This window comes from Streptomyces sp. NPDC001970, from assembly GCF_053594115.1.
In genome coordinates this window covers 134,494-182,089 of sequence record NZ_JBSFDW010000014.1, presented here as the reverse complement: position 1 = coordinate 182,089, position 47,596 = coordinate 134,494, and the positions used below count along the sequence as shown (strand labels likewise).

Below are 47,596 nucleotides of genomic sequence, written 5' to 3'. Positions count from 1 at the left end.
GACCACCTCCAAGAGCGCGGACGCAAGACCAAGCAGCTCACCGTCTCCCACGCCTTCCACTCCCCCCACATGAACGGCATGCTCAACAACTTCCGAGAGGTCGCGAAGGGCTTGACCTTCCACGCGCCCAAGATCCCGATCGTCTCCACCGTCACCGGCACCCTCACCACCGACGAACTGACCCACCCCGACCACTGGGTCAACCAGGTACGCCAGCCCGTCCACTTCCTCACCGCCACCCGCACCCTCGAAGCCACAGGCACCACCACATTCCTCGAACTCGGCCCCGACGCCACCCTCACCACCCTCGCCACCGCCTCCGCCACCCACCCGGACACCGTGACCGGCATCGCCCTCCTGCGCGCCGGCCGCCCCGAGGCGGAGTCCGTCGTCTCGGCTCTCGGCGAGCTGCACAACCGGGGCGTCGCCGTCGACTGGGAGGCGTACTTCGCCGGGGCCGGCGCCCGCCGCGTACCCCTCCCCACGTATGCCTTCCAGCGCGAGCGCTACTGGCTCAACCCGACCGCAGCGACGGCGGACGCCGGTGACCTGGGGCTGGCTCCGGCCACCCATCCGATCCTGGGTGCGACGGTCGAACTCGCGGAGAGCGGCCGGACGCTCTTCACCACGCAGGTGTCGCTGCGTACGCATCCGTGGCTGGCGGGCCACACGCTGCACGGCACGCCGGTTCTGCCTGCCTCCGCCGTGGCCGAACTCGCCCTCCACGCAGGCGACCACATCGGCACCGACACCCTCGACCACCTCACCCTCACCACCCCCATCCCCCTCACCACGCCCACACCCACACCCACACCCACACCCACACCCACACCCACACCCACACCCACACCCACCCAACTCCAACTCACCCTCGACCCTGCCGACGACACCGGCCGCCACCCCTTCACCCTCCACACCCGCCCCGCCGGGACCGAAGCCCCCTGGACCACCCACGCCAAGGGGTTGCTCAGCAAGGCACCGAACGGGGCGCCCTTCGAGCTGTCGCAGTGGCCGCCCGCCGGTGCGGAGCCGGTTGCGCCGGAGGATGCGGACGACTCGATCGCCGCCGTCTGGCGGGTGGGCGAAGAGCTCTACGCCGAGGTGGAACCGGTCGAGGACGCCCAGCCGGATGTGGCGGGCTTCGGTCTGCATCCGTCGCTGCTGGAGGCGGCCCTGCGCGCCGCCACGCCTGCGGCCGACTCCGGCCGCGCTCGGCTCGTCGGCGACTGGCGCGGGTTCCGGCTTCATGCCGTGGGGGCCACCGCGCTGCGCGTGCGGCTGACGCCGGTCGCCGGGGGCGGCTGGTCGGCCCGGCTGGCGGACCGGACGGGACAACCGGTGGCCACCGTCGACGCCGCGGTGTGGCGGACGGTCGATGTCGGCGAGATCGCCGAGGCCCGTGACCGGGACCAGGACGCGCTGTTCCATGTGGACTGGGAGCCGCTCGCCGCGCCCTCGACGGACCCTGACCACCGCCCGATGCGTTGGGGCGTGCTGGGTTCGGCACCTGCCGACGGGGCTGCCCTCGACGCCCTACTGCTGCGGGTGGCGAGCGGTGACGGCGAAGTCGACGCAGGCGACGCAAGCGACGGCGGCGACGTGCCGGCCGCACTGCACCGCCTCACCCTGCGGACGCTGGCAGAGGTGCAGGAGTGGCTGGCCCATGAGCGCGCGGACGGAGCGCCGCTGGTCGTCGTCACACGAGGCGCGGTGGCGGCCGCCGACGAGGATGTGCCGGATCTGGCCGCTTCGGCCGTCTGGGGTCTGCTGCGTTCCGCGCAGTCGGAGGCCCCCGGCCGGATCGTGCTGATCGACACGGACGGCAGCGAAGCGGGCACCGAGCTGCTGTCCTCGGTCCGGAGCTCGGGCGAGCCGCAGGCGGCGATCCGTGAGGGCAGGGTTCTGCTGCCGCGGGTGCGGCGCACTACTGCGCCGGCCCCGGTCCACGGCAGCGGGTCGGGCAGGTGGAGCCCGGACGGTACGGTGCTGATCACCGGCGGTACCGGCACCCTCGGCGCTCTCTTCGCCCGCCACCTCGCCACCCACCACGGCGCCCGCCACCTCCACCTCCTCAGCCGCCGCGGCGACCAAGCACCCGGCGCCACCCAACTCCACGACGAACTCACTGCACTCGGCGCCCACGTCACCATCACCGCCTGCGACGCCGCCGACCGCCAAGCCCTCGCCGACGCCCTCGCCACCATCCCCACCGAACACCCCCTCACCGCCGTCATCCACACCGCAGGCACCACCGACGACGGCCTCCTCACCACCCTCACCCCCGAACGACTCACCACCGTCCTCCGCCCCAAGGCCGACGCCGCCTGGAACCTCCACACCCTCACCCACCACCTCGACCTCACCGCCTTCGTCCTCTTCTCCTCCATCGCCGGCGTCATCGGCGGCGCGGGGCAGGCGAACTACGCGGCCGCCAACGCCTTCCTCGACGCCCTCGCCCACCACCGCACCGCCCACGGCCTGCCCGCCACCTCCACCGCCTGGGGCCTCTGGGCGACGGACTCGGGTATCGCGGGTGAGCTGACGGAGGCCGACATCGCGCGCGTCGCGCGCGCCGGTTTCCCACCGGTCGAGGCGGACCGGGGCCCGCGGCTGCTCGACCTCGCCCTGCGGCATCCGCACCCGGCTCCGGTCATCACGCCGCTGGACGTGGCGGCGATGCGGGAGAACCCGGGCCAGGCGGGTCCGCTGCTGGGCGCGCTGGTGCGCAGGCCGTCCCGGCGTACGGCGCAGAACACCGACAACGGGGCGGGAGCCCTCGGTGAGCGGCTTGCCGCGCTGGACGAGGCGGAGCAGCTGCGGCTCGTCCTGGACGTCGTGGTCGCCGAGGCGGTCGCGGTGCTCGGGCATGCGGATCCGGCGGGCATCGACACCCGGCAGGCCTTCGCGCAGGTGGGATTCGACTCGCTGACGTCTGTGGAGCTGCGCAACCGGCTCAGTGCGGGCACGGGCCTGCGGCTGCCCGCGACGCTGGTGTTCGACCACCCGACGCCCGTCGCGCTGGCCGGGTTCCTGCGGGACGCCCTGGTCGGGCCGGGCGGTGAAGGGACGCCGCCGACGCGGCGGCGGCAGGTGGACTTCGCGGCGGAGGTTCGGCTCGCGGACGACATCCGGCCGGCGGCCGAGACGCTGCGGGCGGTGGACGATCCGCGCGAGATCTTCCTGACCGGTGCGACCGGGTTCCTCGGGGCGTTCCTGCTGCGCGACCTGATGCGGGAGACCCGGGGCACGGTGCACTGCCTGGTGCGCGCCTCCGACGCCACGGAGGGGCTGGCCCGGCTGCGGGCGAACCTCGAGTGGTACCGGGTGTGGGACGAGGTGGACCCGGAGCGGCTGAGGATCGTGATCGGTGATCTCGCGCAGCCCCGGCTGGGCCTGAGCGAGGAGGAGTTCGACGCCCTGGCCCGTACGGCCGACGTGGTGTACCACGCGGGGGCCACGGTCCACTGGCTGCACCCGTACACGACGCTGAGCCCGGCGAATGTGCGGGGCACCGAGGAGGTGCTGCGGCTGGCGGCCCGTCATCGCACGGTGCCGGTGCACCATCTGTCGACCACCGGTGTGTTCGCCGGTGAGCTCGCGGGCGGGGTGCCGCTCCGGGTGGAGGACGCGAGCGGCCCGGCAGAGGCCCTGCCCAGCGGCTATCTGCAGAGCAAGTGGGTGGCGGAGCAGGTCATCGGGCTGGCCCGGGACCGAGGGCTGCCGGTTTCGGTCTACCGGGTCGACGTGATCTCCGGCGATGTGCGCAACGGCGCCTGCCAGACGCGTGACTTCGTCTGGCTGAGCCTGCGCGGGCTCGTCCAGGCCGGGGCCGCGCCGGCCGGTCTCGTCGGCACGGTGCACCTGACACCGGTCGACTATGTGAGCGCCGCGGTGGTGGCGCTGTCGAAGAAGGCAGACACGGCCGGCGGTACGTTCCATCTCTACAACCAGAGTCATCTCAGCTTCGGTGAATTCGTGGCGCTGCTGCGCAAGGGCGGCTATATGCTCGACGAGTTGGAATGGGACGCGTGGCGCCGGCGTGTCGAGTCGGACCCCGACAATGTGATGCTGCCGTTGCTGGAAGCCTTCGAAATGATGTCCTTCCACAACGAGTCCTTCTATCCTCCGGTCGATACGGGCGTGGCCGAGCGCGCGCTGGAGGGGTCGGGGATCGGGTGCCCGGAAATGACCGGTGAGCTCTTCGAGAAGTACGTCGAATTCTTCGTCGGGGCAGACTTTTTCCCGGCGGCCGAGGTGAGGGTGTGAGTCTCCTGAGGAGCCAGTGGTTCAGGCAGTACCAGCGGGACTCGGCGAGCGGGCTGCGGCTGTTCTGCTTCCCCCACGCGGGGGGCGCGGCGAGTACGTACGTGCCGCTGGCCCGCGCGCTGGCACCGGCGGCCGAGGTGGTGGCCATCCAGTACCCGGGCCGTCAGGACCGCCGGAACGAGCCGCCCGTCGAGTCGGTCACCGGGCTCGCGGAGCTGATCGCGGACGAGTTGCTCGCCTCCTTCGCCGAGCACGAGGACGGGAACGAGGACGAGGACGCGAACGCGGAGGGTCGGCACGGGAAGGACGGGCGTCCGTACGCGTTCTTCGGGCACAGCATGGGTTCGGCCATCGCGTACGAGACGGTCCGGCTGCTGGAGGCGCGGGAGGCCGTACGGCGTCCGGTGCGGCTGTTCCTGTCGGGGCGGGGCGCCCCGACGCCCGGGCCGCGGAGCAGTGACCGGCTGAGCGGCGACGCTGCGCTGATCGCGGAGATCCGGCGACTGGGCGGCACCGGAAGCCGAGTGCTCGACGAGCCGGAGCTGCTGGAGATGGTGCTGCCCGCGCTGCGGGCGGACTACGCGGCGCTCAGGACCTACGCATGGGAGCCGGGACCGCCGCTGCGCACGCCCATCACGGTGCTGGTGGGTGACAGTGACCCGGTCGTGCCTGCCGACGACGCGCGGGGCTGGCTGGAGCACTCCGCGGTGCCGGGCGAGTTCCGGACGTTTCCCGGCGGGCACTTCTATCTCGACGGCCGTACGCAGGAGGTGGCGCACCTGGTCGCCGCCACACTGGAGGCCGCGACGGCCCGCTGAGACGCGGTGCACAACACGCCGGTGGGGCGTGAACCGGATTCCGGTTCACGCCCCACCGGGCTTTCCGCTCGTGCTGGGTGGACGGTCAGTGACCCGGCCCCTGCCAGGTGCGGGGCCCGCGGAAGCCTCGCGCCCGTTCGGGCCTGCGCCAGCGGGTCGACGCCCGTCCGCGGCGGGAGACGTCGTCCGGCTCGGCGCCGACGGCGGCCACGCGGGTGAGCAGGACCGCGGTGAGCGCGGCGAGTTCCTCGGCGTCGGGGTTCCCCCGTTCCACGCGCACGAGCGGCTCCGCGGCCGGCTCCGCGGCCCGTACGACCGGCTCCGCGGCCGGTACGGGCGCCTCGGCGTCCCGTCCGGGCGGCCGCGCTGCCTGCTCGCCGGTGCTGTCCGGCCGGGCGCTCACTGCGGTGGGTTGCCGTGCTTGCGTACCGGCAGCTCGGCGTGTTTGGCCCGCAGCATGGCGAGCGAGCGGATGAGGACGGAGCGGGTGTCGCGCGGGTCGATGACGTCGTCGATCAGTCCGCGCTCGGCCGCGTAGTAGGGGTGCACCAGCTCGTTCTTGTAGTCCTTGATCTTCTGGGCCCGCATGGCGTCGGGGTCGTCGGCCGCCGCGATCTCCCGGCGGAAGACCACATTGGCCGCGCCCTCGGCGCCCATCACCGCGATCTCGTTGCTCGGCCACGCCAGCGCGACGTCCGCGCCGATGGAGCGGGAGTCCATCACGATGTACGCGCCGCCGTAGGCCTTGCGCAGCACCACGGAGATCCGCGGCACGGTGGCGTTGCAGTACGCGTACAGAAGCTTCGCGCCGCGCCGGATGATGCCCTCGTGCTCCTGGTCGACGCCCGGCAGGAAGCCGGGTACGTCGACGAGGGTGACGATCGGGATGTTGAAGGAGTCGCAGAACTGGACGAACCGCGCCCCCTTCTCGCTCGCCTTGATGTCGAGCACGCCGGCCATGGACGAGGGCTGGTTGGCGACCACGCCCACGACCTGCCCGTCGAGACGGGCGAGGGTGCAGACGATGTTGGGCGCCCAGGCCGCGTGGACCTCCATGTGCTCGCCGTCGTCGACGAGTTCCTCAACCACGGCGCGGATGTCGTACGAGCGGTTGCCGTCGGCCGGGACCAGGTCCAGCAGGGCGTCGCCCGCGCGGTCGGCGGGGTCCTCGCCGATGTGGGCGGGCGGCAGCTCACGATTGTTGGACGGCAGCAGGGACAGCAGGTACCGCACCTCGGCGAGGCAGCTCTCCTCGTCGTCGTACACGAAGTGCGCGACGCCCGAGACGCCGGCGTGGACGTCTGCGCCGCCGAGGCCGTTCTGCGAGACCTCCTCGCCGGTGACGGCCTGCACGACGTCGGGGCCGGTGATGAACATCTGGGAGATGTCCCGTACGGCGAAGACGAAGTCGGTCAGCGCCGGCGAGTAGGCGGCGCCGCCCGCGCACGGCCCGAGCATCACGCTGATCTGCGGGATGACGCCGGAGGCCTTGGTGTTGCGCCGGAAGATGCCGCCGTAGCCGGCGAGGGCGGAGACCCCCTCCTGGATCCGGGCTCCGGCACCGTCGTTGAGAGAGACGAGCGGGGCACCGGCCGCGATGGCCATGTCCATGATCTTGTGGATCTTCTGGGCGTGTGCCTCGCCCAGCGCGCCGCCGAAGATGCGGAAGTCATGCGCGTAGACGAAGACGGTGCGGCCCTCGACCGTGCCCCAGCCGGTGACCACACCGTCGGTGTGCGGACGCTTGGCCTCCAGGCCGAAGCCGGTGGCGCGGTGCCGTCGCAGCGCTTCCATCTCGGTGAAGCTGCCCTTGTCGAGCAGTAGCTCTATTCGCTCATGGGCCGTCAGCTTTCCTTTGGCATGCTGGCGTTCGGTGGCCTTGGGATCGGGCCCGTTACGGGCGAGGCTCTTGAGTTCGGCAAGTTCGTCGAGCCGGTCGGGTACCTGGGATTCGACGGTCGGCAAGGTTCCCCCTTGGGACATCGCGGTCGGGATATCGCGGTGATCGGTCGTGGTGGTCACGTGAGCGCGCGGGACACCGGCGGCAGCGCGCACTCGCGCGCCTCTAGCCCGGCGAGGAGTCCGGTCGCGTCGTCGGTGTGGAGGCAGTCCGCAGACAGCCGGCGCACGGTGCACCGCTGGTCCTCGGCGCCCTGGAACGCGACGGCGGCGCGGTGACCGCCGCGGCCGGAGCCGGTGGGCAGGTTGCGTACGGTCCAGTCGGCCGGCCTGCGGGGGGCGCCGGGGCCCTCGCGCTCGCCGAGGTAGTCGGCGGACAGGTCACGGCCGAGCCCGGTGCCCGTCGCCTTGAGGTAGGCCTCCTTGCGCGTCCACAGCGCGGTGAAGGCGCGACGGCGTTCCTCGGTGGGCAGGAGGGCCAGCTCCTCCCGCTCGGCAGGGTGGAGCGAGGGGATGCAGAGGTCCGCCCTCTGCACCGAGGGCACTTGCTCCACGTCCACGCCCACAGGCTTCGCGGAGACGGCGACGAGGGCGAGGCCATGGCTGTGGGAGAGGGAGAAGTGCAGCGGGAAGGGGGCGTCGGCGACCACGGGCCGGCCGTGCGGGCCTCCGCAGCCGGGGCAGGGCTCGCGCCCCAGGAGCACATCGCGCGGACGGACGCCAAGAATGGCGGCGAGCACGCGCCGCAGGGCGATGTGCGCGGACTCGTAGAGCAGTCGGTCCTGGGGCCGTTGGAAGGAGGCGGCGCGCTCGCGTTCCCGGTCGTCGAGTTCGGACACTCTCAGCGGCCGCGCGGCGCTCCTGGCCCAGGGCCGGGGCAGCATCCACAGCTGCAGTTCGTTGTCGGTGACGGTGAGCCGTCGGGCGATCCGCCGGCCGGGGAGAACGCCCGGTCGGCGCCTTCGATGATCGGGCACGGCCTGTACGGTCATGGTCGATTCCCTTCGGGACATGCTCACCGTAAAGAAGTCTGCGGCGATTTCCGTCAGGGTCAATGATGACCGTCAATTGTTTGATCAGTTCGCTGTCGAGTAACTGAACGGTCTGCTGTGACACGGAAATTACCGGACGGTGATTCCCGTACCCGGCGGTTATTCCGGTACGGCGGCAAGCCGCGGCAGCAGGAGTTCCCAGAAGCCGGCCAGCGTGTTCGGGGAAAGCCACTCCTGGCTCTCCCTGCCGAGCAGCCCGAACCCGACCGTGGCGGCCACGATCACGGCGACGACGTCGTGCGGGACGACGGAGCGCATCAGCCCGCCCGCGTCGCGCGCCTTGTCGATCAGCTTCTGCACGCATGCGTGCCACTCGCGCCGGAGGTCCAGATCGGACCGGCGGGTGACGTCGAAGTTGAGCTGGAACCCGGCACGGAAGACCACATTGGACCGCAGCAGCCGCGACACCTCCTGCGAGGCCTCGGCGAGTGCCTGGAGCGCGGGTCCGGTGCTCCCGCACGCCTCGCGCACGACGGCACGCAGTTGTTCGTACGCCGCCGCTTCGACGGCCGCGGCGAGCGCCGCCTTGTTCTCGAAGTGGAAGTGCAGGGCGCCGGTGCTGACGCCCGCATGGTCGCTGATGGTCGCCAGCGTCGCCTGCACATAGCCGTACTGCTCGAACGCGACGGCCGCCGCATGGACCAGGTCACGGCGGGTGCGTACTGCCCTTTCCTGCTTCGACACGGACGGCTCCCTGCTGCTCTACTCCTGGACGTCCATCGAACGGACTCCGTACGCCCATCGGCCGGTCGGCCGTGCTCCCGGCGATACGCGGGACGCGACGGCGAACGTCGCTCTCCGGAATCCCCGGTGCACGGAGAGCACTGTACGACAGCCCGGCTTATAAAACCATCCACGCTGTATGTTCTTGCGGTAACTGACAACTCTCGGCCAGCCGCGCCCCCGTGATGGCCGATTTCTCCTCTGATGAACCCTCAAACAAACCGGGAAAAAGGTTTGTTTGAGGTCCGGGTACTCAGCCGCCGAGACCTCAGCTCGGCATGCGCTCGATCGCCACCATGGCGGCGTCGTCCCCCAGATGCCCGCCGGCATGGCGCAGCAGGTCGCCGCAGAGGCGGCCCAGGAGGGCATCGGGGCCTCTGGCGGACCAGGTGGCCACCCGTTCCTGCAGGGGGTAGAAGGTGCCGGCCCGGTCGCGGGCCTCGATGACACCGTCGGTGTAGAGCAGGACGATGTCGCCGGGCTCGAAGGCGAACGTCTCCACGGACAGGTCGCACTCCACGAACTCGGTGAGACCCAGCGGCGGCAGAGGGTGGCGCACGTCGAGCGGGACGACCAGGCCGTCGCGGAGCAGCAGCGGCGAGGGGTGACCGCAGTTGATCAGGTGAAGGTCCGGCGCCTCGTCCGGGACGTCCAGGACGGCCGCGGTGATGAACGACTCGTCCGGACCATCGGTGCCGTCGGCGGATGCGCCGGGGTCGTCCAGGTCGGAGGAGACGGCTCCCTCCAGATGGGCGACCAGCGCCGTCAGGTCGGCCTGCCGGTGGGCAGCGCCCCGGAAAGCGCCGAGGAGCAACGCGGCGTCCCCGATCGCCGCCAGTCCCTTGCCCCGTGCGTCGCCGATGACGAACCGGGTCCCCCCGGCGATGCGGGCGGCGGCGTACAGATCGCCGCCGATCTGCGCCTCGCTCTCCGCGGCCAGGTAGACGGAGGCGATGCGCAGGGGGCCGATCCGCTGGGGCAGGGGTCTCAGGACGACCTGCTGTGCCGCCTCGGCCACCGAGCGGAGCTGGGTGACTTCCTTCTCGTGGCGTTCTCGCAGGTAGGCGAAGAAGGTCGCGAATCCCGAGATCACGATCAGGGTGATGAGCTGGAACGAGTGGTTCAGGTCGATGAGCGTGGTGCGCGCGATCGCGACCACCGCCTGGGCGAGGACGGCGAGCACACCGACGAACGCGGTGGTGCGGGGCCCGGCGAACGACGCGGTGATGGCGGGTGCGGCGACGAGGAAGGGGCCGAGGTGGACGGCCGGTGGTGCCAGGATGTCGACCACCGTGACGAGCGCGATCAGCGCGATCGGCACCAGCAGCAGGGCATGGTGTGGCTCCCATGACACGCAATGGGCTCCGCGGAGCCGTCCAGGAACCATAGGTCCTGAATACACCGCGCCACGGGTCGGCGCCTGCGCCGCCGTGCCCGGCCTCCGCGCCGGGCCGTCGGGCAGGGCGTCACGCCGGGCCGTCGGGCCAGGCGTCGGGCAGGGCCTGAGCCGCCGGTCACCGCAGGGACGCGGCGGGCGGGCGCTCGCGCACGGCGCCGTAGGCGAGGAAGTACGCCGGGACCCGGTTCAGCCACCGCGAGGTGGTGAGCAGCCCGGTCAGCCGCTGCACCAGGCGGGGGTTGCCGAAGGGCGGGCGGCCCGCCAGCAGCGGTTCGACGACGCGTGCGTGGGCGGTCCGCTGCAGCGCCTGGGTCACGGCCGTGGTCGGCAGGCGGCGGCGCTGCACCGCCCGTACGTCCCGCGGGCCGATCGCGCCCCGGCGCAGCGGTCCGACGAGATACCGGGCGGCGGCCACGGCGTCCTCGACGGCGAGGTTGATGCCGATGCCGAAGACCGGCGACATCGCGTGCGCCGCGTCGCCGATGCACAGCAGACCCGGGCGGTGCCAGTGCCGTAGGCGGTCGAGCCGTACGTCGAGCAGCTTGACGTCGTCCCACGACCGCAGCGCGTGCGCCCGGCCCGCGAGCCAGGGGACGGCGGCCGTGAAGTCGGCCATGAAGCGCTCGAGACCGGCGGTGCGGCGCGCGGCGTCGGTTCCCTTGGGGATCAGGGCGGCGCACTGCCAGTAGTCCCCTCGGTCGATCATGGCGCTGAGCAACCGGTCACCCACGCCCCCCACCAGCCCGTGCGGGTCCCCGTCACGCCGCGGCAGCCGGAACCACCAGGCGTCCATCGGGCACGTGAAACTCCGCAGTCCCAGTTCGGGCAGCGACCGGGCCAGCGAGCCCCGGCCGTCGCAGGCCACCGTGAGACCGGCCCGCAGCGTGCCGGTACGGCCGTCGGCCGTGCGGTACCGCACCCCTGTGACCCGTCCGCGCTCCATCAGGAAGCCCTTGGCCTCGGTGTTCATCCGCACGGAGAAGGACGGCTCCCGCCTCGCCTCGTCGGCGAGGAGGTTGAGCAGGTCCCACTGCGGCACCATGGCGATGTAGTTGTACTTGCCCGGCAGCGAGCCGATGTCGCCGACGGTGACCAGCGAGCGGCCCCTGCCGAGCGGCAGCTGGATCGTCGTCACCCGCCGCTGCGGCAGCTGCGCGAACCGCTCGGCCAGGCCCAGCTCGTCGAGCAGCGCCAGCGTGGACGGATGCACGGTGTCGCCGCGGAAGTCGCGCAGGAAGTCACCGTGCTTCTCCAGCACCGTGACCGCCACACCGGCCCGGGCCAGCAGCAGACCGAGGACCATTCCCGCGGGGCCGCCACCCACCACACAGCACGTGGTCCGCTCCATCGCTCCCCCTCCCTTCGGCGCCATCCCAGGACCTTCCACACTGGGACATATACCCTCAAGACCTGACAACTCGCCGCGGTGATGGCGGCGTACTCCGGGAGGCATCATGAGCCAGCAGCCGGTCCTTCTGCCCTACGCCGACCCTGCCTTCGTCGCGGATCCCTTCCCGCTCTACCGGCAGCTGCGCGAGGACGGCCCCGTGCGTCGCGCCGTCATCGCGGGCGGCCTGGACGCCTGGCTGGTCACGCGCTACGAGGACGGCATCGCGGCCCTGTCCGACCCACGGCTGAGCAGCGACGTACGCGACGCGTCGGACACCCGGCTGCTGCAGCAGCTGCCCGAGACGGAGCGCGAGTCGATGCTGAGCAACATGCTCCGCTCCGACCCGCCCGACCACACCCGACTGCGCCGCCTGGTCTCGAAGGCGTTCACCGCGCGCCGGGTGGGCGAGCTGCGGCCTCGCATCCAGTCCATCACCGACGGTCTGCTCGACGCGGTCGTGCCGGCCGGCCGCGCCGACCTCGTCGCGGACTTCGCCCTGCCGCTTCCGGTCACCGTGATCAGCGAACTGCTCGGGGTGCCGGTGGACGACCGGCACGAGTTCCAGCGGTGGACCGACGACATGATCATGCGCGGCGCCGAGATGCCGGACCCGGCCGTGGTGAACGCGGCCTGGCAGGAGATGCGCGCGTATCTGACCAAGCTGCTGGAGACCAAGCGGGCCAGGCCCGGGGACGACGACCTGCTCAGTGCGCTCATCACCGCCCGGGACGAGGAGCAGCAGCTGAACGAGGACGAGCTGATCGCCATGGCGTTCCTGCTGCTGGTCGCGGGCTACATCACCACGGTCAACCTGATCGGCGGCGGCATCGCCGCACTGCTCGCCCACCCCGGCCAGCTGGAGCTGCTGCGCTCCGATCCGGAGCTGCTGCCGGGCGCGATCGAGGAATTCCTGCGCTACGACGGACCGGTCAGCCCCGGCATCGCCCGGTTCGCCCGCGAGGACGTCGAGATCGCGGGCGTGACCGTCCCGCGCGGAGCGACCGTGCTGATCGCCTCGGCCATCGCCGACCGCGACCCGGCGAGGTTCCCGGACCCCGACCGCCTGGACGTCACCCGGCGGGACAACGCCCACCTCGCCTTCGGGCACGGCATCCACTACTGCCTGGGGGCGCCGCTGGCCCGGCTGGAGGGCCAGGTCGCCATCGGGACCGCCCTGCGCCGCCTTCCCGGGCTCGCCCTGGCCGTACCGCCGGGCGAGCTCCGGTGGCGGCCGGGCGGGCTGCGTGGCCCCGTGAGCCTGCCGGTCACCTTCACGAACGGCGGTCGGGTCAGGGGCGGATAGCGCCCACGGCGGGCGGCTGCCGCGCGATACCGTGCGGCCATGATCGCTATTCAGTTCGACCGCTTCGGTGGTCCGGAAGTCCTCACGCCCGTCGAAGTGGCCCCGCCGGCCCCGGGCCCGGGAGAGTTACTCCTCAGGGTGGAAGCCGCCGGGGTGAACTTCGCCGACACCCACCAGACCGACGGCTCCTACCTGAGCGCCGACAGGCTCCCGTACGTCCCGGGGAGCGAGGTCGTGGGGCGCACCCCCGACGGTCGGCGGGTACTGGCACGCGTGTCCAACGGATACGCGGAACAGGTGGTCGCCAAGGAATCGTCCGTCTTCGGGATTCCCGAGGAACTCGACGCCGCCCAGGCGCTGGCCCTGCTGATGCAGGGGCTGACGGCATGGCATCTGCTCCGTTCCGCGGCCCGCCTGCGCACGGGCGAGACCGTGGTGGTGCATTCCGCGGCAGGCGGCGTCGGCAGCCTCGTGGTCCAACTGGCCAGGGAATTCGGTGCGGGACGTGTACTCGCACAGGCCTCTTCGCCGTCCAAGGCCCGACTCGCCCTGGACCTCGGCGCCGACGCGATCGTCGAGTACCCCCTGGAGAGGGGCGCCGACGTCATTCTCGACGCCGTCGGCGGCGAACTCTTCGACCGGGCACTGGCGTCCCTCGCCTCCTTCGGCCGCCTCGTCACCTACGGAAACGCCTCCCGCAGCGGGTTCACCCCGGTCGACCCCGCCCGCCTGAACCGGCTCAACGCCTCGGTCGTGGGCTTCTGGCTCCGTCCCACGCTGGCGGCCCCAGGAGCGGTCGGCGGGCCGCTCACGGAACTCCTCGACCTGGTGGCGCGCGGCCGCGTCACCCCCGTCGCCGGAGGCAGCTATCCGCTGGCCGAGGCCCGGCGCGCGCACGAGGACCTGCTGGCACGGCGGACGGTCGGAAAGATCGTGCTGCGCCCGTAGGGAGTCACCGAGTGACGGCGCGGGGCCGGGCCGAGGGGCGTGGCACGCGGGGATCGGCGAACGAGAGGCCGCGGAGACCGTCACCGTATAGGCTCGCATCAGTATGAGCCTGAACGCATGACTATCCAGAGGGGTGACTCATGGTCGATACGCCCAAGGGGTTCGCCGTCCATGTCGCGCCGGTCGGCGCGGGTGACGACGGCCGGGACGACTTCACGGTACTGCTGTCCACGGAGCCGGCACAGGTCAGCGCGGTGTTCACCCGGTCCAGGTTCGCGGGCCCCTCCGTGCTCCTGTCGCGCGAGGCCGCAGCCGACGGTGTCGCACGAGGTGTGGTGGTCGTGGCCCGGAACGCGAACGTCGCCACAGGCGCGCAGGGTGCGGCCAACGCCCTGGAGGTACGGGACGGCGTCGCCAAGGCGGTCGGTCTGCCGCCGGAGGAACTGCTCGTCGCGGCCACCGGGGTGATCGGCCGTCAGCTCCCGATGGAGAGCATCAGGGCCCATGTCGCCACGCTCGGACGGCCGTTCCCGGAGGACCGGGGCTTCGAGGCGGCCGCGCGCTCCATCATGACCACCGACACCCACCCCAAGATCGCATCGGCCCGGGTCGGTGAGGCGACGATCACCGGTATCGCCAAGGGGGTGGGCATGCTGGAGCCGGACATGGCGACGCTGCTCACCTTCTTCGCCACCGACGCGCGGCTCGCGCCGGAGGTGCAGGACCGATTGTTCCGCGAGGTCATGGACATCACGTTCAACGCGGTGAGCATCGACACCGACACCTCCACGTCGGACACGGCGGCGCTGTTCGCGAACGGGGTCGCGGGCGAGGTCGTCCCGGACGAGTTCAGGACCGCGCTGCACCGCGTGGCGCTCGACCTGGTCAAGATGATCGCCTCCGACGGCGAGGGCGCGAGCAAGCTCATCCAGGTCGAGGTGGCCGGAGCCCGGGACGCGGCGCAGGCGAAGCGGGTCGGCAAGTCGGTCGTCAACTCACCGCTGGTGAAGACCGCCGTTCACGGCTGCGACCCGAACTGGGGCCGGGTGGCGATGGCGATCGGAAAGTGCCAGGACGAGACGGACATCGACAAGGAAAAGGTCGCCATCCGCTTCGGCGATGTGGCCGTCTACCCGCCCCGGGCCGACGAGGACGCGGTCCTCGGAGCCCTGACGGAGTATCTGCGCGGCGAAGAGGTCGTCATCGGCATCGATCTCGGCATCGCCGACGGCGCGTTCACGGTCTACGGGTGCGACCTCACCGAGGGATACGTGCGGCTGAACTCCGAATACACGACCTGAGCCCGGCCGTTCGCGCGTTCGCGCGCTGTTCTCCGGCTGTTCCCCGGGTGAAGCACGGGACAGCCGGAGTGTCCTTGGCCGGAAAACGCTGACCCTGCGTATGCCTTGCATATCCTCCTCGTCACCAACGGTGACAGGTGGAGGTCTTGCTCATGCTGCGGCTGCGGCGATCGGTTCTGAAGGGGACGCTGGCGGCCGGGGCCGCGGGGCTGCTGTCCGGTGGCGCGGCATCGGCGACAGCCACCACGTCCGCCGCCTCGCAGCAGCGGGCGGCGCAGGGTCCCGCTCGCGGCCCTGTGGCGCCGGCCCCGTTGACGATGCGCTGGCTCGGGGTCGCCGGCTGGGAGCTGACCTTCGGCGGCGGCGACACGGCCACGGGCCCGCGCAGTCTGCTCTTCGACCCCTACTTCAGCCGTATGCGCTGCCTGAACGCCGACGGGAAGCTCGATCCGTCGCTTCCCCTGCGCCTGGACGAGACGGCGGTCGCGGAGGCGGCGCGCGGCAGGCTCACGGGCGCGCCCGAGCTGATCCTCGTCAGCCACGGGCACTTCGACCACATCGCCGACGTACCGCGGTTGCTCGCGCACCCGGAGTGGCGGGACCACCGCATCCGCACGCTGTGCGACGACTCCTCGCGACATCTGCTGACGGCTCTCGGAGCACCCGAGAAGCGCGTCGCCGATGTCATCACCGTGCGGGGCGGCGAGTATCTGCAGTTCGACGGCTTCACCGTGCAGGTCTTCCGCAGCCTGCACAGCCAGGGCGCGGACCACGGCTACTTCGCCCCCGGCCGGCTCGTCGCCCCGCCACCGTCCCGGCCCACGACGCTCGGTGAGCTGCCGGAGGGCGAGACGCTGATGTACGCGGTGACGGTCGAGCGGGGCCCGACCGTGCTGCTGTCCGGCGCCAGCAACTACATCGCCCGCGAACTCGCCGGCCTTCGCCCGGATGTGGCGGTGGTCGGGATGACCTCGCACTCAGCCGTGCACGGCTATCTGGAGCGACTGCTGGAGGTGCTGGGGGATCCGCCACTGCTGATTCCCGGTCACCACGACGACATGGTGTCCCCGCTCACCGCGGCACGCGTGGACAGCGCGGCGGCCGCCGCGCTGTCCACGGCGGTCTCGGCACGCCCGACGGCGCCACGCACGCGGGTGCTCGACCCCCGGCCGTACGAGCCGCTCGACATCACGGCGGAACTGTCCACGTAGCCGAGGAACGGGACCGGGCGCCCGCGCCCCTCTCCCCTACGCCCTCCGGGCGTGGGGATGGACTCCGGGAGGGACACCCCGGCGCACCTCGCAGTACCCGGCGGCACCCTCAGCCCGTCCGACGCTTGAGAAGGACACCCCGGCCCACCCCGCGGTACCGGCCCACATCAAGCCCGTCCGGCGCTCCAAGGCGGCCACCCGATCCCACCCCACAATGCCGAGCGCACCCCCAGGGGCCCGGGGCAGAGCGCACCTCGGCGGAGCCGCGGGTGCCCCCCACCCCGGCCCACCCCGGCCCCTACGCCGCCTTGAGGTACAGCTCGTCCTGCTGCAGCACCGCCTGCATCGTCGCCTTGAGCTTCACGCCCGGGTTGATCCCGATCTGATCCCGCAGGATCTCCCTCGCCCGGTGGAAGATCTGAATCGCGTCCGCCTGCCGCCCCGCACCGTAGTACGCCTTCATCAGCCCGATGTAGAGGTCCTCCCGCAGAGGGTCCTGGTCGACCAGCTCCGACAGCTGCGCAATCGCGTCCTCGAACTTCGCCCGCCCGATGTCGATCCTCGCGCGCAGCTCGATCGCCGCCGCCCGCTCCCGGTCCAGGCACTCGGCGTGAAGGCGGAGCCGGCCGGAGGTGACGTCCGTGAGGGCGGCGCCTTTCCACATGGCGAGGACGGATTCGATGCGCTGTCCCGCGGCCTCGAAATCCCCACGCGCGTAGAGTTCACGGATTTCCTTGACCGCTTCACGGAAGACGAAGAGATCGATACGGTCGGCGGGCACGTGCAACTGGTAACCGAGGCGGTGGGACACGAGCACGTCCCTCGCGAGTCCCGCCGCCTCCAGGGCGGTGCGAATTCTCCAGGTCGAGGTCTGAAGTTGCCCGGAGACGGTGCGCGGCGGTTCACCGTCCCAGGAGTCCGCGATGATGGCCTCTTTGGTGACGACCTGTCCGGGTTTCAGCGCGAGGGCGGCGAGGAAACGCACCTGGCGCTGGCCCTGGATCGGTATCGGTACGCCTGCGTTCAGCAATGCGACGGGTCCGAGGAGCTGGACCGTCAGGCGTCTTGCGCTGTTCAAGGTGCTTCCCCCCTCGTGGGTGCGCATGATGTCGGGGGGCGAGTGCCGCTTCCGGCGGTGTTCCCGCGCGTCTGCTGTTGTCCCTCACCCCCGTGTGCCGTTCCGCCGGTGCGCGCGGGATCCCCGCGACCGGCGGTCTATCCCGGCGTCGCCGAGATGGTCGCGTAGTCGTACATCCCGTATGCCTGCGACATCGTGACATTCGAGGCTCCGGCGCCCCGGTAGACCACGGATCTCACGTACATGTAGGGACACATCACCGCGCTGTCCATCGCCAGCCGGTCCACCTCCGCCCAGATCCGTGCTCTTTCACCCGGGTCGGCAGTGGCGATGCCCTCGTCGAGCAAATGGTCGATCTTCGGATCGGCCAGCTCGCCGAGGTTCTGGTTGCCCGACTCCTTGATGGCGCGGGAGTCGGCGATCTGCTGGAGGAATCCGAAACCGTCCGGGAAGTCGGCGGCCCAGCCGAACATCACGATGCCGATTCCGTGCTCACGCAGATAGGCGGGAACACCGGCGCAGGTGGTGAAGTAGTCGCCCGAGGTGAAGGCGGTGACCTCCGCGTCGATTCCCACGCGGGCCAGGCCGGCGGCAAGGGCCAGGGCCGCGTTCCATTCCTTGCGCCGGTCCTCACGCGCCGCGATCCGGACGGGGAATCCGTCCGGCGTTCCCGCCAGGGCGAGTTCGCGGCGCGCCGCGTCCAGATCTCCGGTGGCGTCGGGGCCGACCGGGTATCTGTCGTGCGGTTCGTAGCCCGCCACGGTGGGCGGGAGCAGGGTGGTGGCGATGTCGCCGGCCGGTTCGCCGCCGTACGCGTCGCGCATGGCGGCCTTGTCGGTGGCGTACTGGACGGCCCTGCGCGCGTGGATGTCCGTCAGCGGGCCGATGTTCTGGTTGATGCAGTACAGCCAGACGAAGCCGGTGCGGGGATTGTCGACGTGCTCCCGCAGCGAGTCATCGGCCAGGAGCCGTTGCTGGGTCTCCGGCTGCACCCCCACACCGGCCAGGTCGATGTCCGCCTCGCCGGCCAGCAGCATGCGGTCGACCTCCGGCCCGGTGACGCCGAGCCGGACATGGATCTCCTGCGGCCGGCGGGTGCGCAGGGGGTCCGACTCCCGCTTCCAGTGCGGGTTGTGGTCGAGGCGGGCCTCGCGCCCGGGCTCGTACGTGCTGATGCGGTACGGCCCCGAGGAGACCGGCCGGTCCCGGTAGCGGGGGTAGGTGTCGGCCTCCTCGGGGACGGGGATCGTCGTCGGAAGGGCGGCGAGGTAGTCGAATCCGGAGAAAGGTTCTTTCAGACGGAAGACGATCGTGTGCTCGTCCGGGCAGCCGATGCCGTCGCCGGCGCCCGTGAGGTACTGGCGGAAGTACTGGGGCCCGCCGCGGGTGATCGTCGCGGCGGGCCCGTTCCCGGACCCGTTCCCGTTCCCGTACACCGACTCGGGGAAGTTGGCGCGCAGCACGGCGTGGCGCACGTCCTGTGCCGTGACCGGGCGGCCGGTCTCGAAGGCGATGCCGCGGCGGAGGCGGTAGGTCCATGTCCGGCCGTCCGCGGACGGGGTGCCCAGGCTCTCGGCGAGGTCGGGGACGAGCCGGAGCCCGCCGTCGCCGTCCTGGCGGTAGCCGACGAGGGGGCGCCCGATCAGCCGTATGAAGTTCCAGGTGTAGGCGTAGTAGGTGTCGGCCGGGTCGAGCGAGTCGAAGTCGTCCGTGCGGACGAACCTCAGCACTCCGCCCTCCTCTTCGGAGGGGCGCACCACACCGCGTGATGCCTCATCGAATCCCACGAGTCATTGCCTTTCGTGTCGCTGGAACGCTCCGCAAAGGAACTGCGTGAGACCTGGGGCCGGGTCGGTGCCGTGCTGTCCGTGCCGTGCTGTCCGTGCCGTGCTGTTCAGCCGACCGCCTTGAGGAACCTGGCCGCGATGGGCCCGGCGTCGGAGCCGCCCGAGCCGCCGTCCTCCACGAGGACCGCCCAGGCGAGGTTCTTGTTCCCCTGGTAGCCGATCATCCAGGCGTGGGTGCGCGGCGGGGTCTCGGTGCCGAACTCGGCGGTGCCCGTCTTCGCGTACGCCTCGCCGGGTACGTCCATCAGCGCCCGGCCGGCGCCGTGGGTGACCGTGGCGCGCATCATGTCGCGCAGGCCTGCCACCACCGCGGGGTCGAGCGCGGCCGGGGCCTCGTGCTTCTTCTTCACCGCGGCCGGCACGAGCACCGGCTGCCGGAACGTGCCCTCCTTGACCGTCGCCGCGATCGAGGCCATCACCAGGGGGGACGCCTGGACGCGGGCCTGTCCGATCGTGGATGCGGCCTTGTCGTTGTCTCCGCTTGCGACCGGCACGCTGCCGTCGTAGGTGACGACTCCGACGTCCCAGCTGCCGCCGATGCCGAAGGCCTGCGCGGCGTCGTGCAGCGACGCATCCTGGAGCTTCGTGCGGGAGTTGACGAAGAAGGTGTTGCAGGACTTGGCGAACGAGTCCTTGAAGGTGGAGCCCGACGGCAGGGTGAACTGGTTCTGGTTCTCGAACCGCTGCCCGTTGACAAGCGCGAACTTGGGGCACTGCGCCGCGTCGGACGGCCGCATCCCCTGCTTCAGCAGTGCGGTGGCGGTGACGACCTTGAAGGTGGAGCCCGGCGGATAGCGGCCTTCCAGGGCCCGGTTCATGCCGCCGGGCCTGTTGGCGGCGGCGAGGACATGGCCGGTGGACGGGTCGATCGCGACGATGGCCGCGTTCTTCTCGACTCCGTCCAGTGCTTCGGCGGCGGCTCCCTGGATCCTCGGGTCGATGGTGGTCCTCACCGGCTCGCCCTTGGCGCCTTTGTCGTTGCTGAGCCGTTTCACCGCACGTCCGGACTCGCGGTCCACGACGGCGACGGACTTCGCCCCGCCCGCGCCGCCGGTGAGCTGCTTGTCATAACGGGCCTGGAGTCCGGAGATGCCCTTTCCGCTCTTCGGGTCGACGGCGCCGACAATCGAGGGCGCCTGCAGGACGTCACCGTTCGCGTCGAGTACGGCAGCGCGCTCCTGCGATTGCAGGGCCAGGGTCTGGCCGGGGGCCAACGCCGGGTGGATCACCGGAGTGGTGAACTCCACCTGCCATTCTTCCTGCTTCTTCAGGACTTTCGCCTTGGAGTCCCAGGTGTAGTCGCCGGCGCCGGGAATCTGCATCGCCACCGTGAACGGAATGCGAACATCCCCCTCCGCCTGCTTCTGGCCGTCCTTCGTGGAGATCTCCGTCTTCGACGGTTTCAGGTTCGTCATGACGGACGTGATGAGAGACTCCGCATTACCGGGAGTATCCGTGTACGACCCGGCCTTGTCGGCGTCGCCCGTCTCCCAGGCGGCCAGGAACCCGTCCAACTGTTCCCGGGCAGCAAGGACTTCGGGATCCTCGGCGCCTTCTGCGAACAGCGTGCTGTATCCCCAATAGCCGATCCCCGCTGCCGCCGCAAGTGTCGCCAGAGTGCCGATCGTACGACGCCGGCGTGACCGACGCCCGTCGTAAGAGGAGTAGCCTCGGTAAGCGCTCTCACCTGCCATGACGGCATCTTATGGGCGTAGTCTCTTCGCACTCTCCTCCGGCGCGCGATTCCGGACACGGGCATTGCATACGGCCATGTCGAGACCTCGCCCCATTGAGGCGGATTCGACTGAACCAATTCTTCTCCGGCGTGACCGTGAGCAGAGAGCCCGAAGAACGCCGACACCGCGCGATCGATCGATATCCGCCGTGAGGAATGGCCGAAAGTGCAGCCCGTCAACCCGAACGCGTTGCGGCCTCGGATCGGGCGGGCGAAGGCAGGCCCACCAGCCACAGCCATGCGGTGCACGCGAGCACGGCGCCGATGACGACCACCGAACTCACCGGCAGGAAGGAGGACATCGCGGAGGCGACGACACCGCCCAGCGGGATCATGCCCCATACGAGGGTACGCATCGTCGCGTTCACCCGGCCGAGCAGTTCGGGCGGCGTCACGGTCTGGCGGAGGCTGACCTGCGTCACGTTGTACAGCACCGCGCCCGCGCCGACGCCCAGCATGCCGAGTCCCGTCGTCCAGGCGGGCGTCCGCCCCGCCAGCGACGCCAGCAGCACGAACGGCGCCGGTACGAGAAGCCCGTACGTGATCGCCCGCGCCTGCCCGAGCGCCCCGAGGAACCGCTTGACGAGCAGCGCCCCGATGACCCCGCCGGCGCCGAGGCCCGCCATCACCGCGCCGGCCACGGTCTCGCTCTCGCCCGCCTCGTGCACGAGCAGCGCCAGCATCAGGGCCGCAACGACGGCCCAGGCGAAGTTGAAGACGCCGGTCGCCACCGCGATGCGCCGCAGGGCCGGGTGCCCGAGCAGGAAGCGCAGCCCCTCGCGCACCTGACGGCCGATGCCCGTGCCACGGCCCCCGCTCCCGGAGTGGTCGCTCCCGGCACTCGCCGGCGACGGGCTGTTGCCCAGCAGCACCAGGGCGGACGTGCCGTAGGCCACGGCCGAGAGCACCAGGCCGGCGGGCGCGGCCACCACCGCGAGCGCACCCGCCACCAGCGGGCCCGCCACGGCCGCCGCCGATTCGGCCGCCTGCAGCCGGGCGTTGCCCGCGACGAGCCGCTCGGGACCGAGGAGCTGCGGCACGGCGGACTGGGCGGCCACGTCGAAGAACACCGAGGCGATGCCGAGCACCAGGGCCGCCGCACAGAGCTGCCCCATGCCCACGGAACCCTGGGGCCCGGAGAACAGCCAGACCGCGCCGACGTACCCGGCCGCGGCGCACCGGACCGCATCCGCCGTCAGCAGCACGGTCGTCCGGGGCCACCGGTCCACCCAGGCCCCCGCGGGCAGCCCGATGAGGAGAAACCCGCAGGTCTGTACGGTGATCAGGGCCGCCGCCCCGGAGGGCGACGCGTCCGCGGCGGTGAGCGCGGTCAGCGGCATCGCGGTCTGGGCCACGCGGAAGCCCAGTTGCGACGTGGCGTGGGCGACGAACAGCCGGGCGAACGGCTCGCTGCCGAGCATCAGATGTCCAGCTCCCACATCCGCCGGCCGCCCGCGGGACGGAAACCGAACTCCTCGTTGATCCGCCGCATATGGACGTTGCCCGTGGAGTTCCAGGTGTCGATCGTGCGCAGTTCGGCCTCGCCGCCCCGCACGTACCGGAGATTGAGGGCCTTGACCAGCCGCCCGAGGCCGCGGCCCCGGTGCCCGGGGTCGACGACCGTGACCGCCTGGAGCGCGTTGTCGGGGTTGGCGGTGGTCATGGACACCGCGGACCAGGCCACCAGGCGGCCGGTCCCCTCGTGGCGTATGCCGGTCTGGTAGGCGCGCCGGCCGCGGGCGATCCGCATCCGCTCGAAGTCGCGGATCCGGGAGATGGCGGCGGGCTGCGGCTCCCAGGCCAGGTCACCGGTGGGGACGTCCGCGGAGAGCGTGGCCTCCAGACGGGCGGCCTCGGCGACCAGTTCGTCGGGCACGGTGCTGCCCCAGGTGCGGCAGGTGTATCCGTCAGGAACGGGACCTGCGGCGGGTGCGTCGCAGACGTCCAGCCGCAGATGGTCGAGGGTCATGACGGTCCGGCCGCCGAGCGCGTCGGCGAAACGGGCGGCGGGGATCGTGTCCTCGGCGCCCGGCCCCGCGTCGGCGAACAGCAGGAGCCGGGTGCGGCCGTCGGGTTTGCCGCGGGAGCCGGCGAACTCCACGAGTTTCCGGCCGATTCCCCGCCGTCGCAGGCCGGGCCGTACGGCGAGGACGGCAGCGGTCACGGAGGCGGTGTTCTCCTCGGTGGGGAACTCCAGGCGCAGGGAGGCGATCACGTCCGGGGTGTGCCGGTCCGCGGTGACCAGCCACTCCTCGATCCTGGTCGCGGGCGGCGGAACCCGCACGGACCCGATCAGGTCGGCGCGGCAGGGCGCAGGAAGACCCGGGGTGTCCTCGCGCGCCGCCTCGGTGCGCAGCCCGAACACCGCGTCGATGCGGTCGCTGTCGTGCGGGTCGAGTTCCGTGAAGGCGGGGTTCACGCGTCTCCTTCTCCCGTGCCGGTGAGGCCCGTGTCGCCGTCCCCGACGAGCCCGAGGGCCTGGATGTCGTAGAGACCGAACGCGGGGTGGACGTAGACATTGGTCAGGTCGGGGTGGCGGTAGTGCAGGGTGCGGTCATGGGCCATGGGGAGGATCACGGCGCGGTCCATCACGGTCCGCTCGACGGACTGCCACAGGGACCGGCGCCGCACCGCGTCGGGTTCGGCGTTCGCCCGGTCGACGAGCGCGTTCACCTGCGGGTCGTCGAGTTCGGCGAAGTTGAAGTTGCCGCCGCCGTGCTTGATCTGCCGTCCGTCGACGAGCGGGGCGAGGAAGCCGTACTCGGTGGGGTAGTCGGCGCCCCAGTCGGTCACCCCGAGGCCGAGTCCCAGCCTGCGGACCGTGGCCGGGCTGCCGAGGCCCGTGCGGTAGTACGAGGCGGTGTCCAGGACCACCACCTCGGCCTGGATGCCGACGCGGGCGAGCGACGCGGCGAGGGCGCGGGCGACAAGTGCGAACTTGCCGGGCTGGGTGCCGATCGCCGTGCGGAAGCCCTCCGGCACTCCGGCGGCGGCCAGTTCGGCCCGCGCCGCGTCGAGGTCGCCGGTCAGGTCGGCCCCCGACGGATAGCGGTCGCTGCCCGTGTGGGCGGACAGCGACGGCGGGATCAGAGAGGTGGCGAGCGTCCCGCCGACTCCGTCGCCGCCGCGTGCCTCGAGGAGGGCCGCCTTGTCGGCGGCGTGGAAGACCGCGCGTCTGGCGTGCACGTTGCCGAAGGGCGGCACGGCCTGCTGGACGGTGACGTACTGCAGGAATCCGGTCGCCGGATTGTCCGCGCGCGCCCGCAGCCGCGGGTCGTCGAGGATGCGGTCGCGCGCCGCGTGCTGGATGCCCCGCCCCTCGGCGTCGAGATGGAACTCCCCTGCCAGCAGCCGGGCGTCGAGCTCGTCGACCTCGACGCCGAAGGAGACGGTCAGCTCGGTGGGCAGAGCGGAGCGCACGGCGTCGGTGGCCGGATCCCACTGCGGGTTGCGGACCAGGTGCAGCGAGCGGCCGGGTTCGTAGCTGCGGATCCGGTACGGCCCCGAGCACACCGGCGCGCGACCGTACGCCTCGCGGGTGTCGCGGAGCCGGGGCACGGGTGCGGTGTTGGGCTGAGCCATCAGATGGTCGACGTCCGCGAAGGGCCGCCGGAGCCGGAGGACGAGGGTGCGCTCGTCGGGGCATTCGACGGCCTTGAGCCCGTCGGCGTCGTCGCGGTAGGGGCCGCGGTAGCCGCCGTGGTCGAGCAGATCGAGCAGATAGGTGGGCCCGCCCGGCAGGATGTCCTGGGCGAAGACCCGTTCCAGCGCGTACCTGATGTCGTACGCCGTGATCTCCTCGCCCGTCTCGAAGCGCGCACCGCGGCGGATGCGGTAGGTCCAGCTCAGACCGTCGCGGGAGACGGCACCGGGGGCTGCGGCGAGATCGGGCACGACGCCCGGCGAGTCCGGGTCGGTGCCGAACGCCATGAGGGTGCGGTGCATCGTGCGCTGCAGCAGCCAGGACCACACGTAGTACGTACGGGCCGGGTCGAGCGAGTCGACGTCGGCGGAGGCGACCGTCCTGAGGTGGCCGCCGCGGCGGCGTGAGGGGTTCACGATCCACCCGACGGCGGCGTTCCAGCCGGTCATCGGCCGAGCTCCTTCACGTACAGGTACTGGGTGGACAGCCGGCAGCCGCGGGAGACCTTGGCCGCCGTGCTGCCGATGCCGTAGTGGACGCGGGTGACGCCGTGGGACGGGGCGTGGTCGGCGGGGGTGTAGTAGAGCAGCTCGTAGTAGAGGGGCAGGCCCAGTTCGCTCTGGCGCGTGTAGTCGAAGCCGGCGCGGTGGGCGAACCAGTCGGCGCCGTGGCGGAGGATCAGCCCGAAGCCGATGATCTCCCCGTCCGCCACGGCCTTGCTGACGAGCGCGCGGGGGCCGAGGGTGCGGTGCGCGGCGGCGAACACCGCGGCGGAGCGCCGGGGATCCCAGCCGGTCATGCCGTACTTGGCGAACAGGGCGGTCTCCAGCTCCGCGAGCCGGGGGACCTCGTCCGCGACCAGGGGCGCCAGGGTGATCCGGACGCCGGACGCCTCGACGCGCCGGCGTTCGGCCCTGACCCGGCGCGAGCGGCGGGACGGCAGCCCGAGCGCGTACTCGGCGAAGCCGCCCGCCGGGATGTCGAGCGAGGCGAACTCGCCAGAGGTGTGCGACAGATAGCCCCGCGCTTCGAGGACGCCGGCGACGAGCCGGTCGGCGGAGTCGAGGTAGGGGAAGCACACCGATGCGGCGCCCATGGCGGCGGCGATGCGCTCGGCGCGGTCGACGACGCGGTCGGCGTCGTCGGCGGTGGCGTGCCCGCCGAGCAGCAGGCGCGTACGGCCGAGGTGGCGGCCGCCGCACATCAGGGACGGCATCAGCCGGTCGGCGCCGTCGAACGCGTCGAGGAGCGCGGCGGCGCCGTCCATGCCCTCGGTGGCGCAGTGGCGCATCAGGAGGTCGGTGCGGCCGAGCGACCAGGGAGCGGTGCGGTCGGCGAACACGAGGGGCAGGGCCGCGACGATTCCGCGACCGGGATCAGTGACGGTGAGGTAGCGCATCGGCGCTCCGGCCGTGTCGTGCAGGACGCGCATCCACTCGGGGGTGAGGAAGAAGTCCTCACCGCCGGTCAGCCGCGCCCAGTCGGCCTTCCCGGTCTCCGCCGGGTCCCGCCATTCGTCGACGACGGCGCGTCCCGGCGTCGCCGTACCGGACACCGCCGCACATGGGTTCGCTGCTCCAGACACCGCAGGAGTGTCACCCGCCACTGTCTCCGGCTTCTCTTCGCGCACTCCCCGATACCGGCCGATACCGCCGGGAGAGAGGCCGGAGAGTGGCGCCGGTCACGGTTTCCGGGTCCCGTTCACCGCCGAACGACTTGGAGACCCATGTCCCGCGTATCGACCGGACCCAGCACCGGACCGACGGCCGCCCACGCCCTCCTCACCCGGCTGCACGAGCACGGCGTGGACAAGGTGTTCGGCGTCGTCGGCCGTGAGGCCGCCTCGATCCTCTTCGACGAGGTCGAGGGCATCGACTTCGTCCTCACCCGGCACGAGTTCACCGCCGGTGTCGCCGCCGACGTGCTCGCCCGGATCACCGGCCGGCCGCAGGCCTGCTGGGCGACCCTCGGCCCCGGTATGACCAATCTGTCGACCGGTGTCGCCACGTCGATCCTGGACCGCTCGCCGGTCATCGCGCTCGCCGCCCAGTCCGAGTCGCACGACATCTTCCCCAACGACACCCACCAGTGCCTCGACTCGGTGGCGATCATCAAGCCGATGGCCAAGTACGCGGCGGAGCTCCAACGGCCGCACGAGATCACGGACCTCGTGGACTCCGCGGTGACCGCCGCGATGACCGAGCCCGTCGGCCCCTCCTTCATCTCGCTGCCCGTCGACCTGCTCGGCTCGTCCGAGGGCATCGACGCCTCTGCCGCCAACCCGCCCGCGCTCACCCCTGCCCGGCCGACCGGCGCGGTCGCCCCCGGCTGGCAGGCCGCCGCCGACGAGGCCGCCGAGCTGCTCCGCTCGGCCGAGCACCCGGTGCTGGTCGTCGGAGCAGCCGCGATCCGCTCCGGTGCCGTGCCCGCGATCCGCGCGCTCGCCGAGCGCCTCGACATCCCGGTCATCACGACGTACATCGCGAAGGGCGTCCTGCCCGCCGGCCACGAGCTCGACTACGGGGCCGTCACCGGCTACATGGACGGCATTCTCGACTTCCCGGCCCTGGAGACCCTGTTCGGCCCGGCCGACGTCATCCTCACCGTCGGCTACGACTACGCCGAGGACCTGCGGCCCTCGATGTGGCAACGCGGCACCGAGAAGAAGACCGTCCGCGTCTCGCCGACGCCGAACCCGATCCCCCGCGTCTACCGGCCGACCGTCGACGTCGTCACCGACGTCCTGGCCTTCGTCGAACACCTCGACGCCGCCACGGCCTCGCTCGCGGCGAAGAAGCGGCACGACATCGCGCCGCTGCGCGCGCGCATCGCCGAGTTCCTCGCCGACCCGGAGAGCTACGCGGACGGCATGCGGGTCCACCAGGTCATCGACTCCATGAACACCGTCATGGCCGAGACCGCGCGACCGGGCGAGGGCACGATCGTCTCCGACATCGGCTTCTTCCGGCACTACGGAGTGCTGTTCGCCCGCGCCGACCAGCCCTTCGGCTTCCTCACGTCGGCCGGCTGCTCCAGCTTCGGCTACGGCATCCCCGCGGCGATCGGCGCCCAGCTGGCCCGCCCCGGCCAGCCCACGTTCCTCATCGCGGGCGACGGCGGCTTCCACTCCAACAGCGCCGACCTGGAGACGATCGCCCGGCTCGGCCTGCCGATCGTCACCGTCGTCGTCAACAACGACACCAACGGGCTGATCGAGCTGTACCAGAACCTCGGCCACCACCGCAGCCACGACCCGGCGGTGAAGTTCACCGGAGTCGACTTCGTCGCGCTCGCCGAGGCGAACGGCGTCGAGGCGGCCCGTGCGACCTCCCGCGAGGAGCTCCTCGCGGCCCTGCGCAAGGGCGCCGAGCTGGGCCGCCCCTTCCTCATCGAGGTCCCCGTCAGCTACGACTTCCGGCCCGGTGGGTTCGGGGCGCTGAGCATCTGATCATGGACGAGCAGGACTTTCCTGCCGCCTTCGGTCTTCTGGCCTCCGCCCGTCTGGGCGAAGGCCGGATACCCGGCGCGGCCTTCGCGACCCAAGGCATCTGCACCAGGCTCCGGGAGCGGCTGCGTACGCAGACCCTGACCGCGACCCTCGTGCATGCCCCCACCCACTCCCCGGAACCGGCGCTGGCGCGCGACGCGGACGCCGCCGTGCTGATCGCCGGCGAGATCTACAACCGGGACGAACTCCGCTCCGTACTGCCGGAGCCGGCCGGCGGCGGAGCCGACTCAGGCCCCCGCGCGGACGACGCGCGGCTGCTCCTCGCGCTCTTCCGGCGCTACGGCCACCACGCCTTCCGCCTCGTCAACGGCCGCTTCGCCGCGGTGGTCGCCGAGGGGCAGCGCGTCCTCCTCGCGACCGACCACGCGGGCTCCGTGCCCCTGTATCTGCGCCCCGGGCGCGGCGAGGTCGTGGCCGCGACCGAGGCGAAGGCGCTCGCGCGGTACGGGAGTCCGCAGGGCCTGCCCCTCGCCGGGGCGCGCCGGGTACGACGGCTTCCCGGGCTCTACCAGGTCCCTGCCGGCTCCGTGATGGTCATGGATCTGGGGAGCGGCACCGCCGAGACCCATCCCACATGGGCCCCGCCGCTGTCGCGCCGCATCGTCGCGGAGCGCGAGGCGGTCGACGCCGTACGCACCGCACTCGACGCGGCCGTACGGGCCAGACTCGCTCCTGGCGCGACTCCGCTGGTGGTGCTGTCCGGCGGGATCGACTCCTCCGGTGTCGCGGCGCTCGCCCACAAGGCGGCGGGCCGGCTGGCGACGGTGTCCATGGGCACCGACACCAGCAGCGAGTTCCCTCAGGCCCGGCTCGTCGCCGACCATCTGGGCTCCCGGCACGGCGAGTTCACGCTCCGGACCGCGGATCTGCTCACCCAGCTCCCGCACACGGTGTGGGCGTCGGAGTCCCACGATCCGGACATCATCGAGTACCTGCTGCCGCTCACCGCCCTCTACCGCGCACTCGGCGGACCGCCCCGCAGGATCCTCACGGGATACGGGGCCGACATCCCGCTCGCCGGGATGCACCGCGAGGACCGGCTGCCCGACCTGGACTCGGCCGTGGCCCACGACATGGCGACGTTCGACGGACTCAACGAGATGTCGCCGGTGCTCTCGGCCGCGTCCGGCCACTGGTCCACCCATCCTTACTGGGACCGGGACGTCCTCGACCTGCTGGTGTGTCTGGAGGCGGGGCTCAAGCGCCGCTACGGCCGCGACAAATGGGTGCTGCGGGCGGCCATGGAGGGGCTGCTTCCTGAAGAGACCGTCAACCGGCCCAAGCTCGGCGTCCACGAGGGCTCGGGCACCACGTCCTCCTTCTCGCTGCTGCTCGCGGGGCACGGCGTGCCGGAGGAGAACCTTCACACGGCCAAACGGCTGGTGGTGGAGGAACTGTTCGACCGCACGGTGGTGGACGGCGACCATCCGGACCATGTGAGCACCGGCTCGGTCGTGGAGTCCGTTGCGGCCCGGCTGAAGCGGGGTGCCGCGTGAGCGCGTACACCGGTCCGTCGCCGTCGGGCGCCGGTGCCGGCGGCCCAGCCGGAACCGGCGGTCGCGGGGGCTTCACGGGCAGGCGGCTCGCGCTCGTGGAGTCGATGCTGCACTCCGCCTTCTACGACGGCATCCATGCCGCCCGTGACCTCGGCTGCGAGATCTGGCTCCTGGTGCAGGGCGTGGAGTGGTACACGGACGGCAAGCCCTTCGACGACCATCCCCTCGCCCGCGTCGACAAGGTGGTCCACACCGACACGCACGATCCCGACGCCATCGTCGACGCGATCACCGACACGGACGGGCGGCCGCTGGTGGACGGCATCCTGTCGTTCTCCGATTACCACACCGAGGCCACGGCCACCGCCGCGGAACGCCTCGGACTGCCCTCGCAGGGCCTGGACGCGGTCACCGCGGCGAACCACAAGCACGTGCTGCGCGGGCTGCTCGGCGACGACCCCGCCAATGTGCCGTACCGGCTGGTCACCTCGCCCGACGAGGTGGACGGGGCCATCCGCCACGTGGGGCTGCCGCTGATCGCCAAGCCCCCGTCGGAGGCGATCTCGTACGGTGTGCGCAAGTGCCTCGACAAGGCCGGGGCCCACGCCGCGTACGAGGAACTGTCCGCCGTCAAACGGTCCTTGCGGGGACGGCCGAGGCCGGGTCATGTGCTGTTCGAGCAGTACGTGCCGGGCACCGAGATCTCCGTCGAATCGATGACCGGCGGCGGGGTGACGCATTTCTACGGCGCCACCTCCAAGGACCTGCACCGCACGACGATGCTCGAGGAGGCCCACAGCTTCCCGGTGCCCCTCGCGCCCGGGGTGTGGGAGCAGGTCACGGCGGCCGTCGACCGCACGCTCAAGGCCATCGGCTACCGGCAGGGCCCGGCCCACACCGAGGTGAAGCTCACCGACGACGGACCCAGGATCATCGAGGTCAACACCCGGCTCCCGGCGCACATGATCTCCACGATGGTCGCCGACGTCTGCGGCGCCAACCCCCACCTGGTCGCCAAGCTCCTCGCCCTCGGCGCCGACCCGTATCCGGGCAGGGCGGGCGAGGGGGTCACCCCGGCCGCCGCCGTCGTCGTGCTCTTCCCCGACGCGCCGGGCGTGCTGACCGCGGTCCATGGGATCGACCGGGCCGAGGCGACCGGGAACGTCACCGTCTCCCTCCACGCCGACCTGGGCGCCCGCGTGGCCTCGCGCCTGGACAACTCGGCCTCCGTGGGCTTCGTGTACGCGCACGCCGGCACGGCCGGCGCGGCGCTCGCGAAGGCGCGGCACGCCGCTTCCCTGATCACCGTCGAGACCCAGGAGGGGGACTGAGCCCGTGGAACGCGTCGACTCGCATGTCTCACCCCGCTACGCGCAGATCCCCACGTTCATGCGCCTGCCGCACGATCCGGAGCCGCGCGGCTACGACGTGGTCGTGATCGGCGCCCCGTACGACGGCGGCACCAGCTACCGGCCCGGGGCGCGGTTCGGCCCGCGCGCCATCCGCAACGAGTCCGGCCTCATCCACGGCGTCGGCATCGACCGCGGCCCCGGCACCTTCGACCTGATCCGGTGTGCGGACGCCGGGGACATCGATCTAACCCCGTTCAACATGCACATCGCGATGGAGACGGCAGGCGCGCACCTCACGCGGCTGCTCGGGGACAACGCCGCCTTTCTGATGCTCGGCGGCGACCACTCCCTCACCCTGGCCGGGCTGCGGGCCGTCGCCGAGCAGCACGGGCCCGTCGCCGTGGTCCATCTCGACGCGCACTCCGACACCAATCCGGCCTTCTACGGTGGCGAGTTCCACCACGGAACGCCGTTCCGGCACGGCATCGACGAGAAGCTCGTCGACCCGGCCGCGACGGTCCAGATCGGCATCCGGGGCCACAACCCCAAGCCGGACTCGCTCGACTACGCGCGCGGACACGGCGTCCGGATCGTGACCGCGGACGAGTTCGCCGACCTCGGCCCGGCCGGCACCTCCGGCCTGATCCGTGAACGGGTCGGCAGGCGCCCCGTGTACGTCTCCGTCGACGTCGACGTCGTGGACCCGGCCTTCGCGCCCGGCACCGGCACCCCGGCCCCGGGCGGGCTGTCGTCCCGCGAACTGCTCGCGCTGCTGCGCTGCATCGGCGACCTCACCCCCGTCGGCTTCGACGTGATGGAGGTCTCGCCACCGTACGACCACGCCGGGATCACCTCCGTCCTGGCCACCGAGATCGGCGCCGAGCTGCTCTACCAGTACGCCCGCGCGCATCGCCCCACGAGTGAAGGAGACCACCGGCCATGACCACTCCGGTCATCGACTGCACCCCGTACCAGGACCGGCTGCGCAAGCTCGCGGCGCAGCTGCCCGACGTCCCGCGCGCCGATCTCTACGGCTTCCTGGAGGCCGCGAAGGGGCTCTCGGAGCAGCTGCCCCGGGCGATGGCCGACGCCCTCGACGCCTTCGACGCCGAGGGCAACAAGGACGGTTACCTGCTGCTGCGCGGCCTGCCCGTCGAAGCGGACGACGACCTGCCGCCCACACCCACCAGCACGCCGGCCCCCGAGGGCCGCCCGCTGCTGACCATGGAGGCCATGCTCGCCGTCGCCGGACGCCGGCTCGGTCTGCACACCGGCTACCAGGAGCTCCGCTCCGGCACGGTCTACCACGACGTCTACCCCTCGCCCGGGGCGCACTACCTGTCGTCGGAGACCTCCGAGACGCTGCTGGAGTTCCACACGGAGATGGCGTACCACGTCCTCCAGCCCAACTATGTGATGCTCGCCTGCTCCCGCGCCGACCACGAGCGCAGGGCCGAGACCCTCGTCGGCTCCGTCCGCAAGGCCCTGCCGCTGCTGACGGACGAGGTCAGGGCGCGCCTCTTCGAGCGCAAGCTGCCGTGCTGCGTCGACGTCGCCTTCCGCGGCGGGGTCGAGGACCCGGGCGCCATAGCCAACGTCAAGCCGCTGTACGGGGACGAGGGCGACCCACTGCTCGGCTACGACCGCGAGCTCCTCACCCCGGCGGAGGCCGAGGACAAGGAGGCGGTCGCCGCCCTGTCCAAGGCGCTGGACGACGTCACCGAATCGGTCCGGCTCACCCCCGGCGACGTCCTGATCATCGACAACTTCCGCACCACCCACGCCCGCACGCCGTTCAGCCCCCGCTGGGACGGCAGGGACCGCTGGCTGCACCGCGTCTACATCCGCACCGACCGGGGCGGGCAGCTCTCGGGCGGGGAACGGGCGGGCGACGTCGTTCCGTTCGGCCCGCGGCGTTAGGCGCGGGGCCGGGGCGGCCCGTCGTCCGTTCCTGTGCCCGGACCCGAGCCCGAGCCCGAGTCCGAGCTCGGGCTCGGGCTCGGGCTCGGGCTCGCGCTCGGGTCCGGGTCCGGGTACCGGTCCGTCCGGATCTGGGTACCGGTCCGTCCGGGTCTCTTCCTCGTGGGCTCCCCTCTCCGAGCGGCCGCCTCCGGCTGCCCTCACCTCTGGCTTTCCCTGGCGGTCGCCGGCGCCTGGGCGAGCAGCTCCAGCGCGTGCTCCCAGCGGAAGGGGGCGGGCTCGGGCGCATGGGTGTCCGTGCCGAACAGCACGCCCATCCCGCGCAGCCGCTCCATGCTCGCCCGGTACGCGGGGTGAGCCGCGAGGTCCGCGTTCACGCTCGGCAGCACGACCGTCGGCACGCCGGCCCCGTACGCCTCGCAGAGTGTGGCCACGGCAAGGGTGTCGGCAATCCCCGCGGCCCACTTGTTGACGGTGTTGAAGGTGGCCGGAGCCACGGCCATGGCATCCGCGGGCGGGAAGGGGCGCGCCTCCCCGGGTCGGCGCCACGCCGAGCGGACCGGGTACCCCGTCTGGGCCGCCACGGCATCCGCGTCGATGAAGCCGAGGCCCTGCGGAGTGGCGATGACCCCGACGCCCCACCGCTGCTCCTGCGCCGCGGTGATCAGTTTCCCGACGTCGCCCGCGTTCCCGGCCGCGCACACGATGACGTACAGGAACGGCTTCCTGGGCTGGTCGCTCACGCGGATCCTCCGGCTCGACGGCTGCTTCGGTGGCCACTTCGGGTGGACACGTGGGTGATTCGGGGTCCGGGCAGCGTACGTCCCGCATCGCGTGGGCAGGGAATGCCCCAACGGGAGTACCATCCAGGGCTTTGGGGTCCGGCGAGGATCGCGTGGGGATCGATCACTGGAGGAACCGCATGGCATCCCCTTCCGACTCCGGCCCGGGCGTGCTCGCGCGGCTGGCCGAGCTGAGCGACGGAGCCTCGCAGGAACAGAGCGGGGCCTTGTGGCGCCTCTCGGAGGGCGCGCGCCAGCTCGACGCCAATGTCGTGCGGCTGCTGCCGGACACCCGGGTCGCCGAGCACATCGAGCCCGATCTGGATGTGCTGCTGTACGTCGCGGACGGCGACGGAGTCCTTCATCTCGACGGTGAGCCGCAGAGCATTGCCGCCGGTTCGCTGGTGTGGCTGCCGCGCGGCGTCCGCCGCTCGCTGCGCGCGGGGCCCGAGGGGCTTGTCCAACTGAGCGTCCACCGGCGCCGCCCCGGCCTGGCCATCCAGAGCACCGGCGGTGAGCCCGCATGTCTGCTGGACCGGGTCTGCACGGAGTGCGGGCGTCTCGCGACGGAACCCGACGCGCACTACTGCGCCCGCTGCGGGGAGCGCCTCCCGCTCGGCGACTGAACTCCGGGACGGCGAACCGGCCTCGGGAGGGGACGGGTTGTCCCGGGTGGGGGATCGGCCCCTGCCGGCGAAGGGGACGACCGGGACAACCCGCCCCCGGCTCCGCCCGGCGGATCGCGCCGGAGCCTGCACCGGAGTTGGCACCGAGGGGTACCCAGGGGTACCGACAACGTTGTCTCATGCGTGCTTTACGACCGTGCTGGGTTCCCTGCCCCGATGTCCGCCCCCTCACCCTGCCCGCCTGCCGCCGGTGTCGGCTTTCCGTCACACGAGCGAGGCCCAGACGAGCAGCGCGAACGAAGCCAGAATCAGGACAGTACGGACAATGTGGAAGCGGTTCCACCGGGCCTCGAAGGCTGCGCGAACCTCGGAGTCGGGTGAACCTTCGGAGGCGGCCAGCGCGTTGTTCAGCGGGATGTTGCCGGCGATCGTGACGAGATGATTGAGCGCGGCGCACACCAGGCCGGCCAGGATCAGCCACATCTGGGTGTCCGAACGGCCCTCGACGGGCACGGCGAGCGCCGCCGCAGGGAACGCGATGATGGCCAGAAAGACCACCAGGAACACGGCGCGCGGGATCTCTTCGTTGATGCGCCGCATCGCCGGCACGAACTGGTCGTCGGACAACCTGGCCAGCGCCGGCATGATCCCGGTCCGAAAGACCAGCATGAAGCCCGCGTACAGGCCGGTGGACATGACGGCAAGGGCGAGCAGCAAGGTGGCCATACGGTCCATCATGACGCGCCGAACGCCCGTACGCAGCACGCCTGCCGCACCGAGCCACTGCCGCCGGACCTCAGCCACCGACCACGAACGTGGGGGCCGGGGTCGGCGTCCCGGCCCCCACGTCGGCCGGGGTCGAGCGAGGGGCCACGGCCCCGGCCCCGGCCGGTCCTCACTCGCGCAGCGCGCCGGCCTGCCGTATCGACTCCGCCAGTTGCCGCACGGACGCGTCCTCCGTGCGCCGTGCGAGGGTGCCGGCGCGCTCGGCGAGTTCGTCCAGCCCGGGGGCGCCGGGCGTCTCGGCGCCGCGCAGGGCCTGGGCGAAGTACGCGGCAGCGGCGCTGACCTGCAGTCGGGGTGCCGTCTCCGCGGCCCAGAGGTCAGCGTCGAGCGCACTCGCCTCCACCGTGCCGGACGCCTCGTGCGGGGCCCGGTCCGCCGGGTCGAGCCAGCGGACGGTCGCCGTGGCGATGTGCCCGCTCGCCCCTTCGCGGAGCCGTACCGCGTAGAGCGCGGTCACGGTGTGGCCGGGGCCGACCTCGCCGCCGTCCACCCGGTCGTTGCGGAAATCCTCGTCGGCGACAGCCCTGTTCTCGTATCCGATCAGCCGGAACTCCTTCACCGTCTGGGGGTCGAACGCGACCTGCGCCTTCGCATCGCGAGCGCGCAGCTCGATATGGGCGGGGAGCTGGTCGACGAACACCTTCCTGGCCTGTGCGGACGTGGACACATAGCTCGTGTGCCCGTCGCCCCGGTTCGTCAGCCGTTCCATCAGCTTGTCGCCGTAGTCGCTGCCGACGCCGACGCCGAAGAGCGCGATGCCGTACTGCCTGCGGGATTCGGCGATCCGCTCCAGGATCGCGTCGGCCTCGGTCCGGCCGGTGTTGGCGAGAGCGTCGGAGAGGAGCACCACCCGGTTGTTGGCTCCCCGCCGGTGGCCCTCGACGGCGACGTCGTAGCCGGTACGGACGCCCGCCTCCACATTGGTGGAGTCGGTCGGCTCCAATGAGTCGATGATGCTGCGGATTCGGTCCCGGTTGCCGTCGAGCCGGGTCATCGGCAGCCGCGTCTCGGCCTCGTCGCTGAAGGTGACGAGGGCGATCGAGTCGTCGTCGCGCAGTTGGTCGGTGAGGATGCCGAGCGACTCGCGGACGAGGTCGAGCCGACCGGCTTCGGCCATCGACCCGGAGATGTCGACGACGAACGTCAGCGCAGCCGGGGGCCGTTCGCCGCTCCTCGTGGCTGTGCGGGTGGCCAGTCCCACACGCACCAGCGACCATTCCTCCTCTCCTCGGCCGCCCGCGCGGGCGCCGTCCACGGTCACGGTGAAGCCGTCGCCCTCGGGCCGTGGATAGTCCTGGCGGAAGCTGTTGATGAACTCCTCGGGCCGTACGGAGTCCGGCTCCGGCAGCCTGCCCTCGCCGAGGACCCGCCGCGCGTATCCGTACGAGGCCGTGTCCACATCGAGCGCGAAGGTGGACAGATAGTCGGCCGGCGGCGCCACTTCCCGCTGGGCGTCACCTTTCTGCTCGCCTTCGCGCCCGCTGCTCCCGCTGTCCCCCTCCGCCGGGCGACCACCGCCGTCGGGCGGCATCGGGGCCTGCACTCCGTCCTCGGCCCGGTGCGCGCCACCGCCGTCCGACGTGCGGTCGGCATGTCCGCCCGCGCCGCAGCCGGTCAGCAGCATCGCGCCGGCCAGCAGCGCGACGAGCGCCCCCTTGCATGTCCTTGCCTGATACGTCCTTGCGCAGAAAGTCATCGTCCGCCCCCTGGATCGTCAGCACTTGTGAATGTGACGTCCGAGAGGGTCCGAAGGAGCATGCGAAGACGTTGCGGATGAATCTCAATGCGGCAACGACGGCGGCCGGTGCCGGTGTGGAGCGGGCGCCGCCGTGCCGCCGCACGGCAGCGCTCGCCGCTCGGACGGATCAGGGGACACCGGAGCCCCAGGTCAGCCCTCCTCCCAGCTCACGCTGCCGACGCCGGTCCCACCTCCGCAGGTGGCGGAGGAGTGACCGGACCACCCCGGTTCCAACGTCACCCAGTGGCCGTATGCGTCGGGCCACCAGCCGCAGACCACGACGGCACGGAAGGCGACGACCTGACTGCTCGGGTTGGCGCAGTCCGCCCAGCCCGTCCATCCGTCCGTCCCGGTGCTGCAGGAGAGCAGGGCGGTGGGTCCGCGGGTGTCGTCCTGCGGATCGTCCGCCTGGGCCGTGCCTGCGCTCGGGGACAGGACGGCCAGGGGGAGCGCCGCCGCTATGGCCAGAAGTGCGCGCGTGGCGCGAGCGGGCCGTCCGTTCGTGCGTCCGATGCGTCGGAACATGGTGAGCTTCCCTTCTCCTCGCGGATCGCCTCTCGCGCCGCTCCTCCAGACTGGCGGGCACCCGGCGCGGGCTGAAGGGACTGGCGGGGACTCGCCATCCCCTGAACTGGGGATTGTCACCGTGAGCATTCGCGTGCGTACATGGAGTGCGTACGGCTCCGAGATCCGGGGGGTGGTCAGCCGTGCCCGAGGTCATCGCCATGTCCAGACCGGGCTCGGTCCTGTCCAGGTCCTTCCTGCCCGAAGCACCGGGGCCTGCCCGGCCCGTCAGAGGTCTGGCGCAGGTGAGCGCCACGCTGACCGGGCTGGTCCATGCGGCCCGGCACGAGTTGCTCACGTTCGACGACCCGGCGGGCTCACCGACCGTTCCCGAGCCGTTCCGGGCCCTCGCAGGGGCGTGTGTGCGGGCGGCCGAGAACCGGCCCGCCACGGTCCGCCGCATCGTGCCGCGGCGGGCGCTGCCGCATCTGCCGCCGCCCGGGCGGCTCGGCGGCGGTGCGCGGGTGACCGACTCGATCCCGTTCAAGCTGGTCGTCGCGGACCGTACGGTCGCCGCCGTGCCGCTCGATCTCGAACTGCACTGCAACGGGCTGCTGCTGATCCGCGACCCCGTCGTCGTTCAGGCCCTGGTCCGCACCCACCAGTCCTGGTGGGACGGCGGGGACGAGGTGGCGGCCGCCGTGTCGGGGTCGGTGCCCGCGCATCTGCGTCAGGTTCTCGACGCGATACTGGCCGGGCTGACGGACGAGACGGCGGCGACGCGCCTCGGCATGTCGGCCCGGACATACAGCCGCCGTGTGGGTGAGCTGCTCGCCGCACTGGGCACGGCGAGCCGCTTCCGCGCGGGGGCGGAGGCGGCTCGCCGTGGCTGGATCTGATGGACGGGCGGGGCGTGCCGGAACGATGTCCGCCCCGCAGACCGCTGCCGCCCGTCAGGACACGATGTCCTTGCGGGCGAAGCCGCGGAAGGCGAGGGCGAAGAGGATCAGGGCGTATGTCACGGACACCGCCGTGCCCTTCAGCATCCCGCCCCATTCCAGCTGCGGCTGCAGCGCATCCGCCCAGGCGAACTGCCAGTGCGCGGGAAGGAAGTCGCGCCAGGAGCCGAGCGCCGTCACCGCGTCCAGGACGTTCCCGATGATCGTCAGGCCGACCGCGCCGCCGACCGCGCCCAGCGGTGCGTCCGTCTTGGTCGACAGCCAGAACGCGAGCCCGGCGGTGACCAGTTGGGACACGAAGATGAAGGCGACGACGAGGGCGAGCCGCGGCAGGGTGTCCGAGGTCGCGAGGGCCCCTCCGGCGGGCAGCTCCAGCGGGCCCCAGCCGTAGGCCACCGTGCCTGCCGCGAGTGCGACGAGCGGCAGAAGCAGCATCGCCGCGGCACTGAAGCCCAGCGCCACGACCAGCTTCGACCACAGCAGCCGGGACCGCGGCACCGGTGCCGCGAGCAGATAGCGAAGGGAGGACCAGCTTGCCTCGGACGCCACGGTGTCCCCGCAGAACAGCGCGACAGGCACCACCAGCAGGAAGCCCGCCGATACGAAGAGGCAGGTGGCGGCGAAGTTCGCGCCGGACGCGGTCGCCGTGTCCATCAGGTTGATGCGGTTGCCGCCGCCTCTCCCGCCCTCCCCGTCCGGGCTGCCGCCGATCGCGAAGGCCACGATCAGCACGAACGGCAGCACGGCCAGGATCGCGCCCATCACCAGCGTCCGTCGGCGCTTCAGCTGGCGTACGGCCTCGACGCGCAGCGGCAGGGTGTGCCGCGGCCGGTAGCCGTGGGCGGTCGCCACGCTCGGCTCGGTGTGCACGGTGCTCATGCGGATGCTCCTCCGATCAGAGTGAGGAACGCGTCCTCCAGGCGTCGGTGCGGGCCGACACCGGTCACCGGCACGTCCAGCCGGACGAGTTCGGCGATGAGCATGGTGGCGCTCGCGCCGTCCAGGCTGACCAGCAGTCCGTCCCCGTCGACCGTGCGGACGGCGGAGCCGATCCCGGGCAGGGCCGCGATCTTCTCCACCAGCGGCTCGGCCACCTCGGCCGCGGTCGTCACCAGCAGGGTGTCGCCCGCGCCGGTGATCTCGGCGACGGGGCCTGCCTGCACGAGCCGGCCGCGGTCCATGACCACGAGATCGGTGCAGGACTGCTCCACCTCCGCGAGGAGGTGGCTGGAGACGATGACGGTCAGGCCCCCGGCCGCATAGCGGATCATCACGTCCCGCATCTCGCGGATCTGTGGCGGGTCCAGTCCGTTGGTCGGCTCGTCGAGGATCAGCAGATCCGGCAGTCCGAGCATGGCCTGCGCGATCGCGAGCCGCTGGCGCATGCCCTGCGAGTAGGTGCGTACGGCGCGGGCCAGGGCGTCGCCGAGGCCGGCGATCTCCAGGGCCTCGTCGATGTGGGAGTCCCCGGCGGGACGGCCCGTGGCCCGCCAGTACAGCTCGAGGTTCTCCCGCCCGGACAGATGCGGCAGGAAGCCTGCGCCCTCGACGAAGGCGCCGACCCGGGAGAGGACGGGCGCGCCCGGTCTGACGGCGTGTCCGAAGACCCGGATCTCGCCCTCGTCGGGGGTGATCAGGCCCATCAGCATGCGCAGCGTGGTGGTCTTGCCCGCGCCGTTCGGGCCGAGGAGTCCGAGGACCTGGCCCTTCTCGACGCGGAAGGACAGGTCGCGCACGGCGTACCGGTCGGCGGCGTTGGCGTACCGCTTGGTGAGTCCGGTGATCTGCAGGGGTACGTCGGCGAGTTCGGGGTCCGGTGCGGGTGCGGCGGTGCGGCGGTGGGCGGTGAGCAGCAGCGCCGCGGCGACGACGGCTCCCGCGGCGGGCAGTCCCCATACCCACCAGGGCAGCACGGCCGCCCGGGAGGTGACGGCCGGCGCCGTGGGCACCGTGAGCTGCCCTGCCAGGGAGACGGTGTAGGTGGCCGGTGCCGCCGGGGACGCGTAGCCGAGGTCGGTGGCTGCGAGGACGAGGCGGAGCCGGTGGCCCGCCTCGATCTCGTGGTCCACGGCGGGCAGGGTCAGTGCGACAGCCTTGCCTGCCTTGGCGTCCTCGACCCGGACGGGGGCGACGAGTTGCGCCGGCAGCACCTGTTGTCGGCCGTCGGGCCCGACGTCGTACAGCTTGCCGAAGAGGACCGCCTCCCCGCTGTCGGACGTCACGTCGACCCGGACGTTGGGCGAGCCGGTGATCCGCAGGGTCCGGTCCACGGGCCGCGAGTCGAAGCGGGCGTACTGCCCGGGGAAGTCGAGGGAGAGACCGACGCCGAGGGAGGAGAGCTGGGAGAGCCCGCCGCCGACGCCGGGAACGGCGGAGATACTGGGCGGGTTGGCGCCTGCCGGGTTGCGGAAGGACTGTGTGCGACCGGCGAGTTCGACCGTACGGCCGCCTGCGCCCAGCCCCGGGTAGTCGGCCGAGGTGGCGCCGCGGAGCGTTGCCTGTCCGTCCGTGGAGTCGACGCCTCCGGTCCTGCTGACGCGGAAGGCGGGGCCGGTGTCCGCGGACTTGTCGTCGTTCAGATACCGGTCGAACCAGGCGGAGACCCGTCCCTGGATCCGGTCCGCCTCCAGATCCCCGCCGTCGTGGCCGCCCGCGATCCAGTCGACGGCGACGGGCGCGTTGTTGCCCTTGATCGCCTCGGCCATCGCGTCGGCGTGAGAGAGCGGGAAGAGCGAGTCGGACTGCCCCTGCACGATGAGCGCGGGCACCTTGATCCGGTCGCCGACGGCGGACGGGCTGCGTGCCTCCAGCAGCGTGCGTGCCTCGGCATCGGGCTTCCCTGAGGTGGCGACCCGCTCGTACATGGCGCAGAGGACGGGCTGGAAGCGCCCGCACGCGGGAACGGTGGCGGCGGCGACCTCGGCCCGGCCGCTGCCGGCATCGGACGCGCGCTGCCCGCTCCCGGCCGTCCCGGCCGGAGCGTTCTCGTCGGCCGGAGGGTTCCGGTCCGCCGGGGCCTCGGGGGCGTCCGGGGTGAGCCCGGCCGTGCCCGCCGAGCCGGTCGTGAAGAAGATTCCCGCCCAGAGCTTCTTGAAGACCCCGTCCGGGAAGAGCGCGTCCGCAAGGTTCCAGTACGTGATCTCCGGGGCGATCGCGTCGACCCGCTGGTCGTACCCCGCCGCGAGCAGCGAGATCGCCCCGCCGTACGAGGCGCCGGTCACCCCCACGCGCGGGTCGCCGGCCGCGTCCAGCCGCACCTCCGGCCGCTTCGCCAGCCAGTCGATCAGCCGGGAGACGTCCTTGACCTCGTGGTCCGGGTCGTTGAGGCCGATCCGTCCGGTGGATGCGCCGAAGCCGCGCGCGGACCAGGTCAGCACCGCGTAGCCGTCGCGGGCCAGCGCTTCCGCCTGTTCCCGTACGGATTCCTTGCTGCCGCCGAAGCCGTGCCCGACCAGCACGGCGGGCCGGCGTCCGGTGCCGGAGGTGAAGTACGAGGTGTCGATCCTCGCCCCCGGCATCGTCAGCACCTGGTCCTCGCGGTGCACGGTGGGCACGTCGTCCGAAGCGGCGGCCGTCCACGTACCGGCGCCGGCGAGCACGGCGAATGCGGCGACGCCCGCGAACCATCGTCCGCGGCGTCGGCGGACGGCGGCCCACCCGGGAAGTCGGATCTTCATGCTTGAAACCCTAAGCGCCCGCCCGCCCCCTCTGAGGCTCCTGCCGGGCGGAACTCTCCGACCTCCTCGGGTAGTACCGAGTGCCGTCCCCGTACACCAGACGCGGTATGCGGCGGCACGGAGAGGAGCGCGTATCGAGATCCGCCGCGCGATGACATTCGGGGAGCTCATCGCCGCCGGGCAGCTGTACGACGGTCCTGCGCGTCCGTAGTGGGCGGAGCGCTTCCTCGCCGCCCCGGCCGTCAGATGCTGATCACATACGCCGGAGGCACCCGGCCGGAACGGTCTCCGGCATCGAGATGCTCCACCCCGACAAGGGCTCGGAGATGTTCCTGTACGAGCTGTCGGTGGACGAGGGGTACCGGCGGCGCGGCATGGGCCGGGCGCTGACCGAGGCCCCTCGCGGCGGTCGCCCGGGACCGGCGCGACTGCCACGGCATGTGGGTCGGCGTGGACACGGACAACGAACCGGCCCGTGCGGCATACATGCCGGCGAACGCTGCGAACGAGGGCGAATTCACCATGCTGACCTGGGGCTTGACCGACGGGTAGTACGGAATACCGGCGATGTCCGCCAAATTCCGTACGGCGCGCCGACATTGAATTGAACCCGCGAGTAACACCCTCTTGTGCCTTGGATCACCGCACGAGACCCTGTGCTGCACATCCGCACAGCCGCGCGGGTGTTTGTCGTGTTCCGACCAAGAAAGCAGGTTCACGAGATGAGATTCACTGCCCGCCGCTCCATACGGATGGGCGCGCTGCTCCCCGCAGTCGCCCTCGCGGCCGGTCTCCAGTTCGCCGTCTCCCCCACCGCGCAGAGCGCGTCGCCCGGCGATCTCCGTCTCGCCCCCACTGCAACCGCCGTACAGAACAGCTGGATCGTCGCCCTGAAGGACGGCAGCACCAGCGTCTCCGACATCGCCGCCGACCAGGGTGTGACCCCCAAGCACACCTTCCGCTCGGTCCTCAAGGGCTTCTCCGCCTCCATGTCCAAGGCGAAGGCCGCGCGTCTCGCCGCCGACCCGCGCGTGGCGTACGTCGAGCAGAACGCCGTCGTCCGCCTCAACGACACCCAGTCGAACGCGACCTGGGGCCTCGACCGCATCGACCAGCGCAACCTGCCGCTGTCGACGACGTACACGTACAACACGACGGCCTCGAACGTGAACGCGTACATCATCGACACCGGTATCCGCACCTCGCACAGCGAGTTCGGCGGTCGCGCCCGTGTGGGCACCGACACCGTCGGCGACGGCCAGAACGGGCAGGACTGCCAGGGCCACGGCACCCATGTCGCGGGCACCGTCGGCGGCGGCACGTACGGCGTCGCCAAGGGCGTGAAGCTCGTCGCGGTGCGCGTGCTGGGCTGTGACGGCTCCGGTACGACGGCCGGGGTCATCGCCGGTGTCGACTGGGTGACCGCGAACGCCGCCAAGCCGGCCGTCGCCAACATGAGCCTGGGCGGCAGCGCCAGTGCCGCCCTGGACGACGCGGTGAAGACGTCCATCGCCTCGGGCGTCAGCTACTCGATCGCGGCGGGCAACGGCATCCTCATCGGGATCCCCGTGAACGCGTGCAACTACTCGCCGGCCCGCGTCCCCGAGGCCATCACGGTCGGCGCGACGGACAAGACGGACCGGCGCGCGTCGTTCTCCAACTACGGCACCTGCCTCGACCTGTTCGCGCCCGGCGTGGACATCACGTCGGCGTGGAAGGACAACGACACCGCGACGAACACCATCTCGGGTACGTCGATGGCCACCCCGCACACGGCCGGTGTCGCCGCGCTCTACCTCGCGACCCACCCCTCGGCCACCCCGGCCCAGGTCCGTGACGCCCTGGTGAACAACGCGACGAACGGCAAGGTCGTGGACCCGCGCAACGGTTCCCCGAACAAACTGCTGCACTCGCTGTTCTGATCCAGGCTGCGGCTTCTACGCCGTGAGATGCCCGAGGAGCTCCTCCCCGACCGGGTAGGGCCGCTCCTCGGGCATCAGCCTTCCCGCGCCCTCCGGATCCCCGGCGCGCATCAGCGCGTGCATCTCGCGCGCGAGCGGGGTCACATCCCGGATCGCCACGGTCCATTCGTCCGCGTACCGCGCCGACGCCACCCCGGCGAGCCCGAGTTGCAGCGAGCGGTACGGCAGCGGCGCGAGGCGCAGGTCCCGCTCCGGATCCCACTGGACCCGCGTCGGCGACTGGCGCAACTCCCGCTTCCAGGTGGTCTGATCGGGGTGCAGCCCTCGGACGTAGTGCGACAGACAGGCATGGCGCAGCGCCCATTCGAAGCCCTCGCGGGTGATCTCCACGGCGAGGACGGTCTGCTGGCCCTCCTTGGTCCCCCAGCCGCAGCGGTACATCATCCACAGGGACGACGGCTTGATCCACGTCAAGCAGTGTTCATAGTCTTTTCAGCTCCAAACTCCCGTAGTACAGCGGACTACGGGCCAGGGATGATGTGAGGCATCGGCATCGGGTAGTGCGGTCGGCGTGCTACTTCTCGTGTCGCCCTTCATCGGTCCGGCGACCGTCCGTTAGGCTCGCGTCGCCCACAAAAGTCCCGATCTTCACGGAGGGCAGGACGACGGGGATCAATCGAGAGGGCGTCGTCAGAACGCTGACGTTCTGGCTGCGGCCTGCCTTCGCGTTGCGGGTCATCAACCGGTTTCAGAAGATCGTGGGTTTCGACCGCTCGATGGCCCTGGCGTCCAGCGCCTTGACGACATTGGTCCCGCTCTCCGTCCTCCTTGGCGCTGTCTTCGTGCACTACGACGCCGCAGAGCGGATCATCAGGCGCTACAACCTCACCGGACCAGGCGCCACGGCTGTCAGCTCGCTGTTCTCTCCTGCCGAAGGGGCCAGTACGAGCGTGGGCATCTTCGGGGTCGTGTTTCTGACGATCTCGGTGCTGAGTTTCACGCGCGCCGCGCAGCGACTCTTCGAACAGGCGTGGGAACTCAAGCCCCTCAGTGTGCGCAACACGCGCAACGGCTTGTGGTGGATCCTCACTCTCGGTGGCTACGCAGTGGTCACTGCGTTGCTCTCCGCGCTCCTTGGCGGGGACGCGCTGGGCCTGGCCGCCTTGGTGTGTGAGGTACCGGTGACCGCTGCATTCCTCGTCTGGAGCGGCTGGATCCTGTCGGCGAAGCGGATCAGCTGGCCGGACCTGCTTCCCTTCGGCGTCGCCGGCGCCGTTCTGACGGCGGCCTATTCAGTGGGCGCAACCATCTACATGCCGCATCTCTTCAACTCCTCCGCCGCGCGCTACGGGGTAGTCGGTGCAGTCTTCGCGATGATCTCCGCCCTCTTCGCAGCCATGCTCGTCCTTGTCGCATCGGCGGCACTGGGACGAGAAGTACGAGACGAACTCAGCCGGATCCGTCAGGGCCACCGCCCGTCCGACCACGAGGTCCGCCAGCAGTGGGACAGCGTGGTCGAGCAGACGCGGTCACGGTGGCGCACGGTACGGGAACAGGCCTCTCATCATCAGATCAAGGGCTCGAACCACTGATGGGCACGGCGAGCCACCGCCGACATCCGCGGTTCCAACGTCACCAGCCAGGAAAGAGACTGCGAAACGCGGCTTGATGACCCATGTCAAGCCTTGTCCATAGTCCTTTTCTGATCCCATCACGCCCCGTGGGAGCCGCTCTCTTCAGTGATGCTGTCCTGCCGGATGTCCCTCACAGTGCGGCTCGGGCATGCTGATGCCAGCGCAGCTGGCATACCGGGCAGGGGGTGAAGTGTGCGGCACGGACGCCGGGCGGGCTGGGATCAGTGACCGCCGGTTCCTTGGCGATGCTGATGGTGATGCTCGGGCCGGTAACGAACTACGCAAGTGAGTTCGCCCCCGCCTGGGCGCGTAAACCGCAGGTTATCTGGCCGTTGTTCGCAGTGATGGCGCTGCTGAGCGTGGCCCTGGGGCTGCTCAGCAGCCGTCTGGACGCTGGCGAGTCTTCGTCTGACCGGCTACTGCGCGTCGGGCCGCTGGCCAATGCGGTGCTGGACTCGCTGCGCCCCCCCGCATGTCCCTGTGGAACGCGTCCACGGCCGTGAAGCGGAGCTCGCCCGCCTTAGGCGGCTGCTGGACCGCCCGGACGGCCAGTTCTCGGTGGTCTGCGCGGCGGGCGGCATCGGGAAGACAACCGTGGCGGCAACCCTGTGCGCGCAGGCGGAAGCAGCCGGGTATGCGGTGTTCTGGATCCGCTGGCGCGACCCGGTCGTGCTGGGGGAGCAGCTCACCCGAGTCGCGCTCGCGTGTGGTCTGCCCCGGGGGGTGCTGGAGCAGGCCCGTGCCGGTCACGACAATCTGCCGGATGTGGTGTGGCGGCAGCTCGCCAACGCTCGAAGGTGGCTGCTGGTCATCGACAACGCCGACGACACCGGCAGGATCGGGCCGGCGCCCGAGCAGGTCAGCGACTATCGCGGCTGGATTCGCCCTCACGGCGGCGGGCTCCTCCTCCTCACCAGCCGCGACGCCAGCCCTGCCACTTGGGGCCCGCGCGCCACGCTCGAACACCTGACGCCCCTCACGGCACAGCCAGCCGGGCAAGTACTTCTTGATGCTGCACCTGGTGCAGGCACCCCGGAGGAGGCCGAGACCCTGGCCGCCCGGCTGGGCGGTCTCCCCCTTGCGTTGGGCGCGGTAGGTGCCTATCTGATCAGGCCAACCAGCCGGTACCGCACGTTTGCCGCGTACAGGCAGGCGCTGGAAGCAGAGCTGCCCTCTCTCCTGGGCGCGGAGGATCCCAACGCCGCAGACCCGGAGGTCGCGCGCCAGGTGGTTCGTCACACGTGGGAACTCTCCCTCGACCAACTAGCCGGGGAAGGCCATCCGCTGGCTCGCCCCCTACTACGGCTGCTCGCCCTCTTGGCAGACGCTCCCATTCCTCTTTCCCTCATCACCCCCGACCTATTGGAGGCGGCCACTGGACAGACGGTCACCAGGGTGACTCTTGATACTGCGCTAGGCGGCCTGCATCGCTACGGACTGCTCGGCACTCCCGCGGCTCTGGAGAGCGGTGAGACTGCGGCCGTGGCGCTGCACCCCCTGGTCCGCGAGATCAGTGCTCTCGCCCTGTCCGCAGACTTTCCCGACGTTGGTTCCTGGCGGAGGGCCATCGCGCACCGCCTTCTCGCGGCCGTAGAAGAGGTCACCCAAGTCGGGCGCTCCGGTTGGCCCACCGCCCAACTGCTCGCCCCCCACATTCCATTCTTGCTGGCCCATGACGGCTTGCTGCCATTCGCCAACGCCCGGGACGCATTGGATGACCTGGCTGGTGTCCTGGCCGCCGCTGGTCTCCACGAGCAGAGGCTCACCCTGCACCAGGTCGTGCTCGATGGCGAAACCCGCCTCCTGGGTCTCGAGCACCCCGACACGCTGACCGGCCGCAACAACCTCGCCAGCGCCCTGCATGGCCTCGGGGACTACGCCGGAGCCGCTGACCTGCATCGCCAGACCCTCGACGTCCGTCAGCGGGTCCTCGGTCCCGAGCACCCCGACACACTGGCCAGCCGCAACAACCTCGCCAGCGCGCTGCATGGCCTCGGGGACTACGCCGGAGCCGCTGACCTGCATCGCCAGACCCTCGACGTCCGTCAGCGGGTCCTCGGTCCCGAGCACCCCGACACA

The 47,596-nt window shown here is 71.5% G+C and carries 35 protein-coding genes and 1 pseudogene; 16 read left to right on the top strand and 20 right to left on the bottom strand.

Annotated elements, in window-relative coordinates; all coding sequences use genetic code 11:
* Positions 1 to 4,266 (top strand): thioester reductase domain-containing protein (locus ACWCP0_RS19285; protein ID WP_451079995.1); only part of this gene is annotated, 4,266 nt, incomplete at its 5' end.
* Positions 4,263 to 5,084 (top strand): thioesterase II family protein, encoded by an 822-nt coding sequence (locus tag ACWCP0_RS19280; RefSeq protein ID WP_451079994.1) that lies wholly within the window; start codon positions 4,263 to 4,265, stop codon positions 5,082 to 5,084. The genes ACWCP0_RS19285 and ACWCP0_RS19280, both read left to right, overlap by 4 nt.
* Positions 5,085 to 5,169: 85 nt before the next feature.
* On the opposite strand, the gene ACWCP0_RS19275 is transcribed toward ACWCP0_RS19280, so the two are convergent.
* The 6 genes from ACWCP0_RS19275 to ACWCP0_RS19250 all read right to left on the bottom strand — a co-directional run bounded on the left by ACWCP0_RS19275 (position 5,170) and on the right by ACWCP0_RS19250 (position 11,505).
* Positions 5,170 to 5,487, bottom strand: coding sequence for an acyl-CoA carboxylase subunit epsilon (locus ACWCP0_RS19275; protein ID WP_451079993.1), 318 nt, complete (start codon positions 5,485 to 5,487; stop codon positions 5,170 to 5,172).
* Positions 5,484 to 7,067 (bottom strand): acyl-CoA carboxylase subunit beta, encoded by a 1,584-nt coding sequence (locus tag ACWCP0_RS19270; RefSeq protein WP_451079992.1) that lies wholly within the window; start codon positions 7,065 to 7,067, stop codon positions 5,484 to 5,486. The genes ACWCP0_RS19275 and ACWCP0_RS19270 overlap by 4 nt, the downstream gene beginning before the upstream one ends.
* 35 nt (positions 7,068 to 7,102) lie before the next feature.
* Positions 7,103 to 7,975 (bottom strand): 4'-phosphopantetheinyl transferase family protein, encoded by an 873-nt coding sequence (locus ACWCP0_RS19265; RefSeq protein ID WP_451079991.1) that lies wholly within the window; start codon positions 7,973 to 7,975, stop codon positions 7,103 to 7,105.
* Positions 7,976 to 8,134: 159 nt separating this feature from the next.
* A complete protein-coding gene (locus tag ACWCP0_RS19260; RefSeq protein WP_451079990.1) occupies positions 8,135 to 8,719 on the bottom strand; it encodes a ScbR family autoregulator-binding transcription factor in 585 nt (194 codons plus the stop codon).
* Positions 8,720 to 9,026: 307 nt separating this feature from the next.
* The gene (locus ACWCP0_RS19255) at positions 9,027 to 10,145 is read right to left on the bottom strand and encodes a PP2C family protein-serine/threonine phosphatase (protein WP_451079989.1); all 1,119 of its coding nucleotides are present in this window, start codon (positions 10,143 to 10,145) and stop codon (positions 9,027 to 9,029) included.
* A 127-nt stretch (positions 10,146 to 10,272) separates the two neighbouring features.
* Positions 10,273 to 11,505: an FAD-dependent oxidoreductase gene (locus ACWCP0_RS19250; RefSeq protein ID WP_451079988.1), complete on the bottom strand. Its 1,233-nt coding sequence runs from the start codon at positions 11,503 to 11,505 to the stop codon at positions 10,273 to 10,275.
* 106 nt (positions 11,506 to 11,611) lie between these two features.
* Here ACWCP0_RS19250 and ACWCP0_RS19245 point away from each other — a divergent pair, with 106 nt between their 5' ends.
* The 4 genes from ACWCP0_RS19245 (at position 11,612) to ACWCP0_RS19230 (ending at position 16,310) form a co-directional block, all read left to right on the top strand.
* Entirely contained in the window at positions 11,612 to 12,850 is a 1,239-nt protein-coding gene (locus ACWCP0_RS19245) for a cytochrome P450 family protein (protein WP_451079987.1), read from the top strand.
* A 39-nt stretch (positions 12,851 to 12,889) separates the two neighbouring features.
* Positions 12,890 to 13,798, top strand: coding sequence for a quinone oxidoreductase family protein (locus tag ACWCP0_RS19240; RefSeq protein WP_451079986.1), 909 nt, complete (start codon positions 12,890 to 12,892; stop codon positions 13,796 to 13,798).
* A 140-nt stretch (positions 13,799 to 13,938) separates the two neighbouring features.
* Entirely contained in the window at positions 13,939 to 15,099 is a 1,161-nt protein-coding gene (argJ, locus tag ACWCP0_RS19235; protein ID WP_451079985.1) for a bifunctional glutamate N-acetyltransferase/amino-acid acetyltransferase ArgJ, read from the top strand.
* Positions 15,100 to 15,236: 137 nt separating this feature from the next.
* Positions 15,237 to 16,310 (top strand): MBL fold metallo-hydrolase, encoded by a 1,074-nt coding sequence (locus tag ACWCP0_RS19230; protein WP_451079984.1) that lies wholly within the window; start codon positions 15,237 to 15,239, stop codon positions 16,308 to 16,310.
* Between the two features lie 298 nt (positions 16,311 to 16,608).
* On the opposite strand, the gene ACWCP0_RS19225 is transcribed toward ACWCP0_RS19230, so the two are convergent.
* The 7 genes from ACWCP0_RS19225 to ACWCP0_RS19195 all read right to left on the bottom strand — a co-directional run bounded on the left by ACWCP0_RS19225 (position 16,609) and on the right by ACWCP0_RS19195 (position 26,198).
* Positions 16,609 to 17,388: an AfsR/SARP family transcriptional regulator gene (locus ACWCP0_RS19225; protein ID WP_451079983.1), complete on the bottom strand. Its 780-nt coding sequence runs from the start codon at positions 17,386 to 17,388 to the stop codon at positions 16,609 to 16,611.
* A 137-nt stretch (positions 17,389 to 17,525) separates the two neighbouring features.
* On the bottom strand, positions 17,526 to 19,118 hold the full coding sequence (locus ACWCP0_RS19220; protein WP_451079982.1) for an ABC transporter substrate-binding protein: 1,593 nt from the start codon (positions 19,116 to 19,118) through the stop codon (positions 17,526 to 17,528).
* Positions 19,119 to 19,282: 164 nt separating this feature from the next.
* Positions 19,283 to 20,929, bottom strand: a complete 1,647-nt coding sequence (locus ACWCP0_RS19215) for a penicillin-binding transpeptidase domain-containing protein (RefSeq protein WP_451079981.1) — start codon at positions 20,927 to 20,929, stop codon at positions 19,283 to 19,285.
* 217 nt (positions 20,930 to 21,146) lie between these two features.
* The gene (locus tag ACWCP0_RS19210) at positions 21,147 to 22,391 is read right to left on the bottom strand and encodes an MFS transporter (protein ID WP_451079980.1); all 1,245 of its coding nucleotides are present in this window, start codon (positions 22,389 to 22,391) and stop codon (positions 21,147 to 21,149) included.
* Positions 22,391 to 23,389 carry a GNAT family N-acetyltransferase gene (locus ACWCP0_RS19205; protein WP_451079979.1) on the bottom strand — a complete coding sequence of 333 codons (999 nt, stop codon included), beginning with the start codon at positions 23,387 to 23,389 and terminating at the stop codon, positions 22,391 to 22,393. The genes ACWCP0_RS19210 and ACWCP0_RS19205 overlap by 1 nt, the downstream gene beginning before the upstream one ends.
* Positions 23,386 to 25,062 carry an ABC transporter substrate-binding protein gene (locus ACWCP0_RS19200; protein WP_451079978.1) on the bottom strand — a complete coding sequence of 559 codons (1,677 nt, stop codon included), beginning with the start codon at positions 25,060 to 25,062 and terminating at the stop codon, positions 23,386 to 23,388. Before ACWCP0_RS19200 ends, ACWCP0_RS19205 begins: the two co-directional genes overlap by 4 nt.
* Positions 25,059 to 26,198, bottom strand: coding sequence for a GNAT family N-acetyltransferase (locus tag ACWCP0_RS19195; RefSeq protein WP_451079977.1), 1,140 nt, complete (start codon positions 26,196 to 26,198; stop codon positions 25,059 to 25,061). The genes ACWCP0_RS19200 and ACWCP0_RS19195 overlap by 4 nt, the downstream gene beginning before the upstream one ends.
* 141 nt (positions 26,199 to 26,339) lie before the next feature.
* On the opposite strand from ACWCP0_RS19195, the gene ACWCP0_RS19190 reads away from it, so the two are divergent.
* From ACWCP0_RS19190 to cs1, 5 genes are read left to right on the top strand one after another with little or no spacing between them, the layout of a single operon-like run.
* Positions 26,340 to 28,061, top strand: coding sequence for a thiamine pyrophosphate-binding protein (locus ACWCP0_RS19190; RefSeq protein ID WP_451079976.1), 1,722 nt, complete (start codon positions 26,340 to 26,342; stop codon positions 28,059 to 28,061).
* Positions 28,062 to 28,063: 2 nt separating this feature from the next.
* Complete coding sequence (locus ACWCP0_RS19185) at positions 28,064 to 29,617, top strand: asparagine synthase-related protein (protein ID WP_451079975.1); 1,554 nt, start codon at positions 28,064 to 28,066, stop codon at positions 29,615 to 29,617.
* Positions 29,614 to 30,948, top strand: coding sequence for an ATP-grasp domain-containing protein (locus tag ACWCP0_RS19180; protein WP_451079974.1), 1,335 nt, complete (start codon positions 29,614 to 29,616; stop codon positions 30,946 to 30,948). Before ACWCP0_RS19185 ends, ACWCP0_RS19180 begins: the two co-directional genes overlap by 4 nt.
* Before the next feature lie 4 nt (positions 30,949 to 30,952).
* Positions 30,953 to 31,912: an agmatinase gene (speB, locus tag ACWCP0_RS19175; RefSeq protein ID WP_451079973.1), complete on the top strand. Its 960-nt coding sequence runs from the start codon at positions 30,953 to 30,955 to the stop codon at positions 31,910 to 31,912.
* Complete coding sequence (cs1, locus tag ACWCP0_RS19170) at positions 31,909 to 32,889, top strand: clavaminate synthase Cs1 (RefSeq protein WP_451079972.1); 981 nt, start codon at positions 31,909 to 31,911, stop codon at positions 32,887 to 32,889. Before speB ends, cs1 begins: the two co-directional genes overlap by 4 nt.
* 200 nt (positions 32,890 to 33,089) lie before the next feature.
* Here the strand turns inward: cs1 and ACWCP0_RS19165 are convergent, their stop codons facing one another.
* The gene (locus tag ACWCP0_RS19165) at positions 33,090 to 33,632 is read right to left on the bottom strand and encodes a flavoprotein (protein WP_451079971.1); all 543 of its coding nucleotides are present in this window, start codon (positions 33,630 to 33,632) and stop codon (positions 33,090 to 33,092) included.
* Positions 33,633 to 33,811: 179 nt separating this feature from the next.
* Here ACWCP0_RS19165 and ACWCP0_RS19160 point away from each other — a divergent pair, with 179 nt between their 5' ends.
* A complete protein-coding gene (locus ACWCP0_RS19160; RefSeq protein ID WP_451079970.1) occupies positions 33,812 to 34,297 on the top strand; it encodes a cupin domain-containing protein in 486 nt (161 codons plus the stop codon).
* A gap of 264 nt (positions 34,298 to 34,561) precedes the next feature.
* On the opposite strand, the gene ACWCP0_RS19155 is transcribed toward ACWCP0_RS19160, so the two are convergent.
* From ACWCP0_RS19155 to ACWCP0_RS19145, 3 genes are all read right to left on the bottom strand, one after another.
* On the bottom strand, positions 34,562 to 35,023 hold the full coding sequence (locus ACWCP0_RS19155) for an anthrone oxygenase family protein (RefSeq protein ID WP_451079969.1): 462 nt from the start codon (positions 35,021 to 35,023) through the stop codon (positions 34,562 to 34,564).
* A gap of 169 nt (positions 35,024 to 35,192) precedes the next feature.
* Positions 35,193 to 36,779 (bottom strand): YfbK domain-containing protein, encoded by a 1,587-nt coding sequence (locus tag ACWCP0_RS19150; RefSeq protein ID WP_451079968.1) that lies wholly within the window; start codon positions 36,777 to 36,779, stop codon positions 35,193 to 35,195.
* Between the two features lie 192 nt (positions 36,780 to 36,971).
* Positions 36,972 to 37,346, bottom strand: coding sequence for a hypothetical protein (locus ACWCP0_RS19145; RefSeq protein ID WP_451079967.1), 375 nt, complete (start codon positions 37,344 to 37,346; stop codon positions 36,972 to 36,974).
* Between the two features lie 284 nt (positions 37,347 to 37,630).
* Here ACWCP0_RS19145 and ACWCP0_RS19140 point away from each other — a divergent pair, with 284 nt between their 5' ends.
* The gene (locus ACWCP0_RS19140) at positions 37,631 to 38,224 is read left to right on the top strand and encodes a DNA-binding response regulator (protein WP_451079966.1); all 594 of its coding nucleotides are present in this window, start codon (positions 37,631 to 37,633) and stop codon (positions 38,222 to 38,224) included.
* A gap of 54 nt (positions 38,225 to 38,278) precedes the next feature.
* Here ACWCP0_RS19140 and ACWCP0_RS19135 read toward each other — a convergent pair whose 3' ends face one another.
* On the bottom strand, positions 38,279 to 39,163 hold the full coding sequence (locus ACWCP0_RS19135) for an ABC transporter permease (RefSeq protein ID WP_351228928.1): 885 nt from the start codon (positions 39,161 to 39,163) through the stop codon (positions 38,279 to 38,281).
* Complete coding sequence (locus ACWCP0_RS19130) at positions 39,160 to 41,961, bottom strand: alpha/beta fold hydrolase (RefSeq protein WP_451079965.1); 2,802 nt, start codon at positions 41,959 to 41,961, stop codon at positions 39,160 to 39,162. Before ACWCP0_RS19130 ends, ACWCP0_RS19135 begins: the two co-directional genes overlap by 4 nt.
* Positions 41,962 to 42,713: 752 nt before the next feature.
* Between ACWCP0_RS19130 and ACWCP0_RS19125 the strand changes: the two genes are divergently transcribed.
* A complete protein-coding gene (locus ACWCP0_RS19125) occupies positions 42,714 to 43,883 on the top strand; it encodes a S8 family peptidase (RefSeq protein ID WP_451080000.1) in 1,170 nt (389 codons plus the stop codon).
* Between the two features lie 15 nt (positions 43,884 to 43,898).
* Here ACWCP0_RS19125 and ACWCP0_RS19120 read toward each other — a convergent pair.
* Positions 43,899 to 44,357: pseudogene (locus tag ACWCP0_RS19120) on the bottom strand (DUF4291 domain-containing protein); the annotation flags it as partial.
* 254 nt (positions 44,358 to 44,611) lie between these two features.
* Between ACWCP0_RS19120 and ACWCP0_RS19115 the strand changes: the two are divergent.
* Positions 44,612 to 45,475, top strand: coding sequence for a hypothetical protein (locus ACWCP0_RS19115; protein WP_451079964.1), 864 nt, complete (start codon positions 44,612 to 44,614; stop codon positions 45,473 to 45,475).
* Between the two features lie 522 nt (positions 45,476 to 45,997).
* Positions 45,998 to 47,596, top strand: a 1,599-nt coding sequence (locus ACWCP0_RS19110; RefSeq protein ID WP_451079963.1) for a tetratricopeptide repeat protein, incomplete at its 3' end; no start/stop codon positions are given.

Excerpts from the sequence above, each read along its gene's own strand:
- ACWCP0_RS19270 (WP_451079992.1), bottom strand. The coding sequence starts at position 7,067 with ATGTCCCAAGGGGGAACCTTGCCGACCGTCGAATCCCAGGTACCCGAC.
- ACWCP0_RS19265 (WP_451079991.1), bottom strand. The coding sequence starts at position 7,975 with ATGACCGTACAGGCCGTGCCCGATCATCGAAGGCGCCGACCGGGCGTT.
- ACWCP0_RS19255 (WP_451079989.1), bottom strand. The coding sequence starts at position 10,145 with ATGGTTCCTGGACGGCTCCGCGGAGCCCATTGCGTGTCATGGGAGCCA.
- ACWCP0_RS19250 (WP_451079988.1), bottom strand. The coding sequence starts at position 11,505 with ATGGAGCGGACCACGTGCTGTGTGGTGGGTGGCGGCCCCGCGGGAATG.
- ACWCP0_RS19245 (WP_451079987.1), top strand. The coding sequence starts at position 11,612 with ATGAGCCAGCAGCCGGTCCTTCTGCCCTACGCCGACCCTGCCTTCGTC.
- ACWCP0_RS19240 (WP_451079986.1), top strand. The coding sequence starts at position 12,890 with ATGATCGCTATTCAGTTCGACCGCTTCGGTGGTCCGGAAGTCCTCACG.
- argJ (WP_451079985.1), top strand. The coding sequence starts at position 13,939 with ATGGTCGATACGCCCAAGGGGTTCGCCGTCCATGTCGCGCCGGTCGGC.
- ACWCP0_RS19215 (WP_451079981.1), bottom strand. The coding sequence starts at position 20,929 with ATGGCAGGTGAGAGCGCTTACCGAGGCTACTCCTCTTACGACGGGCGT.
- ACWCP0_RS19210 (WP_451079980.1), bottom strand. The coding sequence starts at position 22,391 with ATGCTCGGCAGCGAGCCGTTCGCCCGGCTGTTCGTCGCCCACGCCACG.
- ACWCP0_RS19200 (WP_451079978.1), bottom strand. The coding sequence starts at position 25,062 with ATGACCGGCTGGAACGCCGCCGTCGGGTGGATCGTGAACCCCTCACGC.
- ACWCP0_RS19190 (WP_451079976.1), top strand. The coding sequence starts at position 26,340 with ATGTCCCGCGTATCGACCGGACCCAGCACCGGACCGACGGCCGCCCAC.
- ACWCP0_RS19185 (WP_451079975.1), top strand. The coding sequence starts at position 28,064 with ATGGACGAGCAGGACTTTCCTGCCGCCTTCGGTCTTCTGGCCTCCGCC.
- cs1 (WP_451079972.1), top strand. The coding sequence starts at position 31,909 with ATGACCACTCCGGTCATCGACTGCACCCCGTACCAGGACCGGCTGCGC.
- ACWCP0_RS19160 (WP_451079970.1), top strand. The coding sequence starts at position 33,812 with ATGGCATCCCCTTCCGACTCCGGCCCGGGCGTGCTCGCGCGGCTGGCC.
- ACWCP0_RS19155 (WP_451079969.1), bottom strand. The coding sequence starts at position 35,023 with ATGGCCACCTTGCTGCTCGCCCTTGCCGTCATGTCCACCGGCCTGTAC.
- ACWCP0_RS19150 (WP_451079968.1), bottom strand. The coding sequence starts at position 36,779 with ATGACTTTCTGCGCAAGGACGTATCAGGCAAGGACATGCAAGGGGGCG.
- ACWCP0_RS19145 (WP_451079967.1), bottom strand. The coding sequence starts at position 37,346 with ATGTTCCGACGCATCGGACGCACGAACGGACGGCCCGCTCGCGCCACG.
- ACWCP0_RS19135 (WP_351228928.1), bottom strand. The coding sequence starts at position 39,163 with ATGAGCACCGTGCACACCGAGCCGAGCGTGGCGACCGCCCACGGCTAC.
- ACWCP0_RS19130 (WP_451079965.1), bottom strand. The coding sequence starts at position 41,961 with ATGAAGATCCGACTTCCCGGGTGGGCCGCCGTCCGCCGACGCCGCGGA.
- ACWCP0_RS19125 (WP_451080000.1), top strand. The coding sequence starts at position 42,714 with ATGGGCGCGCTGCTCCCCGCAGTCGCCCTCGCGGCCGGTCTCCAGTTC.